This is a genomic window from Amycolatopsis cynarae (genome assembly GCF_026802195.1).
GTDB lineage: Bacteria > Actinomycetota > Actinomycetes > Mycobacteriales > Pseudonocardiaceae > Amycolatopsis_E > Amycolatopsis_E rhizosphaerae.
In genome coordinates, this window is record NZ_CP113836.1 from 567,111 (window position 1) to 623,439 (window position 56,329).

Consider the following 56,329-nt stretch of genomic DNA (forward strand, 5'->3'; position numbering starts at 1 on the left):
TCGGCGTCGGCGAGGCGGATCTCCTCGGCGATCTTCGCCGCTTCCTCCTCGCTCACCTCGAGCGGGCTGTCCTCCACCACCAGCCGACGGCCCGGCGGGCGCTGGCCCAGCACCGGGACCGCGGCCAGCAGCCGCCGCGTGTAGTCCTCCTTCGGCGAGGCGAACAGTTCGCGCACCGGCGCCTGCTCGACGATCTCGCCCTGGTACATCACCACGACCCGGTCCGCGAGGTCGGCGACCACGCCCATGTCGTGGGTGATCAGCACGATCGCGGTGTTGAGGGTGTCGCGCAGCTTGCGCAGCAGGCCGAGGATCTCCGCCTGCACGGTCACGTCGAGCGCGGTGGTCGGCTCGTCGGCGATGATCACCTTGGGGTCGCAGGCGATGGCCATGGCGATGACCACGCGCTGCCGCAGGCCACCGGAAAGCTGGTGAGGGTACTGCTTGAACCGTTCCTCCGGGTTGGGGATGCCCACCATGTCGAGCAGTTCGATCGCCCGCTTGTCGGCGGCTTCCTTCGAGATGTCCTGGTGTGCCCGCAGCGATTCACGGATCTGCCAGCCGATGGTGTAGACCGGGTTCAGCGCGGTCATCGGCTCCTGGAAGATCATCGCGATGTCGTTGCCGCGGACCTTCCGCATCTCCTTGTCCTTGAGCCCGGCCAGCTCGCGGTCCTCCAGGCGGAGGTCGCCGGAGATCTCGCTCGTCTTGGGCAGCAGGCCGAGCACCGACATGGAGGTCACGGACTTGCCCGAGCCGGACTCGCCGACGACGGCGACGATCTCGCCGGGATTCACCTCGAACCCGATGCCCTTGACCGCCTCGACGATGCCGTCGTCGGTGGGGAAGGAGATCTTGAGGTCGGAAATGGACAGTACGGATCCCGAGCCGGTCAGTCCAGCCGTCGTCGCTTCAGTGCTCACCAGTGGCCCTTCGTGGGGGAAACGGGCGTCGCCACGTGTTCAGTGGGACTTCCGGCGAGGATATCCGAGGTCAGGGTGACGATGGTGTGGGCAGGGCAATTAATCTCTCTTCGTGATCCGACGGTTGTTGCTGGTCCACGCCCATCCCGATGACGAGAGCATCACCACGGGTGGCACCATGGCGCGCTATTCCGCCGAAGGGGCCGAGGTGGTTCTGGTGACCTGCACTCTCGGCGAGGAAGGCGAGATCATCCCGCCCGGGCTGGCGGAGCTCGGCGCGTGGGCGGGTGACCAGCTCGGCGGCTACCGCGCCGGCGAGCTGACCGTGGCCTGCCGGGCACTCGGCGTGACCGCGCAGCGCTATCTCGGCGGGATCGGCCGTTGGCGGGATTCCGGGATGGCGGGCACCCCGTCGGCGGACCATCCGAGGGCGTTTTCCGGTGGCCCCCTGGGGGAACAGGCCAAGCAGTTGCGCGAGATCGTTGACGAGTTCGGGCCGCAGGTGGTGGTGACGTACAACTCCTTCGGTGGCTACGGCCACCCGGACCACATCCGCGCCCATGACGTGACGATGGCGGCCGTCGAGGGAGCCCCGTCGGTGCGCCGGGTCTTCCACATCGCCGCGGGCGGCGGTGCCGTGCTGCCGCCGGAGGCACCGGAGACCGAGATCACCACCGGGATCGACATCCGGGTCGCGCTCGACGCGAAGATCGCCGCGCTGCGCGCGCACGAGACCCAGGTCACGGTGGATCCGCCGCGGTTCGCCCTGTCCAATGGGGTGGCCCAGCCGATCGGCGAGGCCGAGTACTACACCCTGGTGCGCGGGCCGGCCGAGGGCGCCGAAACGGACCTGTTCGGAGGCCTGTGATGACCGAGGGGAGCCCCGCGGCGCGGCGTGGTCTGCTGGTGGTGCTGCTGCTCGACACGGTGTTGCTGGCCATCCTGGAACTGTTCTTCCTGCCGCTGCGCCTTGACGGGACACTGCTGCCGAAGCTGGGCGCCATACCGTTGCCGGTGACCGCGCTGGTGGCCGCGGTCACCACGCCGCTGCTGGTCCGGTGGACCGGGCGGCTGGTGCATCCCCGCGCGGCGTTCGCGCCGCTGGTGGCGTGGGTGCTGACGGTGCTGGTGCTGGGTCTGTTCGGCCCCGGTGGTGACCTGGTGCTGATCCAGGACTGGCGGGCGCTGCTGCTGCTCGCGGGAGGCGCACTGCCGTCGGCGATGGCACTCGGGGGCGCGCTGGCCGTGCCGGGAAGGAGATCCGGTGAGCGAACCGATCACTGACGAGCACGTCGTCAAGGCGCTGCGGCCGTTTGTGCGCGCGGCGCGCCCGGTGCTGGAAGCGATGCGGACACCGGGCAGGCTGGAGGAACTGGCCGGGATGCGGGTGCCGGGCAGCGCCGCCTGGGCGGCGATGGGTCCTTCCGAACGAGCCGACTGGTGGATCAACCGCGTGGGGAGGCTGACCGCACTGGTCACCGCGATCCCGGGGCTCGGCGGCGCACTCGCCGACCGCCTGCCGGTGCAGGATGCGGTGGGCGCGGCGGCGCAGGGGCTGCTGCTGTGCGCCATCGCGGGCGAGCACGGGGTGGACGACGTCGGCGACCGGGTCCGGCTGATCGCGTGGGTCCTGTTCGAGCGGCGGATCGACCCGGCACTGGCCCGTGGCGAGGGCATCGCCGACCCGCCGGGAGACAGCGAAGAGGCGCAGACGGCGAAGCTCACCGGCGAGGACTTCAGCGAAGCCGGGAAGAGCGATCGCAAGATCACGCTGAAGGCGTGCGCCGGTGCGCTGTGGCGGATGGGCCGCGCGCTGCGCGGGATCGGCGACGAACTGGAGAAACGCCCGCGAGGACGCTTCTACCACCGCGCGTTCGGGATGCTCCCGGTGGTCGGCATGGCGGGCGACTACCTGGCCGAGCGCTCCGCGCTCAAGCGCGTCGCCCAGCGGGCCGACAGTTTCCTGCAGGACATCCGCACCCAGTCGGACGCGTGAGCGCGCAGGGCCGGACTTCCCGGGAATTTGCCGCTAGCTTTGCCGTGTGCAGCGATCAAACCTGGCTGGACCGCAAGCCCTGACCGGGCACGGAGAACCTCGGGGTTGGATGCGCGCCGGAGGGGATCTCCGTACCGGCTTCGCCGCCTGGCGGTTGTGGGGACACCTCGGGTGGCACGACCTCAAGAGCCGGTACCGGCGTTCCCTGCTGGGACCACTGTGGATGACGACGACGATGGGGCTGACCACGGCCAGCCTCGGTCTCCTTTTCAGCTTGCTGTGGCACGACCCGGTATCCACCTTCGTTCCCTACGTCGGCACCGGGTTGATCGTCTGGTCCTTCATCAGCGGTTGCCTGATCGAGGGGATGGACAGCTTCGTCGCCAGTGACGAACTCATCAAACAGACCTCCGCCCCGCTGACGGTGTACGTCCTCCGAACCGTGTGGCGGAACACGCTGAGCCTGGCGCACAACCTGATCGTCTATGTGATCCTGCTGGTTCTGTTCTTCGGTGCACTCCATCGACCCGGCTACACCATGACCGGCCAGCCCTGCCCCGCCGACGGAACGGTCGTCTGCCATCCGGGCCTCGGCTGGAACACGCTCATGGCGATTCCCGGTTTCCTCGTGCTGGCGGCCGCCGGAATCGCGGCATCGCTCGCCTTGGGCATCGTCGCCACCCGGTTTCGCGACGCGCCTCAGGTGGTCGCGGCCCTGGTCCAGTTGCTGTTCGTCACGATCCCGATCACCTGGCCGCTGGACGTACTGGCCCAGAATGCCCCCGGAAAAGTGTGGCTGGTCAAACTCAACCCGCTTTTCCATTTCGTGCAGATCGTGCGCCAGCCGTTGATCGGGCAACGGCTCGACTGGTGGAGTTGGCCGGTCGTCGGCGTACTGACCGCGGCGATCTGGGCGACCGCGCTGCTGTTGCTCCGCCGCTACCGCGCCCGAGTCTCCTACTGGATCTAGCGCCCGTGCCGGAACAACCGCTCAGTGCTGCCAGAACCTGAAGGCGTAGCTCCCGATGTAAGCGGCCCTCTCCGAACCGCCCAGCGAGTCGAACACCCACCGTGAAGCCTCGGCGAAGGCGGACTGGAGCGGGTCCAGGGCGAACAGCAGGGCGAACAGCGCCAGCGGGGCCCAGGGCCGGATCTTCGCGGCCGTCTCGCGGGCCTGCGGCGACAGGTAGGGCTCGATCGCGCCGAACCCGTCGAGGCCGGGGATGGGGAGGATGTTGAGCACGAACGCCAGGATCTGCAGGAACGCGAGGTAGGACAGACCGGCGGCGAGGCCCTCGGGCATCGTGATGTTCGCGACGGAGAGGGTGAGCACGAGGCCGAAGGCCAGGTTGCTGAGCGGCCCGGCGAGGGAGACCCACGTGGCACTCGACCGGGACCGCAGCGCCCACCGGTTGATCCACACCGCCCCGCCCGGCAGCGGGATGCCCCCGATCGCCAGGAAGATCAGCGGCAGCACGATGGACAGCACGGGATCCGTGTAGTGGCGGACGTCCATGTTCAGGTAGCCCTTCTGGACCACCGAGTGATCGCCGCCCTTGTACGCGAGGAAGGCGTGGCCGAACTCGTGGAGGGTGAGCGAGAGCGCCCAGCCCGCGGCGACCAGGATGAAGATCCCGGCCACCAGCCTCGGGTCGCGGTGCGTGGTCGCGAGCGAGTACACATCGCCGAACGCGGCGAGTACACCGCCGAGTACGGTGAGTGCGAGGATGCCGTAGAAGACGGGGCTGGGGCGGACCGCTGATCTTTGCACGCCTCCAGTTTGTCCTATCCGCCTCCGGGCCAGGTCGGCGTGTCCCCTTGCGCGAACCGCGCAAGGGTCCCCCGAACTCGGTACTCCGCTTGACCTGGCCGCATGACACAGGTGTAATCACATTGCTGTCATTCGACGCAGCAAGGGGGCGTCGGATGGGGCTTCAACACCGCCAGCCTGGGGAGTGCGTGGAAGCAGAGGAGGCGGAAGTGCGGTTGGAAGCAGATGGAAGGGAATGGGGGCAGGTCGTGGATTGGGGAACGAGCCCGGGTAGTGAACTGGGCGAGTTCGCCGAGCTTTTCGATCCCGCCGAGCCACCGGAATGGCAGGACCGCGCGCTCTGCGCGCAGACCGATCCGGAGGCGTTCTTCCCGGAGAAGGGCGGTTCGACCCGTGAGGCGAAGCGGATCTGCCAGGGTTGTGAAGTGAAGGGCGAGTGCCTCGAGTACGCCCTCGCGCACGACGAACGCTTCGGCATCTGGGGAGGACTGTCCGAACGGGAGCGTCGCAAGCTCAAAAAGCGCGCCGTATAGCGGAGTTCTGTCCGCACAGCCGCGTTGGCAGGGGTACCGTCGGTGCCGTCCGTTCCGTTAGGCTCCAGCGACCTCGCGAGTGCGAGGCCGCGACAGCGCTGACGGGAGATGTCTTGCCAGACAACGAAGAGGCACCGGCCGGTCCGTCGGCCTTCACCGCTTTCGGGCCTCCGGTAAGCCTTTTCGTCGTGCTCGCCGGAATTGGGCTGGCCGTCAACGGGAGCAGGCTCGGACTGGATCTCTCGGGCGGGCAACTGTTGCCGGTCGGCGCGCTCGGCGAGTTGTGGCGAGGCTATCTCGACGGCTGGCATCCGGTCGGAGGAGGCACCGCGAGTGCCGCCCCGACCTCACTGGCCGTGCTCGGAATTCTCGGCGCGATTTTCGTGCCATTGGGCGGGCCGTCGGCACTGGTCGCCTTCCTGTTGCTCGGTGACACACCTTTGGCCGGGCTGTCGGCCTACGCCGCCACCCGCCGCCTGCCGCTGTCGCGTTGGACACGGGCGGCGGTCGCGGCGGCCTACGCCCTGCTGCCCGCGGCGACCGCCTCGGTGGCCCAGGGCAGGCTCGACGTGGTCGCGGTGCACATCCTGCTGCCCCTGGTGATCTCCGGTATCGCGGGCCTGCTCGCGGACCCGGGCAGGCGGTGGCTCCACACCTCCTCCTGGGTCGCGGTCGGCATCGCGCTGCTGGGCGCCTTCTCCCCGCTGGCACAGGGGCTGGCGATCCTCGGCCTGATCGCCGGGTTCGTGGCGCTGCCGCCGGTGGGCGGGCTGCGCAAGCGGGTCGCCTCGGTCGGCATCGCGGTCCTGCTGCCGCTCGTGCTGCTCGTCCCGTGGCCCGCCGTGGTGGTCAACGCCCCGGCCCTGGTGTTGCACGGGCTGGGCGGCCCGGCCACCGCCCCGGCCTCGGCCGGGCTGATCGGCCTCGATCCTGGCGGAGCCGGTGGCTGGCCCTCCGGCCTCGCCGTGCTGCTCGCAACGGTGCTCGCGGTCGCGCTCCGGCCGCGGGCGCTGTGGAGCGGTGGGCTGAGTGTGGTTGTGCTCGGCGCGGCCGGGCTCGGTGTGGTGCTGCTGGTTCCGGTGACCCCGTTGCAGGGCGGAACGGCCGCCGTCGGGTTCACCGGCGTCCCCCTGCTCGTGATCGGTGCCGGGCTGCTGTGGATCGTGCTGCGGGCACTGCAGCAGCAGGCGGACCCCGCGCCCGTGTCACGGCTGTCACTGCCGGTGCTCGCCCGGGCCGCGGCGATCGCGGTGCTGCTCGCGCTCGGAGTCGCCGCGGTCCTCTCGGGCCGTGGCGGGCCCCTGCACAAGGGGCGGGACAGCCTCGTGGACGCCCAGGCCGACGAACTGGCCAGGACCGGGCGCTCGGTGCTCGTCGTGGGGGCGGCCACCGAGCCCGCCCGGCAGACCGCCGGTCGGCTGCCGCGGTTCGGCGACGACCAGTTCGCGCTGACCGCGGGCACTCCCGCCAGGCTGGAGAGCTGGAAGGCGGTGCTGCGGAAGCCTTCGCCCGGTGCCACCCCGGCGGCGCTGTCGGCGGCCGCCGCGTCCGGGGTGCTGTTCGTGGTCCTACCGGAGGGACAGGGCGCATCCCCCGTGGTGGCCCTCGCCCCAGAGCTCGCGGTCGCCGCGGAACCCACCGCCGACGGGCGGGCCGTGCTGCGGCTGCTGCCCCCGGCGGGTCAGGTCGTGCTCGTGCCGCCCGGCGTGGCCAAGCAGTCCGTCTCGTCCTCGGCGCCGTCGGCGACCCTGGGGGTCACCCCGGTCGACGCCGGGCTGCCGGACGTGCACGTGCGGGTCTCCGACGGAGGGGACGGCAGGCTGCTGGTCCTGGCCGCGGAACTGGAGCCGGGCTGGCGCGCCACCGTGGACGGCAAGGCCGCACCGCTCGTGCCCGCCTGGGGGCACCAGGTGGCGGTGGCGGTGCCCGCCTCGCCCTCGGAGGTGAGCATCACGCGCCCGGCCACCCTGCGCGAGGTGCTGCTGCTGATCGAGGTCGCGGCGTTGCTGTTCGCGGCGCTGACCGCGGTACCCGCCTCTACTCGCCCTCGATGATGTCGGGCTCCACGCCGAGATAGCCGGCGACCTGCTCGACCAGCACGTCGTGGACGAGGTCGGCGAGTTCGGCCGGGTCCTTGGCACGGGCCTCCAGCGGGCGCCGGTACAGCACGATCCTGGCCCGGGTGGGCAGGCCGGTACGGTCGACCCCGGCCGGGACCAGCCGGGACAGCGGTACCGAACCGTCGTTCAGCACCCCTTCGGCCTGCACCGCGTGGCCCCGTACGTCGGGCACGTCGTCCACCGCGACGTCGAGCTTGGTCAGCTGGTCGCGCCAGCGCGCCTCGATCGGTTCGAGCGCGTCCAGCACCAGCTGGTCGAACTTCTCCGCCCGGCTCGACGCGGCAGGCAGCGATGCCGGGTAGAGCGGTCCGCGCAGCCCACGCCCGTGGCGGTCGCGGCGGATGCGCCGCTGTTGTCGGGAACTGCGAGCGGTAGACACAAAGGGAAGATTACGCTGCCGGGGCCGCCGGTCCACCCACCCCGCGGCCGGGCAGCCGGTTACGCCGGCGCCGCCCACGAGCCGCGAACCCGAGCCACGTTCACCCGACTCGGTGCGCCTTCACCACGTTGCCGGACGGAGGCGCTATCGTCCCTGTTCGTGTCGAGCGTACGAAAGTGTTCGCGGACGGGCTGTCTGCAGCCTGCAGTCGCCACGCTGACCTACGCCTACAGCGATTCGACCGCGGTGGTCGGTCCCCTCGCGACGGCGTCCGAGCCGCATTCCTATGACCTGTGCGAGGAGCACGCGCTCCGGCTGACCGCCCCGAAGGGCTGGGAGGTCGTCCGGCACGAAGGCTCCTTCGCCGCCCCGGATCGCTCCGACGACGAGCTCACCGCGCTCGCCGAAGCGGTGCGCGAAGCCGGGCGCCCGGACCGTTCACCGCCCCCGCCCGAACCGGACGGCCCCTCCGGCCGCCGTGGTCATCTCCGCGTGCTGCCGGATCCGATCCCCTGACTTCCCCCGGTAGGCTTTCCGGCATCCGCAGCCGTCGAGGAAAGTCGGGGAGAAAGCACGTGTCAGACCTGTCGGGCATCGTGAAGGCCTATGACATCCGCGGGGTGGTCGGTGAGCAGCTGGACGCGGGCCTCGTTCGCGACTTCGGCGCCGCCTTCGCGCTCTTGATCAAGGCCGAGTCGTCCACGGTGGTGATCGGGCACGACATGCGCGAGTCCTCCCCGGAGCTGGCGGAAGCCTTCGCCGAGGGGGTCACCTCCCAGGGGCTCGACGTGATCTCCATCGGCCTGGCCAGCACCGACCAGCTGTACTTCGCCTCCGGTTCGCTCAACCTCCCCGGCGCGATGTTCACCGCGAGCCACAACCCGGCCAAGTACAACGGCATCAAGCTGTGCCGGGCCGGGGCGGCCCCGGTCGGGCAGGAGTCCGGGCTGGGCGAGATCCGCTCGACCGTCGAGGGGGGCGTGCCCGCGTTCGACGGGCAGCCGGGCTCCGTGATGCGGCGTGACGTGCTCGCCGACTATGCGGCCTACCTGCGGAAACTCGTGGACCTGTCGGACATCCGGCCGTTGAAGATCGTGGTCGACGCGGGCAACGGCATGGGCGGGCACACCGTGCCCACCGTGTTCGCCGGGCTGCCGATCGACCTGGTGCCGATGTACTTCGAGCTGGACGGCAGCTTCCCCAATCACGAGGCCAATCCGCTCGACCCGAAGAACCTGGTGGACCTGCAGGCGAAGGTGGTCGAGGTGGGTGCCGACGCGGGCCTGGCCTTCGACGGTGACGCCGACCGCTGCTTCGTGGTGGACGAGAACGGCGAGCCGGTTTCCCCGAGCGCGATCACCGCGCTGGTCGCCACGCGCGAGCTGGCCAAGGAGCCGGGCGCGACGATCATCCACAACCTGATCACCTCGAAGGCCGTGCCCGAAATCGTCACCGAGCGCGGCGGCAAGCCGGTGCGCACCCGCGTCGGGCACTCGTTCATCAAGCAGGAGATGGCCCGTACCGGTGCGATCTTCGGTGGCGAGCACTCGGCCCACTACTACTTCCGCGACTTCTGGCGTGCCGACACCGGCATGCTGGCCGCCCTGCACGTGCTGGCCGCGCTCGGCGAGCAGGACGGCCCGCTGTCGGCGCTCACCGCCGAGTTCCGGCGGTATGCCGCCTCCGGTGAGGTCAACTCGACGGTGTCCGACCAGCTCGACCGCCAGCGGGCGGTCAGGGAAGCGTTCGGCGGCCGCCCTGGCGTGACCATCGACGAACTCGACGGGCTCACCGTGCAGTTGCCGGACGGGTCGTGGTTCAACCTGCGCCCGTCCAACACCGAGCCGCTGCTCCGGCTCAACGTCGAGGCCCCGACCCCGGACGAGGTCCGTGCGCTCACCGACGAAGTGCTCGCGATCGTTCGTGGTTGAGCCAGGACCAGCGTGGTAAGGAGAATTCATGGCTTTGACGCTCGACGCCCAGTTGCTGGAGATCCTGGCCTGCCCGTCACCGGATCACGCCCCGTTGCGGCCCGGTACCCCGGCCGACCCCGAGGCCGACGCGCTGACCTGCACCTCGTGCGGCCGGAGCTACCCGGTGCGGGACGGGATCCCCGTGCTGCTGCTGGACGAAGCGACCGGACCCCACGAGCATGACGCCGATGCCGATGGTGCTTGACGACACCCTGCTCGACGACCCCGCGAGGCTGGCGGAGGCCGATCGTGCTGGCCTGCTCCGGGCCGCCGCGATGGCGGGCGCCCAGATGCGTTCGACCCGGGAACTCGCCGCCGAAATCGAGCTGGCGGACCGGCTGGACCTGGGGCGGCCGCGCGCGCTGGTCCTCATCGCACGGCCCGGGGTCGGCCGCGCGCTGACCAGGTTGCTGGCCGCGCTGCTGGCCCCGTCCTGCCCGGTGCCGGTGGTGATCACCGACGCGGTGCCCAGCTGGATCGGGGCGCTGGACGTGGTGTTCGCGCACACCGACGATCCGGGGGACCGGGAGCTCGCGGCCGGGATCGAGCGGGCCTCGCGCTACGGCGCGACCGTCGTGCTGTCCGGTCCGCAGGAGGGGCCCGTGGCCGCCTCGATCGCCGGGAAGGGCCTGCTGCTCTCACCCCGCATACCGGTGCCGCCGGAACTGACCTTCTCCCGCGGCCTGGCGGCGGGCCTGCTCGCCGCGAACGCCCTCGGCCTGCTGGTGGCCGACGTGCAGGCGTTGGCCGACCAGCTCGACGCCGAGGCCGAACGCGGCCACCTCGGCCGTGACTCCTTCGCCAACCCCGCCAAGGCGCTGGCCCTGCGACTGGCCGACCGCGTGCCGATGCTGTGGGGGCTGGACCAGGCCGCGGTGGCGGTGGCGGAGCACGCCGCGTACGCGCTCGGTGCGCATGCGGGCGTTGTCTGCGACGCCGCCGGCTACCGCCAGGCGCTGGCGCGGCCGGCACTGCGCCGCGCGGCCATGGCGGGCACCGCCGAGCAGGACATCTTCGCCGATCCGGACTTCGAAGCCACCGGGCCGAAACCGAGGGTGCTGCTGCTGGCGGTGCACTCCGGCCCCACCGCGGACGCCGTCCGGTATGAGGCCTCACATACGCTTCCCGGGGCGGGAGTGATCGCCCCCGCCGACGAGATTCCCGGCGATGAGCCTGTTCGCGCCGGGGTGCTCGCGCTACGGTTCGAGCTGGCCGCGGTCTACCTCGGGCTCGCGGCGGGAAGTATGGGAGGAACCGGTTACTACGCGCCAGCCAGCGCGTAATGACCGGCTGACCAGGAAACCGGCCCGGGCGCATCCGGGGTGCCAAGGAGTTGAGAACACAGTGGAGCTGCTCCGCAATGCCGTTCGGCCCTATGCGTGGGGGTCCAGAACGACGATCCCGGAGTTGCTGGGACGCGCCGTGCCCGCACCGCACCCCGAGGCGGAGCTGTGGATGGGTGCCCATCCCGGTGATCCGTCCCGCATTATCACCGCCGCAGGCGAGGAGCGCAGCCTGCTGGAACTGATCGAGTCCGACCCGGTGGGCCAGCTCGGACCGGAGTGCTCCCGGCGCTGGGACAACCGCCTGCCGTTCCTGCTGAAGATCCTCGCGGTGGAAGAGCCGCTTTCGATGCAGGCGCATCCTTCGGCCGAGCAGTCGGCGGAGGGCTACGCCCGCGAGGAGGCGGCCGGTATCCCGCGGGACGCGCCGAACCGCAACTACCCGGATCCGACGGCCAAACCCGAGCTGGTGTGCGCCCTCACCGAGTTCCACGCGCTCGCCGGGTTCCGCACCCCGGACCGCACGATCAAGCTGCTGCGCGCGGTCGAGACCCCGGGGCTGGCCAAGTACACCGAGTTGCTCGCCGCGCAGCCGGATGCCGACGGCATGCGGGCGCTGTTCACCACCTGGATCACGCTGCCGCAGGCCACCCTGGACGAACTGCTGCCTGAGGTGCTGGACGCGTGCGTGCTGCACGTGAAGGACCACGGCGAGTTCGACGCCGAATGCCGCACGATCCTGGAGCTGGGCGAGACGCATCCGCGGGACGCGGGGGTGCTGGCCGCGCTGCTGCTCAACCGGCTCACCCTGAGCGCGGGCGAGGCGATCTACCTCCCCGCCGGGAACCTGCACCTGTACCTGCACGGCACCGCGGTGGAGATCCTGGCCAACTCGGACAACATCCTGCGCTGCGGCCTGACCCCGAAGCACGTCGACGTGCCGGAACTGCTCCGCGTGGTCGACTTCACCTGCTGTGACATGCCGGTTCTCGCGGGCGAGCCGAGCGAGTGCGGCGCGGTGTACCACACCGGCGCCCCGGAATTCGAGCTGTCGCGCTGTGACTGGGCCCCGGGGGAGCAGGGCGAGCTGAAGGTGCCTTCGGCCCGGCCGCAGATCCTGCTGTGCACCGCGGGCCGGGTGGCCGTGCGGTCCGAGGACGGTCGTGAACTGGAACTGCGGCGCGGTGAGTCGATGTGGCTCGCCGCCGCCGACCCGGCCGTGCAGGTCCGTCCGGCCGGCGACGGCCGGACCCAGCTCTTCCGGGCCACCTCCGGTCATTGAGTCGCGCCCGCGACCACACGGAGGGGCCCGGCGGGGCCGCGAAGTGTGTTCTCTCCGTGTAGTGATCTTGGGCAGTCTTCCTACCACCGGGTGATACCTCACCCGGGTGAAGGAGTCCGAGGACACTACAAGGAGAAGACGGACGTGACGTCATATCCCGCGGCCCCGGTGCCACCGACGCCGGCCAAGCCGGTTCGGCCCGGAACGTTGGCGGCCGCGTTGGGGGCTGCCGTCGTCGCAGGCCTGCTCGCCGTCGTCGACGGCATCGTGATGCTGGTCGGGGCCAGCGACATCGCACTGGACATCGCCGCCAAGGCGCTCGCCCAGGTGACGGGGCAGCCGGTCGAGGAGGCCAAGGCCGGACTCAACGCGGAGCCGGGCCTGCTGGACGACGTGGTCGGCACCCTCCACACCCGGGCCTACGTGCTTGTCGTGTTCGGCGCGGCCCTGGTGCTGTTCGGCCTGCTGATGCGCGGGGCGGCGGTCTGGGCCCGCGTGCTGGTCACGCTCTCGGCCCTGCCTGCCGTGGGGATGGCCCTGCGCGTGGTCACCGACGACGGGACCGGCCTGCTGCGGGGCCTGGCCGGGGCGGCGCTCGCGGTCGGCGTGGTGGCGATCGTGCTCGCCTGGCTTCCCGCCAACGGCCGTTACGCCAAGGAAGTCAAGGCGTCCAAGGCGATCCAGGCGAGCTGACACCGGGACCCGGCTTCTCCCAGGGGGGTGGAGAAGGCGGGAGCCTTCGGTGAATTCGGAGCCGGCTTCCCCGCTGGGGGTGGGGAAGCCGGCTACTTCGCGTTATGAGCCAGTGCGGCGTAACCGGCGCGCAGGTCGGCGTGGTGGCCGTGGCGCCGGAGGTGGATGGCGAGGCGGTCCATCAGGGCTCGGGCCTTGTCGGGCCATCCCGCCGCGGCGATGGCACCGACCGCGATGAGCAGGTTGGTGCGTTCGGTGGCGAACCACGCCTCCGGATCGGCCACGAGCCTGGCCACCACCTCCCGGGGCAGGGGTTGCGGTGGCACCTCCCCGGCCGGTGGCGGCCAGCCGTCGTCTTCCAGGCGCCGGGCGGCCGTGTCGGCGAGGCCGATCGCGGCGTCGGTGAGTCTTCCGATGGAGGCGATGCGGTCCTCTCGGGAATCGAGGACGGCCCCGAGTTCGTCGGCGAACACGCGCACCATGTCGTGCAGCCGGTAGCGGGACTCGCCCGTGGCGTCGGCGCCGTGGGGGACCAGCAGCCCGGCCTCCACCAGCTCCTCGATCAGGGTTTCCGCTTCGGGCACGTTGATCAGGGCGGTGACCGCCCAGGCCGGCTGGTCGGTGAGGCGGCAGCGGGTGATCGCACGCAGGGCGCGCCGTGCCCCGGGCGAGAGCGCCTGGTAGCTCAGGTCGATGCTGCCGCGCAACTGGAGGTCGCTGATCGCCAGTTCGTCGAGCCGCCGCAGCCGGTCCTCCAGCCGGTCGGCGAGCACCGAGAGCGCCAGGTGGGGACGCAGCGCCAGCCGGATCCCCGCGATGCGCAGCGCCAGCGGGAGGTTTCCGCAGGCCGCGGCGATGCGGGCGGCCGCGTTCCGCTCACCCGCCACCCGCTCGGCACCCGCGATCCGGCCGAGAAGCTCGCCCGCTTCGGCGTCGCTCAGCGGGCCCAGCTGGGTGCGGCGCGCGCCCTCCAGCGCGCTGAGGCGCCGCCTGCTGGTGACCAGCACCGCGCAGCCCGGGGTCCCGGGAAGCAGGGAGCGCACCTGCGCGGCGTCGGTCGCGTCGTCCAGGACGACGAGCACGCGGCGATCGGTGAGCAGGCCGCGGTACGCGGCCGCCCTGGCGTGTACGTCGTCGGGAAGAGCCGATCCGCCGACCCCCAGCGCGCGCAACACGTCCCCGAGCACGGCGGCGGTGTCGCGGGGTGCGGCCGAACCGTTGAGCGTGATGAACAGCTGCCCGTCCGGAAACGCCTTCCGCAGGCGGTGCGCCACCCGCACCGCCAGTGTCGACTTGCCGACCCCCGGCTGGCCGGACAGCACGGTCAGCGGCATGCCGGGTCCGGTCAGCAGCCGGGCCAGCTCGTCGGACTCCTCCTCACGGCCGGCGAAGTCGGGGAGATCGGGCGGGAGCTGGCAGATCGGCCACGGCACCGGGGCGCGGTGTTGCTCGCCTTCCTCACCGCGGAGCACGGCGGCATGGCTGCGGCGCAGCACCGCGCCCGGTTCCACCCCCAGTTCCTCGATCAGGGTGGTGCGCGTGCGGGTGTACACCGCGAGCGCGTCGGCCTGCCTGCCGGACCGCTGGAGGGCGATCATCAGCTGGGCGGCGGTTCGCTCGCGGAGCGGGTTCTCGGCCAGCAGTGCCTCCAGTTCGCCCGCCACCTCCGCGTGCCGCCCGAGGGCCAGCTCCGCCTCGAGGCAGTCGTCCAGCACGGCGAGGCGTTCGGCCTCCAGCCTGCTCGCCTCGCCGCCCAGCTGGGGCAGGTCCAGATCGGTGAGCGGATGACCGCGCCACTGGGCCAGCGCCCGCCGCAGGTGCTTGACCGCCCGTTCCGGGTCCCTGGCCTTCGCCGCCCTCCTGCCCTCCTCGGCCTCGGCGCGGAACACCAGCAGGTCGAGGTCGCGCGGATCGATCCGCAGCCGGTAGCCGTGCTGGGTGTGGTCGATCCGGGCGCCGTCGAGCCGCTCCCGCAAACGGGAGACGTAGGTGTGCAGGTTCGAGGTGTACGACTTCGGCGGCACCCCGGTCCACAGCGCGTCGACGAGTTGCGCGACCGGCACGTCCTGGTTGGCGCGGAACAGCAGCATCGCCAGCAGGGAGCGCTGGCGCTCACCGCGGAGGCGGATGCTGTCGCCTTCGATCCTGAGCGGCCCCAGCACGCCGAATCGCACCATTTGCAGCCTTCTTCTGTCCGGGAGGAGAAAAGGAAGACTAGGACGCCTATCGGGTCCATTTGGTTGCTGTGGGCTCGATCACTCTGCTACGGATGTGCTCGTACACCACGCTCGTGCGCACGTCGGCGACCTCCGGCCGCTGGGTGAGCCGGTCGATGACGAAGGCGTAGAGGCTGTCGTTGTCCGGAACGGCGACGTGCACCAGGAAGTCCTCGCCGCCGGAGACGACGAACACGCCGACGGTCTCCGGCAGCAGCGCCACCCACTCCCGGAAGGCCTCGATCACCGGCCGGGACGGCGGCCGGATGCGCACCGCGATCAGGGCCTGCACGGGGCGGCCGATCTCGGCGAGATCGAGGTCGAGCAGGAAGCCGCGGATGACGCCGCGGTCGCGCATCGAGCGCACGCGTTCCAGCGAGGTCGACGGGGAGACGCCCGTCGCGGCGGCCAGTTCGCGATTGGTCCGTCGTGCGTCGCGCTGCAGTTCCCGCAGGAGCGCCTGATCTAGTTCGTCCAACTCGGCCATAGCCGCCCTTTCGCCGAACAAAATTCGGAGCAGATGGAAACTTCTCCGATCTATGCCTAGCTTCTCGTGCTATGAGCACAGCACATCAGGACATCCTGGCGCTTCTGGCGGAGGACGTTCAGGGGGGAGTGACCACCCGGACCGCGCGGGTGAAGTGGGTGATCGTCGCCGACCAGTCGCTCGGCCCCGGCCTGGTCGCCAATGCCACGGCCTGCCTCGGGGCCGCGGTCGGTGCCGCGCTTCCCGGTCTCCTCGGCGGCGAGGTGGCCGACGGTTCCGGGCAGTCGCACGCCGGCCTGCCGTGGTGCGGCTGCCCCATCCTGGGCGCGGACGCCGAAAAGGTGCGGGCCCTGCACGCCAAGGCCAGGACCCGGGAGGGGATCTTCGTCGCCGGGATGTCGAAGCACGCGCAGGCCAGCCGGTCCTACGAGGAGTACGCCGAAACACTCGGTTCGACTCCCGCCGAAGAACTCAGCTACTACGCGATCAGCCTGGTCGGCCCGCGGAACAAGATCGACAAACTGGTCGGAGGCCTCCCGCTGCTACGCTGACCGGCTCCCTCCCCGTAGGCTGCAAACCGACAAATCGGGATAGCTCAAGGGAGTTCAGCGTGTCGGCAAGCGGTGGAACCAAAGCGATCCTCGCGGCGCTGGGCGCCAACGCCGGTATCGCCGTCGCGAAGTTGGTCGGCTTCCTGTTCACCGGATCGTCCTCGATGCTCGCCGAGTCCGTGCACTCGCTGGCCGACACCTCCAACCAGGGACTGCTGCTCCTCGGCGGCCGGACATCCCGGCGCGCGGCGACCAAGGTCCACCAGTTCGGCTTCGGCCGCGATCGGTACTTCTACTCGTTCGTCGTGGCGCTCATGCTGTTCACCCTTGGTTCGGCGTTCGCGCTGTACGAGGGCATCCACAAGGTCGAGCACCCGGAGCCGCTGAGCACCCCGCTGGTCGCGGTGCTCATCCTGGTGGTGGCGATCGCATTGGAGGGCTACAGCTTCTTCACCGCCATGGGCGAGTCCCGCGAGCTCAAGGGTGAGGCGTCGTGGTGGGGCTTCATCCGCCAGTCGCGCACCCCGGAGCTGCCGGTCGTGCTGCTGGAGGACACCGGCGCCCTGGTCGGCCTGGTGTTCGCGCTCCTCGGCGTGGGCCTGTCGGTGCTCACCGGCGACCCGGTCTGGGACGGCATCGGCACCATCATGATCGGCGTCCTGCTCGGGATCATCGCGATCATCCTGATCGTGGAGATGAAGAGCCTGCTGATCGGCGAGGGCGCCACCGAGCAGGAGCTCGCCACGATCGTCGCCGAACTGACCGGTGGTGGCAGCGTCGAGCGGGTGATCCACATCCGGACCCAGTACCTGGGGCCGGAGGAGATGCTCGTCGCGGCGAAGCTCGCACTGCGCCCGAACCTCGAACTCGCGGAGATCGCCCGTGCCATCGACGAGGCCGAGGCACGGGTGCGGGCCAAGGTGCCCGCGGCGCGGCTGATCTACCTGGAACCGGACCTGGATCGCCAGCTGGTCTGATGGGGCGGGTGCGGGCCCGCTTCGGGGCCGGGCCCCTGCTGGTGGTCCCCGAAGAGCGGCACCTGCTCGCCGAAGGGCCGCGATGCGCGGCCGGGGAATTCCAGCCCCGCCGCCATCGCCACCGCCCGGTCCCACTCCGGATCGGCCTCGTAGTCGTTGTGCCCCAGTACCCCCGGCACCCAGCGCCGGGTCTCCGGCGGGATCCGCAGGGGATCGGGCAGCCAGTGGTCGCCGCCGAGCACGAGCGCGCCACTCGGGCTCTCCTCGGCGGCGTCGAGCGGCCCGACCCCGCCGTCGGGCAGGTAGCCGAAGCCGAGCAGCCTGCCCGCCGCGATCTTGTGCCGCCAGCTGGTCACGCCGCCCCCGAAGATGTCCGTGCCGCGGGCCAGGGCGCGCCACCGGCCGTCCAGCCTGCCGAACAGGGCCGCCAGCGACTGGTGGGGCAGCACGGCGGGGAAGGCGCGCTGGTAACCCCACTGCAGTGGTGAACCGACCGTGAGCAGGCCGACCCGTTCGCGGTCGGCCGGGGGCAGGCCGTGCACCAACCGGGCCGTGGCGATGAGTGCGAGCAGGCTGCCCACGTTGTGCCCGCACAGCACCACGCGCGTGTTGCGCTCGGCGAGGTGCTCCTTCGCGCGCGCCGCGAGTTCGGGCACCACCTTGAGCGCGTAGCACGGCGGAACCGCCGGGTGCGCCGCCCGGGGCCAGAAGCAGACCAGATCGGCGAGGGCACCGAGGTGGCGGTTGCGCCCGGGTTTCGTGGCCGCCGTGTACACCACGCGCAGCAGGCCCGCCGCCATCGTGCCGAGCGCGAACACCCCGGCCGCGGACAGCGGGTCGAGCCAGTGCGGGACGGCGTGCAGCACGAACCGGGCGACAAGCAGCGCGGCCGCCCCCAGCGACATGCCCGCCACCACGCCGACCGCGAGGTGGTGCAGATGCCGCCGTTCCCAGGCGGACCGGGCCCAGGCCGCGGCGGCGCGCTTGTGCTCGGCCGGGTTGTCCTGGAGCAGGCGCACGATGTCCGGCACCCCTTGCCGCCGTCGCCGCCACGGCACCGCGATCGCGAACCCGAGCAGGCCGAGCGCCAGTGCGAGGACCAGGCCCGCCCCCCACAGCATGGTCACCGGGCGGTAGCTGTCGGGCAGGCGCAGCGAGGACGCGCCGGACAGGCGGCGCAGCGCGATCGCCAGCCCCGCGCCGAACCCGCCGCCGAGCAGCACCGCCAGCGCCAGCGCGGGGGCGGCGGCCCAGCCGCCCAGCCACGGCCGCAACCGCCGGGGCAGGGTGCGCCAGGTGCGGCGCGCGAACAGGGCGGCGGGCACGAGCAGGAGCGAGAACAGCACGGAGACCGCCAGCAGGGCGGCGCCGATCGCCTGCACCGTCGCGTCCGAACCGGCGGGCAGGCGGGGTTTGAGCGCGAGCACCGCCAGGCCCACCAGCCAGGCGAACCCGAGCAGGCCGCGGCGGGCTCCCTTCGGCACTTCTCGAACGCCGGTAGCCGCGGTGAGCAGCGCCGCCAGCACCAGCGCGAGCGCGCAGATCCACAGGCCAAGCCGAGGCGGGTCCTCCGGCGGGCGCAGCGGGCCGCCCAGCGCCAGCAGCGCGACCGTGGCCAGCGCCGCCACCGTGTGCAGGCACCGCAGCACCGGCGAATCGGCCCCGCCGCGCACCGCGTCCCCGGGCAGCGTGTCGCTGTGGGGCGCGACGTCGGCCGAGGTCACCGTCCAGTTGCTGCCCGAGATCCGGTACAGCACGAAGATCACCAGCAGCAGTGGCAGCAGGCCTGCGGCCACCCGCAGCACCGGCGGCTCGCGCAACTTTTCCGGCACCACAGGCAGGCAGTGCGACCCGGGGGCCAGGCACTGCGAGGCGAACAGGTCGAGCGCGATCACCGCGAGCTGCCCGACCAGCAGCATGGTGAGCAGCAGTGCCGCCATCCGCAGCAGGCCCCGGCACGCCCCGCCCAGCGCGGCCGCGAACCGGCTGCCCTCGGGGACCGGGGGCAGCATCCAGTGCGCCACGTTCGCCAGTGAGAAGGGGAACAGCAGCGCCCAGGCCGCCTTCGCCGCTCCGCCCGAGGTCATCCCGCTCCACAGGTACCCTTCGAGGGTGCGCGGCACGGAGCGGCCCAGCGCGCGCAGAACCGGGCCCGGCGCCGGTCGGCGCAGCCGGTCGGACGGGCGGATCACCCGGCCGAGCCCGTCCCCCGCGACCTCCACCGTGTTGACCGTGTCCAGCAGGGACTCCCCGGTCGTCCCGGTGAAGCCCGGCACGCGCAACTCGACGACTCGGGTCTCGGGGCCGGGGATCGGCACGGGGACGCCTCCTCATTTCGCGGTTGTTCGCTGCGGAACGGACAACGGTACTGTTCAGGTGTCGCCGATTCATGGAGGAAATGCCTGATGACCCCCGAAAGCGTTGCCAAGCGGCACGACACTCGTAACGGTGTGGAGTTCGCCGTGGCCGATCTCGAGCTGGCCGACTTCGGCCGCAAGGAGATCCGGCTGGCCGAGCACGAAATGCCGGGGCTGATGGCGTTGCGGCGGGAGTACGCGGAGGTGTACCCCCTGCGGGGGGCGCGCGTGTCGGGCTCGCTGCACATGACGGTGCAGACGGCGGTGCTGATCGAGACCCTCGTCGCCCTCGGTGCCGAGGTCCGGTGGGCGTCCTGCAACATCTTCTCCACCCAGGACCACGCCGCGGCCGCGGTCGTGGTGGGGCCGCACGGGACGGCCGAGGCGCCTGGCGGCGTGCCGGTGTTCGCGTGGAAGGGCGAGTCGCTCGAGGAGTACTGGTGGTGCACGGAGCGGGCGCTGACCTGGGAGGGTGAGGGCCCGAACATGATCCTCGACGACGGTGGCGACGCGACCATGCTGGTGCACCGGGGCACGCAGTACGAGAAGGCCGGCGTGGTGCCCACCCCCGAGGACGACGACTCGGAGGAGTGGAAGGTCTTCCTCGAGCTGCTGCGCGAGTCGCTCGCGGCCTCGCCGGGCAAGTGGACCGCGATCGGCGAGGGCATCCGCGGTGTCACCGAGGAGACCACGACCGGTGTGCTGCGGCTGTACCAGCTCGCGGCCGCGGGCGAGCTGCTCTTCCCGGCCATCAACGTCAACGACGCGGTGACGAAGTCGAAGTTCGACAACCGGTACGGCATCCGGCACTCGCTGATCGACGGCATCAACCGGGGCACCGATGTGCTCATCGGCGGCAAGGTCGCGGTCGTCTGCGGCTACGGCGATGTCGGTAAGGGTGCTGCGGAATCGCTGTCCGGGCAAGGGGCCCGGGTGGTCGTGACGGAGATCGACCCCATCTGCGCCCTCCAGGCGACGATGGACGGCTACCAGGTCAAGACGCTCGAATCGGCGCTGCCGGAGGCCGACATCATCATCACCACGACCGGTAACAAGGACGTGGTGCTGGTCGAGCACATGGCGCGGATGAAGCACCAGACGATCGTGGGCAACATCGGTCACTTCGACAACGAGATCGACATGGCCGGGCTGACCCGCTACCCGGGCATCCGGCGGGTGAACATCAAGCCCCAGGTGGACGAGTGGGTCTTCCCGGACGGGCACTCGATCCTGGTGCTGTCCGAGGGCAGGCTGCTGAACCTGGGCAACGCGACCGGGCACCCGAGCTTCGTGATGTCGAACAGCTTCTCCAACCAGGTGATCGCGCAGATCGAGCTGTTCACCAAGCACGAGGAGTACGACAAGGAGGTCTACCGGCTGCCCAAGAAGCTGGACGAGAAGGTCGCCCGCATCCACCTGCAGGCGCTGGGCGGCGAGCTGACCAAGCTGACCAAGGAGCAGGCCGAGTACATCGACGTCGACGTCGAAGGCCCCTTCAAGCCCGACCACTACCGCTACTGACCCCGGGCTCGTAGCGAAGCGGCACTCTGACGCAGGCGCTGGGTCTGCCCGCGACCGTCGCGGGCAGACCCGTAATCTCTGGGGCCGTGGGTCGACTCGTGGTCATCGAAGGGCTGGACGGGGCGGGCAAGCGCACCCTGTCCGAGGGGCTGACGAAGGCGTTGCACGCGCAGGGTGCGAGCGTCGCGACGCTCGCCTTCCCCCGCTACGGCCGCAGTGTGTACGCGGATCTGGTGCGCGAGGCGCTGCATCGCGGTCATGGTGACCTCGCCGACTCGGTCTACGGCATGGCGATGCTCTACGCCCTCGACCGGCGGGGCGCCCTGGGCGAGATCACGGGCGCCCTCGAACGCCACGACGTGCTGCTGCTCGACCGCTACGTGTCGTCCAATGCCGCCTACGGGGCCGCCCGCCTGCATCAGGACGCACACGGCGAGTTCGTCGCCTGGTTGAAGGAACTGGAGATCGACCGGTTCGGCCTGCCGGTGCCGGACCTCCAGCTCCTGCTGCGGGTCACCCCCGAGGTGGCCGCCGCGCGGGCCGAGCACCGTGCCCGGTCCGAATCGGACCGGGCGAAGGACTCCTTCGAATCCGACGACGCGCTCCAGGCCCGGTGCGCCCACGTGTACGACGAGCTGGCGGGGGAATCCTGGCTGTCGGAGTGGCGGGTCGTGGACGGCACGGCCGCTTTCGACCCCGCCGAACTGAGCCGGTGGCTCGTCCATCCGGGCTAAGGGCCGTCGATCTCGCCTGCCGAAACCGGGCCGGGCGTCACGAACGGTGTCCCAAGTGCGAATATGTGGTCATGAAGGCACGTGTCTTGGTGGTCGACGACGACCCCGCGCTCGCGGAGATGCTCACCATCGTGCTGCGCGGGGAGGGTTTCGATACCGCTGTCGTGGCCGACGGCTCCCGGGCGCTGCCCGCACTGCGGGAGCTCAAACCCGACCTGGTCCTGCTGGACCTGATGCTGCCCGGCATGAACGGGATCGACGTCTGCAAGGCGATCCGGGCCGAATCGGGCGTACCCATCGTGATGCTGACCGCCAAGAGCGACACCGTCGACATCGTGCTCGGCCTCGAGTCCGGGGCGGACGACTACGTCGTCAAGCCCTTCAAGCCGAAGGAACTGGTCGCCAGGGTGCGTGCCCGGTTGCGCCGGACCGAGGCGGAGCCCGCCGAATCACTGACCATCGGTGATCTCACCATCGACGTGCCGGGCCACGAGGTCACGCGCGAGGGCAAGGCGATCCCGCTCACGCCGTTGGAGTTCGACCTGCTCGTCGCGCTGGCGCGCAAGCCGCGGCAGGTGTTCACCCGCGAGGTCCTGCTCGAGCAGGTGTGGGGATACCGGCACGCCGCCGACACCCGCCTGGTCAACGTGCACGTGCAGCGGCTGCGGTCGAAGGTGGAGAAGGATCCCGAGCATCCCGAGGTCGTCCTGACCGTACGCGGCGTTGGATACAAGGCGGGTCCCCCGTAAGAAAGCATGACGTGGACAACGTGACCTTGGTACGCAGGCCGGGTGCGGGACGCGCGGGGGTACCGTTCGTCCCGCCTGTCCGCCTGCGCTCGTTCGCCTGCGCGGTGGCGGTGGGATGAAGCCGCGGCTGAGGGACCTGGTGGTCCGGTTGGTGCGCCTGGCCCGTCGCGTCGGCGGCTACGCCCGCGGCCGGATGGTCGCGGGCGGTGTGCTGTGGCGGCGTTCGCTCCAGTTCCGGGTCACGGTGTCCACGCTCGCGCTGTCCTCGTCGGTGGTGTTCATCCTGGGCATGGTGCTGCAGCACCAGATCACCAGCAGGCTGACCGAGACCAAGCAGCAGGCCGCGATCGCGCAGACCCTGCAGGTGGTGGCGACGGCGCAGAAGGAACTGGTCGGCATCAGCGATCAGGACGCGCTGCCCGACCGCCTGCAGAACGTGGTCAGGAAGATCACGAGCAGCTCCACCGACGACGGGTCGGGCTCCTCGGCCGCGGGCGCCTTCGAACCGGTGCTCACCGCGGGCGGCAGCAATTCCACCGACTCGGCCGGGCCGATCTGGAAGGTGCCCGAAGGGCTGCAGCGCTTCGCCGAGGCGAACCAGGTGGCCCACCAGATCCACACGGTGGACGACAACGGCACGCGCACCACGTACCTGATGGTCGGCGCGCCCGTCACCAGCACCGGCCGTCCGATCCAGCTCTACCTGCTGTTCCCCATGACGGCCGAGCAGAACACGCTGACCACGGTGCAGAACACGATGCTGGTCGGGGGGCTCGTGCTGCTGGTGCTGCTGGCAGGCATCAGCAACCTGGTCACCCGCCAGGTGGTGCGGCCGGTGCGGCAGGCGGCCGCCGCGGCGGCCCGGTTCGCGGGCGGGGAGCTGGATGAACGGCTCCCGGTGACCGGCGAGGACGATCTGTCCCGCCTTGCCGTGTCGTACAACGAGATGGCGGCGAGCATCCAGCGGCAGATCCGGCAGCTCGAGGAGTTCGGCACGCTGCAACGGCGGTTCACCTCGGACGTCTCCCACGAGCTGCGGACCCCGCTGACCACGGTGCGGATGGCGGCGGACGTCCTGCACGCCTCGCGCGAGCAGTTCCCGGCCGGGCTGGCCCGCTCCACCGAGTTGCTGGTGGACGAGCTGGACCGGTTCGAAGCGCTGCTCGGGGACCTGCTCGAGATCAGCAGGCTGGACGCCGGGGTCGAGGAGCTGGCGGCGGAAGTGATCGACGTGGCGCCGGTCGCGCGCCGGGCGGTCGAACAGGTCCGGGTGCTGGCGGGCAACGCGGGCAGCGAGATCGAGCTCGACCTGCCCGAGGAGGAGACGCCTGCCGAGATCGACGCGCGCCGCGTCGAACGGATCCTGCGGAACCTGCTGGCCAACGCGGTCGACCACAGCGAGGGCCGCCCGGTGCGGGTCACCCTGCGCGCCACCGAGCACGCGGTCGCGATCACCGTGCGCGACTACGGCGTGGGCCTGCGCCCCGGCGAGGCCGATCTCGTGTTCAACCGGTTCTGGCGGGCGGACCCCTCACGCAACCGGCGCACCGGCGGAACCGGGCTGGGCCTGGCGATCAGCCACGAGGACGCGCGGCTGCACGGCGGGCAGCTGGCGGCCTGGGGTGCGCCCGGCCAGGGAGCCTGCTTCCGGCTGGTCCTGCCCCGGCGTCAGGGGGAGCCGTTCGAGGAGAGCCCGCTGCCGCTGGTCCCGGCCGACGCGGTTTCCTCCGGGGCCGCGAACATCGGTTCCGGTGCCGACTACACGATCACCTTTGCCGAGCTCCGCAAGGAGGACGTCGGGTGAACCGGACACGCCGAACCACCGTGGTTCGCCTGCTGGCGGCACTGGTGGGGGTCCTGCTCGTGGCGGGCTGCGCCACGCTGCCCGATGAGTCGCAGCCCGCCGCGGTGCCGCAGCAGGAACTCGGGCAGATCACCAACCCGGATCTCCAGCAGCCCCCGCATGACCTCGACCCGCTGACCATCGTGCGCGACTTCGTCCGCGCCAGCGCCCAGCCGATCGGCAACAACGCGGCGGCCCGCATGTACCTCGACGACGCCGCGGTCAAGTCGTGGCAGCCGTCGAAGGTCATGAACGTGATCGAGGACCAGTTCAACACCGTGTACGCGACGGGGGGCGACCAGCCCGCCGGCCCGAACGACGTGGTGGTCGTCGTGCGGGGGACGGCGCTGGGCACCCTCGACGCGGACAGCTCCTTCATCCCGTCCCGGAGCACCTACGAGCTGAAGCTGCTGGTGCGCAAGCAGACCGACGGCCAGTGGCGCATCGTGAACCCACCCGCGGGCATGGTGGTGCCCTACAGCGATTTCACCGCCAACTACGTGCGCGTGCCGATCTACTTCTTCGCCCCGGACTCCACCACGATCGTGCCGGACCTGCGGTATGTGGCGGGTAAACCGCAGTCGGGACTGCCCGCGCGCGTGATGTCGCTGCTGCTGGCCGGGCCGTCGGACCAGCTGGTCGGCGCCGTGCGCAATCCGCTGCCGGAGGACGCCGCGATCGAGGGGAACGTGGTCAACACCCCCGACGGCGCGCTGGTGGTGCCGCTGGCCGGGGTCGGTGACCAGACCCCGGAGGCGAAGAAGCTGATCGCGGCCCAGATCGTGCTGTCGTTGCAGGCGGTGACGACCAACCGCATCCGGCTGTTGTCCGACGGCGTGCCGCTGGTGGAAGGCCATGAGGACTGGCTGTTCACCGACGTGCCGTCCTACACCTCACTGGCCTCGCCGAGCGCGGACCAGGCGGGGTTGATGACCTCCGGCGGCCGGATCCGGTCCCTGGCCGACGGGGCCCCGATCCCCGGCCCCGCCGGACAGGGCAACTACCAGGTGGCCAGTGCCGCCCAGTCGATCGACGGCAAGCAGCTGGCGATCGTGGAGAACCTGGGCGGCAGGCAGCAACTGCGGATCGGCCCGTTCGGCGGGCAGGCGCAGCCGGTGGACCTGTTCGGCGGCACCCTGACCCGGCCGACGTGGCGGCCCACCACGACCGCCGACGGCACCGCGGGCGAGGTGTGGACGGTGGTGGACGGGCAGTCGGTCGTGCGGGTCGCGAGAACCCCGGACGGCGGGTGGACCGGGCAGGCGGTCAACGCCGAGGAGGTGCTCGCGGTCGGCTCGATCAGCGCGCTGCGCCTGTCCCGGGACGGCGCCCGTGCCGCACTGGTGGTCAACGGGCAGTTACTGGTCGCATCTGTGGTGCGCACGCAGGATTCGGTGACGCTGCGCAGTCCCCGGATCCTGGGGGTGGGCGCGCTCAGCGGTGTGGTGGATGTGGACTGGCTCAGCCAGGACAGCCTCGTGGCCGCCACGACCATGCCTTCCCAGCCGGTGGTGAAGGTGCCGATCGACGGGCTGCGGCTGGACGCGTTCAACAGTTCGAACCTGACCCCGCCGGTGTACGCGATCACCGCCGCGCCGGGACGGCCGATCGTGGTCGCGGACTCCGGGGGACTGTGGACGGCCTCGGACGTCGGGGAGGTCTGGCGCCCGCATCCGCACAGCGTCGGCTCCCACGTGGCCCCCTTCTACCCCGGCTGACCGGCACTTTCGCGGCAGCGCGGAACTGTCGGTGGGGACCGGCATCATGGCCTCGTGAGCCTGGGGAAACAAGTTCTGGATCTGCTGTTGCCGTCGGTGTGCGCGGGCTGCGGCACTCCGGGAGCCGCCTGCTGCGCGGAGTGCCTGGCCGGGTTTTCCCGTCCGGAGCCGGTCCCGCGCGGACCGACGGCGGGACTGGCACCGGTCTACGCGCTCGCCCGCTATCGCGATCACGCCCGCCGCTTGGTGCTCGCCTACAAGGAGCGTGGACGGCGTGATCTGGCTCCGCCGCTCGGCGGTGCCCTCGCCGCCGTACTGCCCGAGCTCCCGCCCGCCCGGCCTGATCGTCACGGAACGTGGTGGCTGGTCCCGGTGCCCTCCCGGCGCAGCGCCTCCCGGGTCCGCGGCGGTCCCCACCTGACTCGCCTTGCCCGGGCCTGCGCGACGGCGCTCGCGGCGCGGGGGCACGGCGCGGCCGTGGCGCCGGCGCTCCGCCTGGCGGCCGGGGCCCGTGACGCGGTCGGGCTGGACCGCGCGCGCCGCGCGGCGAACCTCGCCGGGCGGTTGCGGCTCGACCCGCGGGGCCTGCCGCCGCGCTCCACTCCCGTGGTCCTCCTTGATGATGTGGTGACGACGGGGGTGACCGCGGCGGCGTGCGGCCGAGCACTGGTCACGTCCGGTTTCCCGGTCGTTCTGGTGCTCACCCTCACGGCCGTCTGACCCACCCGGCTCACCCGAAAAGGTGATTATTTCGGGAACGGCAGCGGCCCCGGGGCCGTTGTCCGGGCATGAGGCCGTCCCCGGAAGAACCACCGCCACCGCACCGCTGGGCGGGAGCGCGGAAGGCGCCGGGCAGGCCCGTTCCGCGGCGCCCGATGTCCTGGAAACCGGCCCGATGCGAAGACGCTTTCGTGACCTTGGCCCGCCCGCGGTTCCCGCTGCCGCCGGTGGCGGGGCGGTCGTCGCGGACACCGATCGTGAAGATCGTCCGGCCCGGTACTCCCCCGGGCGCGGGGACTGGTTTGGCGGGCGTGGCCCCGCTAACGTGCAGCGCTATAGCGATTCCGCGGCAGGGAGGTGAACAGCCGATGACCCTGGGGCCGACGGAACCGTAATTCTCCGTCACGGAGCGGCGTCGGCGCCCCTTTCGATTCTCCGAAGAGCTCGAACTCATCCTTGCAGTGAGGGAGGTCGTGTATGGACATCGTCGTCAAAGGTCGCAACGTGGAGGTGCCCGACCACTACCGGACGCACGTGGGCAGCAAGCTCGAGCGTCTGGAGCGTTACGACAAGAAGGTCTTCCACTACGACGTGGAGCTCTTCCACGAACCGAACCGGCGGCAGGCCAAGAACTGCCAGCGCGTGGAGATCACCGCGCGGGGCCGCGGACCCGCGGTTCGGGCGGAGGCCACCGCGGGCGACTTCTACGCCGCCCTGGACGTCGCGGTGAGCAAGCTGGAAGGCCGGCTGCGCAAGATGCACGACCGGCGCCGTGTGCACTACGGCCGCCGTTGCCCCGAGTCGGTCGCCGAAGCCACCGGGCAGGTGGCCGCCGGCGCCGCCGCGGGCGGCAGGCCCGCCGCGCGCACCGCCGTGCTGGAGGCTCCGGCCCCCGCCGAGGCGGAACTGGCCACCGGGATGACCAGCGCGTCGGAACTCGACCTACCCATGCCCCGAGGGGACGAGGCGATCGACTACCAGCCCGGTCGCGTCGTGCGCGAGAAGCACCATCCCGCGAAACCCATGAGCATCGACCAGGCCCTCTACGAGATGGAACTGGTCGGGCACGACTTCTATCTCTTCCATGACGCCGACGCCGACCTGCCGAGCGTCGTCTACCGGCGGAAGGGCTTCGACTACGGGGTGATCAGACTCGGCTGAGCCCTGGTGGAAAAGGCCCGTGCGTGGGACACGTACGGGCCTTTTCGTCGTTTAAACACCGACGTGCGTGCACGTCGGGACCCTCCTTCCCTACGATGGGGGCAGCGCGCGATCCGCACGAGGGGTCGTGTTCGGCATGGCCCGGGGCACGCCTGGGCGCTCATCGGAGAAGCTAGTGAGGTCGACCGGATGGTTCTCAACCGCCTGCTCCGCGCGGGCGAGGGCAAGATGCTCAAGCGGCTGCGCAACATCGCCGACCACATCAACTCCCTCGAAGACGAGGTGAAGGACCTCTCCGACGCAGACCTGCGGGCGAAGACCGACGAGTTCCGGCAGCGGCACAACGACGGCGAGTCGCTCGACGCCCTGTTGCCCGAGGCCTTCGCGGTGGCCAGGGAGGCGGCCAGGAGGGTGCTCGGCCAGCGGCACTACGACGTCCAGCTGATGGGTGGCGCCGCGCTGCACCTCGGCCAGGTTGCGGAGATGAAGACCGGTGAAGGCAAGACGCTGACCTCGGTGCTGCCCGCGTACCTGAACGCGATCTCGGGCAAGGGCGTGCACCTGGTCACCACGAACGACTACCTGGCCCGCCGCGACGCGGAGTGGATGGGCCGCGTGCACCGCTTCCTCGGGCTCACCGTCGGCGCGATCCTGTCCGAGCTGCCGCCCGACCAGCGGCGCGAGGCCTACCACGCCGACATCACCTACGGCACCAACAACGAGTTCGGCTTCGACTACCTGCGCGACAACATGGCCTGGACGCTGGACGACTGCGTGCAGCGCGGCCACAACTTCGCCATCGTCGACGAGGTCGACTCGATCCTCATCGACGAGGCGCGCACCCCGCTGATCATCTCCGGCCCGGCCGAGCAGTCGGCGCGCTGGTACCTGGAGTTCGCGCGCATGTCGCCGCTGATGAAGCGGGACGCGCACTACGAGGTCGACGAGCGCAAGCGCACCGTCGGTGTCACCGAGAAGGGTGTCGCCTTCGTCGAGGACCAGCTCGGCATCGACAACCTGTACGAGGCCGCGAACACCCCGCTGGTCGGCTACCTGAACAACGCGCTGAAGGCCAAGGAGCTGTACAAGCGCGACAAGGACTACATCGTCCGCAACGGTGAAGTGATCATCGTGGACGAGTTCACCGGGCGCATCCTGCACGGCCGCCGCTACAACGAGGGCATGCACCAGGCGATCGAGGCCAAGGAAGGCGTCGAGATCAAGGCGGAGAACCAGACCCTCGCCACGATCACGCTGCAGAACTACTTCCGGCTCTACGACAAGCTTTCCGGCATGACCGGTACCGCCGAGACCGAGGCGGCCGAGTTCCACCAGACCTACAAGCTGGGCGTGGTGCCGATCCCGCCGAACCGGGCGATGGTCCGCAAGGACCAGACCGACCTGATCTACAAGAGCGAAGAGGCCAAGTTCGAGGCCGTCGCCGACGACATCGCCGAGCGCAACGAGGCCGGGCAGCCGGTGCTGGTGGGTACCACCAGCGTCGAGAAGTCCGAGTACCTGTCGAAGCTGCTGGTGAAGCGGGGCGTGCCGCACGAGGTGCTGAACGCGAAGTACCACGATCGTGAGGCGCTGATCGTGGCGCGGGCCGGGCGCAAGGGCGCGGTCACGGTGGCCACCAACATGGCGGGCCGCGGTACCGACATCGTGCTTGGCGGGAACCCGGACATCATCGCCGACGAGCGGCTGCGTGAGCGCGGCCTCGACCCGGTGGAGCACTCGGAGGCCTACGAGACGGCGTGGCCGAGCGTGCTCGAAGAGGTCAAGGCCGAGGTGAAGGCCGAGGCCGAGGAGGTGCGCGACGCCGGCGGCCTGTACGTGCTGGGCACCGAGCGGCACGAGTCCCGCCGTATCGACAACCAGTTGCGCGGCCGCGCCGGCCGCCAGGGCGACCCGGGTGAGTCGCGGTTCTACCTGTCGCTGGGCGACGAACTCATGCGCCGGTTCAACGCCACCATGGTCGAGCGCGTGATGACCACCATGCGCCTGCCCGACGACCAGCCGATCGACCACAAGATGGTCTCGCGCGCGATCAAGAGCGCGCAGACCCAGGTCGAGCAGCAGAACATGGAGATCCGCAAGAACGTCCTCAAGTACGACGAGGTCATGAACGAGCAGCGCAAGGTGATCTACGCCGAGCGCCGCCGTGTGCTGGAGGGCGAGGACCTCAGCGAGCAGATGCACAACATGCTGACCGACGTGGTGACGGCCTACGTCGAGGGTGCGACCGCCGACGGCTACGCCGAGGACTGGGACCACGAGAAGCTGTGGACCGCGCTGAAGCAGCTGTACCCGGTGTCGATCACCTGGGAGCAACTGGTCGAGGAGGACGAGGACCTCAGCTCCGAGTTCCTGCTCGACCAACTGCTCGCGGACGCGCAGGAGGCCTACGCACGCCGTGAGGCGGAAATCGACGCGAAGGTCGGCGAGGGCGCGATGCGCCAGCTCGAACGGCAGGTTCTGCTGTCGGTTCTCGACCGGAAGTGGCGCGAGCACCTCTACGAGATGGACTACCTCAAGGAGGGCATCGGTCTGCGGGCGATGGCCCAGCGCGATCCGCTGATCGAGTACCAGCGCGAGGGCTTCGAGATGTTCACCGCGATGCTCGACTCGCTGAAGGAGGAGGCCGTCGGCTTCCTGTTCAACCTGCAGGTCGAGGCGGCCGTGGCGGAGCCGACAACGGCCCCGGCCGCGTCGGCGGTGCCCGCCGCTGCTGCCGCGCCCGCCGAAGGGCGGCACGCGCACCCGACGCCGCCGCAGCCGGCGGTGGAAGAGCCGCGCGAGTCGGTGCCGACAGCGCTGCGCGGCAAGGGCCTCGGCAACGGCCATGAGCAGCAGGGCCTGACCTTCTCCGGTCCCGCCGAACAGGGCGGGGTCGCTTCGCGGGGCGAGGCCGCCAAGTCCGCGGCCCGGACCGGCGCCGGTGACGGCTCGCGCCGCGAGCGGCGGGCCGCCGCCCGCGCCCAGGCGAAGAAGGGCAAGAAGGGCAACCGCTGACCGGTGCCCCGCCGGGGCGCCCTTGGTGGTCCCGTGATGTTGAGCAAGGTGGATTTGCTACGGGCCATCCGTAGCAAATCCACCTTGCTGCGTTCTGCCCGGCTGCGGGGTCGGTGCTCAGGTCCGGGAACGGCGTGGGCGCACGAGGTCGAAGAAGGTGCACCGCCATCCGGTTTCGGTGCGCTCGAACCGGGCGGTGACGGCGAAGGCGCGCGAAGGGGTGTGGGCGGTGCCACACGCCTCGTAGATCCTCGGCGAGAGGCGGCAGCCGCGCAGGCTCCTGAGCGTGAACCGGGCCTCCTTGAGGGGCGGCAGCAGCGCGAGCCTGCGGTACAGCCGCGGATGCGTAAGGCCCTGCAACTGGCTCACCGGCCGCCGTCCACTGCGCGCGTCGAGGATCGCCTCCAGCGCCGCTCGGATCTGGGTGGGTGCCGAGTGGTCCTCGCCGTCATGGCCGCGCGGCTGCTCCCGGCGCCCAGGCCCCAGTGCCAAGGCCAGTTGTCCGCCGTGGTCGGCGGGGGCGGCCCTTTGTTCGAGTGGTTCGTACGGTTTGAGCGGCTTCAACGCCCGCATGCGATTCCCCCCGTTGTCCGGATCGTTCCGCCGTTAAGAGCGGACGAGAGGGACCATTCGGGCAAACTGCCCCCGAACCGGTGAAACCCGCTGGCCAGTAGGGTCGTCTGGTGGATGTGGGTATGGGGCTGGTGGTCGACTACGCGGGCGTGCTGACCGACCCGGGTGCGGGGGAGTTGTTCGAGGCCATCAAGGCGTTGCGGAATCGGGGCGTGCGTACGGCGCTGCTGTCGAACGCTCCCGGCGGCGGCACCGTGACGACCGTGCTCGCCCGGTACTTCGACGAACTCGTCTTCTCCGGTGAGGTCGGCGTGGCCAAGCCGGACGCGCGGGTCTACCTGCTGACCGCGGCCCGGCTCGGGGTGCCCGTCGAGGCCTGTGTGTTCGTCGACGATTCGCGGCCGAACGTGGCGGGGGCGGTGGCCGCCGGCATGGTGGGGGTGCACCACACCACCGTGCCCGGCACGCTCGCCGAGCTCAGCGTGCTGTTTTCCGCCTGACCACCTCGAAGCACAGCACGGCCGCGGCCGCGGCCACGTTGAGCGACTCGACCTCGCCGGGCATCGGGATGGTGAGCCGCCCGGTCAGCAGGCCGGCGACCTCGGGGGAGATCCCGGCGGTTTCACCGCCGAGCACGAACGCGGCCCGTTCCGGCAGTTCGGCCTGGAACAGCGCTTCGCCGCCCGCGGCTCCGAGCCCGTAGAGCCGGTAACCGGCGTCGGTGAGCAGGCCCGCGGCCTCGGCCGCGGTCGCGCACCGCAGTACCGGGGCCCGGAACGCCACTCCCGCCGAAGCCTTCACGACCAGCGGATCGAGTGCCGCGACCCCGCGCCGGGGGACCACCACCCCGCCGATCCCGGCGGCGGTCGCGGTACGCAGGATCATCCCGACGTTGGCCGGAGTGGTGATCCCGTCGAGCAGCAGCACCGTGGCGGGCAGCGGCGCCGAGGACAGTGCGGCCGTCAGCGGGCGCATCCGGGGCGCCACCACGTCGGCCAGCACGCCCTGGTCCTGCTTGCCGTTGCCTGCCAGCACCTTCACCCGGTGCGCGCTGGCCCGCTGCACCTGGACCCCGGCGGTCCGCGCGGCGCGCTGGATCGCGGCGGCGCCCTCGCCCCGGGCGGTGTCGGCGAGGATCACCTTGTCCACGTGCAGCGCCGGGTCGCCGAGCGCCTCCAGTACCGGCTTGCGGCCGTAGACGGTGAGAAATCGGTCCTTCGGGGACACGGTGTCATTGGAGTCGTCTCGCACCACACCAGTACAGCAGGGCATCCGTTTCCCGGTTCGGGCGTGGTCTGTCAGGATCGCCTCATGCCCGACCGCCTCTCCGCACTGGACGCGTCGTTCCTGTCCCAGGAGGACGCCACCACCCCCCGGCATGTCGGCGGGGTCGCGGTGTTCGAACGCGCCGGGCGGTTCGACTACGAGCAGCTGCTCTGCCTGATCGGGCAGCGGCTCGGCTACCTGCCCCGGTACCGGCAGCGCGTGCTGGCCGTGCCGGGCCACCTGGCCCGCCCGGTGTGGGTGGACGACGTCGACTTCGATCTCACCTACCACGTACGCCGGTCGGCGTTGCCGTCACCGGGCAGCGACGAGCAGCTGTTCGACCTGGTGGCGCGGCTGATGGCGCGGCCGATGGACCACGACCGGCCGCTGTGGGAGGCCTATTTCGTCGAGGGGCTCGCCGGGAACCGGGTCGCCCTGATCACCAAGACGCATCAGGCGGTGGTCGACGGTTCCGGCACCGTCGAGCTGGGCCAGCTCATCCTCGACACCGAGCCGCAGCTCTGCGAGCCGTACGAGGACATCTGGACCCCCCGCCGCCTGCCCTCGGCGACCCAGCTGGTGCTCGACGCGCTGGGTGAGACCACCCAACGGCCCGCGGAGCTGGTGGAGAACGCCCGGGCCGCGCTCGGGGACGTCGTGGCGGCCGCCGACCGGCTCACCGGATCGGTGGGCGGGGTGGCGTCGAAGGTCCGGTCACTGCTGCGCCCCACCCCGGCAGGGCCGCTGAACGCGCCCCTGTCCGGTGGCCGCGTGTTCGCGGTGGTCCGCAGCGAGCTGGACGACTTCCGGCGCATCCGTGCCGTGCACGGGGGTACGGTGAACGACATCGTGCTCGCCGCCGTCACCGGCGCGCTGCGGGAATGGCTGGTGTCGCGCGGGGTGGCGGTGACCGGGGCCAGCACGGTGCGGGCCATGGTGCCGATGGCCGTGCTCGAACCGGGGACGGCGCGGTTCTCCACGGCGGGCCTGGTGAACAACGAGATCGAGGCGCATGTGGTCGACCTGCCGGTGGGGGAGCCGAACCCGGTGCTGCGCCTGCAGCACCTGAGCCACGCGATGCGCGCTCACACCGATCCGGGCCGTTCGGTGGCCGCCCGTGCCATGCTGAAGGTCGGCGGGTTCGCCCCGGCGACGATGCATTCGCTCGCGGTCCGCGCGGCCGGGACCGATCCCGGCCGCCTGGTCAACCTGGTGATCACGAACTCGCCGGGGCCGCAGGAGTGGCTGTACGCGGGGCAGGCGAGGATGACCGAGATGTACCCGGTCCTCCCGCTGGCCCGCAACCAGGCGCTGGCCATCGGGGTGACGTCCTATCACGGGAACGTCTACTTCGGACTCAACGGGGATCGCAAGGCGGTCTGGGACGTGGGCAACCTCGCCACCATGGTCGAGGACTCGCTGGAAGAACTGAAGGGTGCGCACAGGTGAGGGTCTATCTGCCGGCGACGATCGGGATGCTGCGCAAGCTCGTGACGGAGGGCAAGCTGCATCCGGTGGGCGGTACGGGGTTCGCGCTCACCCCGGCGCTGCGGGAGTCCTACGTCAGCGGCTCCACGGAGGAACTCGAGTACGCGGCGCTGGCCGACGCCGCGCGAGCCAGCCTGAGGCTGCTCGCCGACGACGAGAAGGAGTTGTCGCGCCGCGTGGTCATCGCGGCGGACGCGGACGAGGTCACCATCCGCCCGGATCTGGACGCGGCGGTGGTGAAGGTGGCCGGGCCGGTGGTGCTCGCCGACGTCGCGGCGGTGCACGTGGACGCATCGGAGGCGGAGGAGGCGGTGCGCTCGGCTGCCGCCGTCATCGACGCGGCCGACCTCGGCGACCCGGACGCCGAATTCGCCCTCGGCGACGCGGAGGACCACGAGCTCGCCTGGTACGCCCCGCAGGAGCTGCCGTTCCTCCTCGAGCTGCTCTAGCGTTGAGGGCAGGCCACAAGCCAGTCCTCAGGGAGGAGCCCTCGATGGATGCCGTCACCCTCGTTCCCACCCCGACGAACGAGCCCGTCCGCAGCTACGCCCCGGGCAGCGCCGAGCGGGAGTCGCTGAGCCGGCGGCTCGCCGAGCTCGAAGGCGAGAAGCACGAGCTGCCGATGACCATCGGCGGGCGGTCGCGGCTCGCCGGCGGCGAGACCTTCGAAGTGGTGCAGCCTCACGACCACGGGCATGTGCTGGGCGTGTCGGCGCAGGCCACCCCGGAAGACGTGGCCGAGGCGGTCGCCGCGGCGCAGCAGGCGGCTCCGGCCTGGCGCGAGCTGCCCTTCGACGAGCGAGCCGCGGTCTTCCTGCGCGCCGCCGACCTGATCGCCGGGCCACGCCGGGACACGCTCAACGCCGCGACCATGCTCGGACAGTCGAAGTCGGTGCAGCAGGCCGAGATCGACGCGGCCTGCGAGCTGATCGACTTCCTGCGGTTCAACGTGCACTACGCGCGCCGGATACTGGCCGAGCAACCGAACTCGGCGCCGGGCGGCTGGAACCGGATGGACTACCGGCCGTTGGACGGGTTCGTCGTCGCGATCACGCCGTTCAACTTCACCGCGATCGCTGGGAACCTGCCCACCGCGCCCGCGCTGATGGGCAACACCGTGCTGTGGAAGCCGACGCCGACGCAGCAGCTGGCCGCGCACTACACGATGCGGGTGCTGGAGGAGGCGGGCCTGCCGCCCGGCGTGATCAACCTGGTGACCGGGGACGGGCAGGCGGTCAGCGAGGTCGCGCTCGCCGACCCCGGTTTCGCCGGCCTGCACTTCACCGGCTCGACCAGGACGTTCAAACTGCTCTGGCGGCGGATCGCGGAGAACCTGGACCGCTACCGCGGCTACCCGCGGATCGTCGGCGAGACCGGCGGGAAGGACTTCGTGGTGGCGCACCCGTCGGCGCGGCGGGACAAGCTGGTCACCGCGCTGGTGCGGGGCGCCTTCGAGTACCAGGGGCAGAAGTGCTCGGCCGCGTCGCGGGCCTATCTGCCGCGTTCACTCTGGGAGAGCGGGCTTCGGGAGGAGCTCGCCGACGTCACGCGCACGGTCGCCTACGGCGACATCACCGACTTCTCGCTGTTCGGCGGCGCGGTGATCGATGCCCGCGCGTTCGCAAGGCACCGGGCCCTGCTGGCCGGTGTGGACGGTGATAATGAGCTGAGTGTCCTGGTGGGCGGGCACTGCGACGACTCGGTCGGGTATTTCGTCGAACCGACCGTGCTGCTGTCGGACAACCCGCGGCACGAAATCCTCGCCACCGAGTACTTCGGCCCGATCCTCGCCGTGCACGTCTACGAGGACGGCGAGTACGAGCGGATCCTCGAACTCGTCGACGGCACGTCGCCGTATGCCCTCACCGGCGCGGTGTTCGCGGACGACCGCGCGGCGGTGCAGCAGGCGCACCGGGCGCTGCGGTTCGCCGCCGGGAACTTCTACGTCAACGACAAACCCACCGGGTCGATCGTGAGCCAGCAGCCCTTCGGCGGTTCGCGGGCCTCCGGGACGAACGACAAGGCGGGCTCGATGTTCAACCTGCTGCGATGGGCCAGCCCGCGGTCGGTCAAGGAGACCTTCGACGCCCCTACCGACTTCCGCTACCCGCACATGGGCTGAGCGAGGGTGCCGTGAGGGCCCCTCACGGTCCTAGCCCGTGTTTCCCAAGCGGCGGAGCCGCTTGCGGTGGGCCGTCAACCGGCACCGCCGCGGGTTCTGACGTGGTTCCTCAAACCACAAAGCAGGCTCTAGCGGGGTGGGTGCAGGTCGCCGACCTGGTCCGCGGGTGGGGCCTGGATGTCGACCGGGGTTCCCCAGTCGGTGTACTTCACGGTGAAGCCGACGTGGTCGCCGCCGGTCTGACCGAGCGCCTGCATCATCACGGTCTGGTCCTCGGTGAGCTGGACCGGCAGCAGATCGCTGTTGAGCCAGATCTCCGTCGGGACCCTTACGTTCCCGCCCCTGAGCTTGTCCAGCGACGCCGGAGCGACCTCGCCCTGCATGAGCTGGATCATCTTGGACAGGTCCAGCGTGATCCAGTAGTGCGTGACCGGCTGACCGTCGAGCACCGTCTGCTCGCTCCGGTCGATGGTGCCGGCCTGGCGCATCCTGTCGAGCGTCTCACCCGGGTCGGTGGCCCGGGACTGGCGCGCCGCGACAGCCCTGCCGACGTCGCTGTCGGCCGGGGCCTTGCCCCAGGGTTTGCCGCTGGTCGTCGAGGCTCGGACGCTCTCGGGTACCTGGACGTAGAGCGACCCGTCGGTGATGATCATGGTTTCCACCGCGGGCGGCGTTCCGACGACCAACCGCAGGGCCTTCTCCCCGTCCCAGCGGGCGACGCCCTGCGCCGATATCCGTTCGCTGCCCACGGTCAGGTCGTAGCCGACCTTCGCGGTCTTGGCCTGGCCGGTCTTCGCGGAAGCGGCGCGCGCGAGGTCCTGGGCGTTGCCGAACAGCGCCGGGGCGCCGTCGCCGGAGCCGCCCGTGGTCCTGGCGCCGCAAGCGGCCAGCGCGACGGCGAGCGCGAGGCCGCAGGCGGCAAGGACGGGCTTCTTCATCGTTCCCCCAGGCGGAACTCGGAGTTCGGAAAAGGGCGCACAGACGGGAACGAGCGGGGTCCGGCCGTGCCGGACCCCGCTCGTGGGAGTCAGTTCCCCATGGTGCCGACCTGGTCGGCGGGCGGGGCCTGGACGTCGACCGGGGCTCCCCAGTCGGTGTACTTCATGGTCACCTTGACCTGGTCGGTCCCGGCCGGGGCGCCCGCGGCCTTCATCATGTCGCCGAGGTCCTCGGTGATCTGGACCGGCAGCATGTCGCTGTTGAGCCAGATCTCCATCGGGAAGGTGACGTTCTTGCCCGCGATCTTGTCCAGCACGGTCTTGTCGACTTCGGAACCCATGACCTGCACGGCCTTGTTCAGGTCCACGGTGATCACGTAGTGCGTGGCCGGCTGGCCGTCCAGCACGGTCTGCTCGCTCTTGGTGATGGTGCCCGCCTGCTGCACCTTCTCCAGCATCTTGCTCGGGTCGTTCTGGTCGGCCTTGCCCGCGCCGAGCTGCTTGCCCATCATGCTGTCCGCCGAGGTCTTCACCCACGGCTTGCTGCTGCCCGTCTTGGCGCTGAGCTCCTTGGGCAGCTTGATGTAGACCGTGTTGTCGACGATGCGCATCTCTTCGGTCATCTCGCCGATGTTCATGGTCATCTGCACCGCCGGCTTGGCGGGGTCGAAGTCGCCGGAGCCCTGCGCCTTCATCGACTGCGCGCCCATCGACATGTCCATGCTGAACTTCGCGGTCTTGGCCTGGCCGGTCTTCGACGAGGCGGCGTGGGCGAGGTCCTGCGCGTTGCTGAACAGCGCGGACATCCCGCCGGTCGCATTCGTGCCCGCCGCCGTGTTACCGGTACCGTTGCCCGCCTTGGCGCCGCACGCGGTCAGGGCGACGGTGAGCGCGAGACCACCGACGGTGAGCGCAAGCTTCTTCACTTGTGTTTCCCCTGTCAAAAGTCACGTTTCTGTGAGGCGATCATGTTTGCATGCCGGTCCTGGATGCCAGCAGGCGCCGTAGCGAAGCGAGACGGCGCGCCTGCGGCACCTGGTCGAGCATGCAGTCCGGGTCTTCCGGGGCGCCGAGATGACCGCAACCCGGCGGGCATTCTTCGGCCACTTCGGCGAATTCCGGGAAGGCGGAGACGATGTCGTCGGCCGTGATGTGCGCCAGCCCGAACGAGCGCACGCCGGGGGTGTCGATCACCCAGCCGCCGCCGGGCAGCGGCAGGGCCACTGCGGCGACCGAGGTGTGCCGTCCCTTGCCCACCGCGCTGACCTCCCCGGTGGCCAGCTCCGCGTCCGGCACGAGCCGGTTGACCAGGGTCGACTTGCCCACGCCGGAATGGCCGACGAGCGCCGAGACCCGGCCGTTGACGGTGTCCGAAAGCGGCAGCGAGTCCTCGTCGTGGCGGGTGACCACGGCGGGCACGTCGAGGTCGGCGTAGCGCTCCAGCAGCTCGCCGGGATCGGCGAGGTCGGCCTTGGTCAGGCACAGCACGGGACGCAGTCCGCCCGCGTAGCAGGCGACCAGGCAGCGGTCGATGAAACCGGTGCGCGGCGGGGGATCGGCCAGCGCGCTGACGATGAGCAACTGCTCGGCGTTGGCGACCACGATGCGTTCGAAGGGATCGGTGTCGTCGGCGGTCCGGCGCAGCACACTGCGGCGCTCCTCCACCCGCACGATGCGGGCGAGCGTGTCCGGCCTGCCGCTGACGTCGCCGACCACACCGACCTGGTCGCCCACCACCACCGGAGTGCGGCCGAGTTCGCGGGCGCGCATCGCGGTCACCAGCCTGCCGGGGTCACCGCCGACCGCGCAGGTCCAGCGTCCGCGATCGACGGCGATGACCATCGCGCCCACCGCGTCGGCATGTTCGGGGCGGCGCTTGCTGCGGGGCCGGGAGCCACGTCCCGGGCGGACCCGCACGTCACTTTCGTCGAGCTTGCGCCAATCCCTGCCGGACAAACCGTTCTCCCTCCCGGTGCGGGTGTCGGTCACGATGATCCCTGATCTGTGTCACGATGGTTGTTCGAGCACCTGCGAAAAGGAGTTGGGCGACATGTGCGGCCGTTATGCCGCGACGAAGAACCCGGCCGAGCTGGTCCGGGAGTTCGACGCGGCGGACGAAACCGGCGGGCAGACTCGCGGTGCCGACTACAACGTGGCGCCGACCAAGAACGCGATCACCGTGGTGCAGCGGCATCCCCGCGACGCGGAGGGACACGTGCTGACCGAGGAGCCGTCGGTGCGCACCCTGCGGGTCATGCGCTGGGGCCTGGTCCCGTTCTGGGCGAAGGATCCCTCGGTGGGCAACCGGATGATCAACACCAGGGCCGAGACGGCGAGCGAGAAACCCGCCTTCAAACGGGCGCTCGCACAGCGGCGCTGCCTGGTTCCGGCCGACGGCTGGTACGAGTGGCGCAGGACCGATGGCAAGAGGGAACCCTTCTACCTGACCGGTGAGGATCTCGCCTTCGCCGGGATCTGGGAGAGCTGGCGGGATCCGAAGGACCGCGACGCTCCGCCGCTGGTCACGTTCTCCATCATCACCACCGACGCGGTCGGCAGGCTGACCGAGATCCACGAGCGGATGCCGCTGGCGATGCCGCGACGGCGCTGGGCGGACTGGCTGGATCCGGACCGCACCGAGGCGGGCGAGCTCCTCGCCCCCGCGGAGGACCTCGTCGACTCGCTCGAACTGCGGCCCGTCTCCGACCGCGTGAACAACGTGCGCAACAACGGCCCCGAGCTCGTCGCCCGGGTCGAGCCCGCGGCGGCCGACCTCGACGAGCCCCTGTTCGAACTGCCGAAGTGACATGACCACCATCGAGATCCCCACGCCGTACGGCCCCGCCCGGGCCGAGTTGCACTGCGCGCAGGACGGACTCGCGGTGCTGCTCCTCGGCCACGGTGCCGGCGGCGGGATCGAGGCGAAGGACCTGGTCACCGTGGCCAGGGCCGCCAAGGCCGCCGGGGTGCACGTGGCACTGGTCGAGCAGCCCTACCGGGTGGCCGGGCGCCGGGCCCCCGCGCCGGCAAAGCAGCTGGACACTGCCTGGCTGGCCGTGGCGGAAGAGTTGGCAGACCGTTTCGACGACCTGCCGCAGGTCTTCGGCGGCCGGTCGTCCGGGGCGCGCGTGGCCTGCCGCACCGCCGCCGAGGGACAGGCCGTGGCCGTGCTGTGCCTGGCCTTCCCCGAGCATCCGCCCGGCAAGCCGGAGAAGTCGCGACAGGCGGAGCTGGACGCCGTGCCGGTACCGGCGCTGGTGGTGCAGGGGGAGAGCGACCCGTTCGGCCGTCCGGAGGCCGGGCCGCATCACGAGCTCGTCGTCATCCCCGGCACGCACGCCCTCGACAAGGATCCGGACGCCCTGTTCCGCGCCGTGTCCGAATGGCTTTCCCGCGTGCTGCGCCCGCTGGTGTGAAACCGGCGTTTCAGCCCGCGATGGGGGCGACGACGGCCGAGGTGAGCCGGATCAGCTCGGCCGGGGCGAGCTCCACCTCCAGCCCGCGGCGGCCCGCCGAGCAGTACACGGTGTCGAAACCGGTGGCGGAGGAGTCGATGACCAGGGGAAGGCGGCTGCGCTGGCCGAGCGGGGAGATCCCGCCGAGGACGTAGCCGGTGGCCCGCTGCGCGGCGGCGGCGTCGGCCATCTTCGCCCGCTTCCCGCCCGCCGCGGCGGCGAGCGCCTTGAGGTCCAGCTGCCCGGTCACCGGAACCACCCCCACGGTGAGCTTGCCGTCCACCTCCGCCACCAGGGTCTTGAACACGCGCGCCGGGTCCACCCCGAGCGCTTCCGCCGCCTCCAGGCCGTACGACTCGTGCTTCGGGTCGTGCTCGTAGGCGTGCAGCTTGTGAACGATCTTGTGCTTGGCGAGCGCGGCGGTCGCCGGTGTTCCCTTTCCAGCCACGACCGAACTCTATGCCGCTGATCTCCGCGTGCCGGGGAATGCCCCCGCGGGCATTGTCGTTGTGCACGGCGTGATGACCGAACTCGCCCGCCCTCGCGGCCGGATGCCGGTGCTCACCCCTCCGGGGCAAGCCGCCGTGCCCAGCCAGGTGAAAGCCGTCCGCGTATCCTCGAAGCAGTCAACTGCGTACCGCGATGTGGATGGGAAAGGGAACGGTTTGCCGAGCACGCCGAAGGACGCGATACCCGGGGTCGAGGAGCAGGAGAACGAACGCGCGGAGCGCTTCGAACGGGACGCGATGCCTCTGCTTGACCAGCTGTACTCGGCGGCCATGCGGATGACCAGGAACCCGGCCGACGCCGAGGACCTGGTGCAGGAAACCTACCTCAAGGCCTACGGCGCGTTCGCCTCCTTCAAGGAGGGCACCAACCTCAAGGCCTGGATGTACCGCATCCTCACCAACACCTACATCAACGGGTACCGCAAGCGCCAGCGCCAGCCGGTGCAGCAGCCGACCGAGGAGATCACCGACTGGCAGATCGCACAGGCGGAGAGCCACACCTCGTCCGGCCTGCGTTCGGCCGAGGTCGAGGCCATGGACCGGCTTCCGGACAGCGACGTGAAGGCCGCGCTGCAGCAACTGCCCGAGGAATTCCGGCTCGCGGTGTACCTTGCCGACGTCGAAGGTTTCGCGTACAAGGAAATCGCCGAAATCATGGACACGCCGATCGGCACCGTGATGTCCCGGCTGCACCGTGGCCGTGCTCAGCTGCGCAATCTGCTGGCCGATGTCGCACGCGAGCGCGGCTTCATCCGTGGCGCTCGACAGGAGGTGGCGCGATGAACGCGAGCTCCGAGCACGGCAAGGACAAGCTCCACTGCGACGAGGCGCTGGCCGAGATCTTCCTGCTGCTGGACCGCGAATGCAGTCCCGAGCGGGACGCCGAGTTGCGGCGGCACATCGAGGACTGTCCGCCCTGCCTGGAGGAATACGGCATCGACGAGGCGATCAAGCAGCTGCTGGCCCGCAAGTGCGGCGGTGATCTCGCCCCGGCCGAGCTGAAGCGGAGGCTGCGGGCCTCGATCCGCCGGACCGTGCAGATGCACGGCGGGCTGACCGTCGAGCGCACCGAGGTGAGCATCGAGAAGAGTGAGTGACCGGGGCCCCCGGTCGAGACGTGAGAAGGCCCCGGTGCGGAGTGCACCGGGGCCTTCTCGTTGCCCAGAACTCAGGCGTTGGGCTTCTTGCCGTGGTTCGCACCGTTCTTCTTGCGGTCGCGACGCTTACGGGCACGCTTGGACATGTCCACTCCTCGGTCTAGCTTGCTCGACCAGTGTGGCAGGCGGTGCCCGGGCGCTGCCTACCCGGTCCGGCTCTGCTTGGATGACGAGGATGCCCAGCGCGAACACAGTGGAGTGAACCTTGTCCACGCTTTCCGACCTGCTGGCGGAGAACACCGCCCTCTCCGGTGAGGCCGCCGACCACCTGCAGGCTGTGGTCGCCGAGTGGCAGCTGCTCGCCGATCTTTCCTTCGCCGACTTCCTGCTGTGGGTTCCGGTCTCGCCGGAGCACAGCGAGCAGGGGGGCGACTTCGTCTGTGTCGCCCAGGCCCGGCCCACCACCGCGCCCACCGCGCACCCGGAGGACGTGGTCGGCACGCGGTTCACCGTCGACGAGCACCCGCAGCTGGCCAGGGCCATCCGGGAGGTGCGGATCTGCCGCGAGGAGGATCCGCACTGGTACCGGGACCTGCCGATGCGGCGGGAGGCCGTGCCGGTCACCTTCGAAGGCAAGGTCATCGCCGTGCTCAGCCGCGAGACGAACCTCGCCGCGCCCCGGGTGCCGAGCCCGCTGGAGGTGGCCTACCTCGGCAGCGCGGGCGATCTGTGCCAGATGATTGCGGACGGGACGTTCCCGAGCCCGGATTCGCAGAGCGACGTGCACACCAGCCCCCGGGTGGGCGACGGGCTGATCCGGCTGGACGCCTCCGGCAACGTGGTCTTCGCCAGTCCCAACGGGCTGTCCGCCTACCACCGGATGGGGCACGAGTCGGATCTCGTGGGCACCCGGCTCGCCCCGCTGACCCGGTCGCTGATCCGGGACCCGTTCGACGCCACCGAGGTCGCCCACCGCATCCTCGACGCGCTCGACGGCAAGCCGGGCAGCCGCACCGAGGCCGACTCGCGTCGTGGCGCCGTCGTGCTGTTCCGGGCGCTGCCGCTGCGGCCCCACGGCCAGCCGGCCGGGGCGCTGGTGCTGGTGCGGGACGTGACCGAGGTCAAGCGGCGTGACCGGGCACTGCTGTCCAAGGACGCCACGATCCGCGAAATCCACCACCGGGTGAAGAACAACCTGCAGACGGTGGCGGCGCTGCTGCGCCTGCAGTCGCGGAGGACGGCGAGCCCGGAGGCGCGCCAGGCGCTGACGGAATCGGTGCGCCGGGTCTCCTCGATCGCGATGGTGCACGAGGCGCTGTCGGTGTCGGTGGACGAACGGGTCGACCTGGACCAGTTGCTGGACAACGTGCTGCCGATGGTGGGCGAGGTGGCCACGGCCGAGTCGCGGGTGAGCATCACGCGCACCGGTTCGTTCGGGATCGTGGTGGCGGAGATCGCGACACCGCTGGTGATGGTGCTCGCGGAACTGGTGCAGAACGCGGTGGAGCACGCCTTCCCCGATGGCCGCCCCGGCAGGATCGAGATCTCGGTGTCCCGCTCGGCGCGCTGGCTGGACGTGCTGATCCGCGACAACGGCCGTGGTCTGCCCTCTGGGTTCTCCCTGGAGCGGGCGGACGGACTGGGCCTGCAGATCGTCCGCACGCTCATCGAGTCGGAACTGCGCGGCTCACTGTCCCTGCGCCGCCTGCGCGACGGCGAGCGGGGAACCGAGGCCGCCCTGCGCATCCCCTTGAGCCGCCGGTTGTGATGTGCGTGGCGGTGCCGGGCGTGCGCCGGTAGCGGGGGACGTTTGCTGCGAATCAATCGCAGCAAACGTCCCCCGCTGCGCTCTCTCCTGAGCAGACGCGTGAGGGCCGGTACCCAGCGAAAGGGGGAACCGGCCCTCAGGGCGTCTTGCGGCGGACTGAACAGTCCCGCGCGGCCGGTGGGAGGCCCCGGTGCAGGGCCGCGCCAAGCCGCGCCGTATCGTTGCGTTCAGGCGTTGCTGCGGGTGCCGATGTGAGCGCGGCGGCGCTTGAGGGCGCGACGCTCGTCCTCGCTCATACCGCCCCACACGCCGGCGTCCTGACCGCTGGCCAGAGCCCAGGCCAGGCAGTCGGAGGCCACCGTGCAGCGGTGGCATACGGCTTTCGCCGCGGCGATCTGCGACAGAGCGGGACCGCTGTTCCCTACCGGGAAGAACAGCTCGGGGTCCTCGTCTCGGCAGGCCGCGTCGTGGCGCCAGTCCATTTCGTGAGCTCCTTCTGGGGGCGCAAGTTTTTGCGCCACAGGTCGTCATGGCGGTCGTTTTTTGGGGTGCTTGTGAATGCTTTCACGAAGCACCGGGTTCGACAAGGGTTTTTTACACATCGGTGAGTGAGCTCACCTACTCGGGCGACCCGCCTGACCTGCGGTTTCTCGCCGAAACGACCTTCCGTCGCGGAGGACGATGCGGTGAGCGGGGCCTTGGCGTCGATGAGCGGCAACTCGCACTTTGCCCGGTACGATCACCCAGGGAGACCGTGAGGACGCGGCCCGCTCATACCAAAACGGTCAAGGCTCCCGGCACGCTCACGAACTCGACACGGGTTCGCAGGCCTACCAGATCTCCGTCTACCTGGAAGTTTACCGGCTGTTCGGCCGAGACGCTGAGCGTCGGAAGGTCGTCGTGGCGGACCAGTGGGCGGCTGCGATGAACGGCATCGGCGCGCAACGCCTGGCGCCCGTGCCGGAACACCGTGGGCAGGCCCAGCTTCCGCAGGGCGAACAGACCCAGTCCGGTATCGAACGAGGTCCCCGTGTTGAGGCGCACCGGACGGTGGCCGAGGTAGCTCCAGGGGTCGGTGTTGGACACGAACGCGGTCCGCACGGACACCGGCTCCTCGCCGGGCAGGTGGACGGTGAGCGGGATCTTGCCCAGCGGCGGCCGGAAGTAACAGGTGACGGCCGCCCGCAGGTACAGCAGTGCGTTCGTCTGCTTCCCGCGGCGGTCGGCCACCGCGGCCACGACGTCGGCGTCCCAGCCGAGCCCGGCGTTGAAGGTGAACCAGCGGTCGTCGGCGCGGCCGAGCCCCACCCGGCGGCTGCGGTCGCCCTCGATGGCGCCGAGCAGCTGATGGGTGGCTTCGACCGGGTCACGGGCGATCCCGAGCGCGCGCGCGAACACGTTCGCCGACCCGCCCGGCACCACACCGAGTGCCGGTGCGTTGCCCGGCCCGCCGGTGAGCAGGCCGTTCACCACCTCGTTGACCGTGCCGTCGCCACCGTGGGCGACGACCAGGTCGATCCCCTCCCGGGCCGCGCTCCGCGCCAGTGCGTGCGCATGGCCGCGGTAGTCGGTCTCGACGACCTCGAGCTTCACCTGGCTCGCCAGGGCGTGCGCCAGCACATCGCGGCCGCCCGGAGTGGTCGAGGTGGCCTGCGGGTTGACGACGAGAAGCGCGCGCACTACCGCAGGGTAGGTCACCGGAGGGCCGAGGGAGGGGCCGCGGAGTTGCAAGTCACGAGTAACCGTTGCGAGTGCCGGTGGGACCTCCCATCACTCGATCGGGCCGCTCGTCGTGACAAGTGCACCCGGGCCGACCGCCCGCTCGCCGACGACCCCCCGATCTTGACCCTCTTGGCCAGGGTTCGAAAACGGCCGACCGGGTGGCATACCATCGAAACTGTTCACGCAAGGTCACAGACCCAGGTGAGAGGCTCGTTTCCCGTGTGGCTCGCAGACAAGATCGTTCCGGCGCCGCGTGAGGTCCGGCTCGCCGGGCTCTTCACGGCGCTGCCCGGTGTCGCCCTCCTGGTCCTCGGTGTGCTGCTGCTCGTCGCACCGGGCACCTCGGACGCGCCCAGCAACAACCTGCTGGCGGAGGCGGCGTTCTACGCCCTGCTCGCGGTCGCCGTGCTGGGCTGCGCGGCCGGGCTCGGCTTCGGCCACACCTGGGCGCGCTCGCCCGGGGTGGTGTTCGCGCTGATCACCGCGGGTGTCGGCTGGTACCTCACCGGGCCGTCGGGCCGGCCGGTCTTCGGGGTGCCGGTGATCCTGCTCGGTCTGCTGATCCTGGTGCTGCTGTTCCGCCAGCCCGCACGGGCCTGGTCGCTGGGCCAGCGGGAGGGCGAGAGCGAAGAGGAAGCCGCCCGCCGCGGCGGGATGGCAGGCCGCGCCGCCCAGCACGAGAAGGATCTATAGGCAACCCGTCACCCGTCGCTGTTCGCGAGTTTTTCCAGTGCGGTGTCGGTGAGCCGGTAGACGGTCCACTCGTCCATCGGAACGGCGCCGAGCGCCTGGTAGAAGCCGGTGGCGGGGTTCCAGTCCAGCACCGACCATTCGAGCCGGGCGTAGCCGCGGTCCACGCATTCGCGGGCCAGCGTCGCCAGCAGGGCCTTGCCCAGCCCGGAACCCCGTAGCTCCGGCCGGACGTAGAGGTCCTCCAGGTAGATGCCGTGCACCCCGCGCCAGGTCGAGAAGTTCAAGAACCACAGCGCGAAGCCCACGATCTCGCCGTCCTGCTCGGCGACGTGGGCGAACACCGCGGGCGAGGCGCCGAACAGCGCGGCGCGCAGTTTGTCGGCGGTCAGCCGGCACTCCGCGGGCGCCTTCTCGTAATGGGCGAGGTCGTGCACGAGCCGCACGAGGGTCTCGACGTCGGATTCGCGGGCTCGGCGGATGCGGCTGTCGGGCACGGGGGCACCTGCGTTTCTACGAGGGGGGAGAACTCAGGCCGGGGGGAGGTTGAGGTGCTGGATCTTGGGCACGCCGCGCTCGTCGCCGAGCACCGCCAGTCCGGCGGGGTCGAGTCCGAAGTGCACGCCGCCGGCCGCGGGAAGCCCGAGCCAGCGGGCGATCAGCACCCGGCCGAAATGCCCGTGGCCGACGAGGATCACGTCGCTGTCCGCCAGCGCTTCGCGGGCCCGCAGCAGCACCTTGTCGGCGCGCGCCGTGACCTGCTCGGCGCTTTCGCCGCCCGGGATGGGATGGGACCACACGGTCCAGTCGGGGGCGTTCTCGCGGATCTGGGGGGTGGTGAGCCCCTCGTAGTCGCCGTAGTCCCACTCGGCCAGGTCTTCGGTGGTTTCGTCGACGACCAGTCCGGCCAGTTCGGCGGTGCGGACGGCACGGTGGCGGGGGCTGGACAGCACCAGCGCGGGCCCCTTGCGCAGCCCGCCCAGGGTCAGGCCTGCCGCTCTCGCCTGGTTCTCCCCGGCGGCGGTGAGCGGGATGTCGGTGCGGCCGGTGTGCCGCCCGTTCGCGGACCACTCGGTCTGGCCGTGACGAAGCAGGAAGAGTTCGTGGTCCACCGGGTGAATATAGCCCGCCCCCGGCGGCGACCACCGGGACGAAGCCGGACTGTGGGGACACCCACCGTCACCCCATCGGGCTAATTAACGGCGTTTACAAGGATCGGATAACGCGAATATCGTTCGCATCATGTCTCGACACCTGTCTCGTAGGCGCTTCCTCGGCGCGGCCGCCTTCAGCTCGGCCGCGGCTGTCGGTCTCACCACCGTCTCCCTGCCCGGTACCGCCGCCGCGGCCCAGCAGGAAAGCGAGTTCTCGCCCGCGGTGGTGATCGGTACCGGATACGGCGCCGCGGTCACCGCGCTGCGCCTCGGCGCGGCCGGCATCCCGACGGTCATGCTGGAAATGGGTCAGCTGTGGAACACGCCGGCCGCCGACGGCAAGATCTTCCCGAGCATGCTCAGCCCCGACAAGCGCGCGATGTGGTTCAAGAAGCGCACCGAGGCGCCACTGGCGTCGTTCCTGTGGCTGGACCTGGCGAACCGGAACATCGACCCGTACGCCGGTGTGCTCGACCGCGTGCACTTCGGCGACATGTCGGTCTACGTCGGCCGCGGGGTCGGGGGCGGCTCGCTGGTCAACGGCGCGATGGCGGTGGTTCCGAAGCGGTCCTACTTCGAGCAGATCCTGCCCGCGGTCGACGCCGACGAGATGTACGGCACCTACTTCCCGCGCGCCAACGCGGGACTGGGCGTCAACCACATCGACCCCGACTGGTTCGAAAGCTGCGACAGCTACCAGTTCGCGCGCGTCTCCCGCAAGCACGCGCACAACGCCGGCCTGGCCACGACCTTCGTGCCGAGCGTCTACGACTTCGACTACATGCGCCGGGAAGAGGCCAACGAGGTGCCGCGCTCGGCGCTGGCGTCGGAGGTCATCTACGGCAACAACCACGGGAAACGCTCCCTGGACAAGAGCTACCTCGCGGCGGCGCTCGGCACCGGCAACGTGACCATCCGCACCCTGCACGAGGTCCGCGACATCATCCGCCAGCAGGACGGCACCTGGGTGCTCACCGTCCGGCAGAGCGACCCCGACGGCAACGTGCTCGCGGTCAAGCAGCTCGGCGCGAAGTACCTGTTCCTCGGCGCGGGCAGCCTCGGCTCCACCGAACTGCTGGTCCGGGCGCGCGACACCGGCAAGCTGCCGGAGCTGTCCGACGAGGTCGGCCAGGGCTGGGGCACCAACGGCAACGTGATGCTCGGCCGCGCCAACCACCTGTGGGACACCACGGGGGCACTGGAGTCGGGCATGCCCGCACTGGGCATCGACGCCTGGAACGACCCGCAGAACCCGGTGTTCGCGGAGATCGCGCCGGTGCCCGCGGGGATCGAGACCTGGGCGAGCCTCTACCTGGCGATCACCCGCAACCCCGAACGGGGGTACTTCACCTATGACGCGGCCAGCGACTCGGCTCGGCTGCAGTGGGAGATCTCGCAGGGACAACCCTCGATCGACGCGGCGAAGAACCTGTTCGACAAGATCAACGCGGCGAACGGGACGATCTACCGCTACGACCTGTTCGGCGACACCAGGGCGTTCGAGAACCGGTTCACCTACCACCCGCTGGGCGGCCTCGTGCTGGGCAGGGCCACCGACCTCTACGGCCGGGTCAAGGGCTACCGGAACCTCTACGTGACCGACGGTTCCCTCATCCCGGGCAGTACCGGGGTGAACCCGTTCGTCACGATCACCGCGCTCGCGGAACGCAACATCGAGCGGATCCTCGCCGAAGACCTGCGCTGACAGGCCGCGGCAGAGCCCCCGTTCGAGTGCGCGAGCAGGTACGCATTTCTCCGTATGGACAGGGCGTACCGGCTCGCCTTTGCTGGGGCCTGTTCATCCAGGCACGACACGCCCCAGGCGAAGGGAGGGCGAGATGACCGCGACGCGGGAAACCAGGACCGTGGCACCGGACCGGCTGGAGGAGCTGGTCGGCCGGGTCGTCACCGACGTGGGGGCGGCGATGATCGTGCCGCTGGCGCTGGTCGGCGACCGGTTGGGGCTGTTCACCGCGCTGGCCGACGGCGAGCCGGTCACCGCGGGGCAACTGGCCCGGCGGACCGGGCTGGTCGAGCGGTACCTGCGTGAATGGCTGCTGGCGATGGCCACGGCGGGCTACGTCACCTACGAGGGCGGCGGTACCGGACCGGACGGAAAGCGTTCGGCCCGGTACCGCCTCTCGCCCGAACAGGCGGAGGCGTTCACCAACCCGGACAGCCCCGGCTATGTGGCGGGCGCCTTCCAGAACCTCACGGCCGCCACCCGCGTGATCGACCGGCTGACCGAGGCGTTCCGCAGTGGCGAGGGCATCGCGTGGCACGAGCAGCACGAAGACGTGTTCGCGGGCACTGAACGCTTCTTCCGCCCCGGCTACCTGGCCAACCTGACCAGCTCGTGGATCCCCGCGCTGGGCGGGACCGGGGAGCGGCTCGTCCGCGGCGCCCGGGTCGCCGACGTCGGCTGCGGATTCGGTGCCTCGACGATCATCATGGCGAAGGCCTACCCGAACTCCTCCTTCGTCGGGGTCGACTACCACGCTCCCTCGATCGAAGTGGCGCGGCAACGGGCGGCGGCCGCCGGGGTGACCGGCACCGTCGAGTTCCGTGTCGCCGGGGCGGCCGATCTCGACGGCAGCTACGACTTCATCACCTTCTTCGACTGCCTGCACGACATGCCGGACCCGCTGGGCGCGCTGCGGGCCGCCCGTGCCGCGCTCGCCCCCGGCGGCCGGGTCATGCTGGTCGAGCCGATGAGCTGGGATTCCGTCGAGGAGAGCATCAACCCGCTCGGCCGCGTCCTGGTGGGCGCTTCGATGTTCATCTGCCTGCCCAGTGGGCTGTCCGGGACGCCTGCCGCCGCCCTGGGCAACCAGGCGGGACCGACCCGCACTCTCGAACTGGCCCGGGAGGCCGGTTTCGCGGACGCGAGGATCGCCGCGTCCACCGACTTCAATCTGGTGTACGAACTGGCTCCGTGAGCCGCTCGGGGGACGGCGGCCGCGCCAGCATCCGGCCGGCCGCCGCGACCCGGTTGGTGACTCGCAGCTTGTGGTAGATGTGCTCGAGGTGCTTGGCGACCGTGCGCGGGCTGACCTGAAGCGCCCGTGCGATGCCCGCGTTGGTCCGGCCCAGCGCGACCAGTTCGATCACCTGCCGTTCCCGCCCGGTGAGCTCGTGGAGCGGTCCCGCGAGGACGAGGCTCGCGTGTTCGCGCCGCCGCGCCCGGCGCAGCGCGGCGGCCATCGGCTCGCGCAGCAGGGTGAGCAGATCCCGCTCGACGTCCGTGAAGTCGCCGCCTGCCCGGTTGAACGCGACGACCGAGAGCACCCCCTCCGGTGGGGCGATCGTCACGGCCAGTTGCCGTTCGACCCCGATGGCGCGGAAGAACTCCCGGTACAGGGCGAGCCGGTGGAACTCGGCGGTGCTCACGAAATCGCTGATCCGCAGGGCGCGTGGATCACCGGTCCGGCGGAAGTGGGTGATCAGCGGATGCTCGTGGAGCAGGCTCGCGAACACCTCGCACCGCGCCTCGTCCAGGGCGCGCGGCGGGAAGTCCCGATAGCGCACGTCGGTCCGGTCGAGACCGATCGTGCTCCAGACGACGGTGTCGCCGGGGATCAGCCGGTGCAGTGCGGGCAGCACCACGGGGAACTCGCCGGGCGTGGTGAGCTCACCGAGCACGTCCACGACGGACACGGCCCGTGCCACCGTGCTCAACGGCAGGTACATCGGCGCCTCCGGGGCGGCCGGAGCGTGCGGGGTACTGCGTTCGACGCTCCTCCTCGGCCCGGGCAGCGTCAAGTTGGAGGCCGGTTTCAGGCCGGTACGGAGCCGGAGGCGCGCAGCGCCTCGTAGTGGGCCACGCAGTCTTCGTAGCGGGGGAGGAGCCCGGCCGCTTCGGCCTCGGCCAGCGTGGGCGCCCCGGTGTCCTTTTCGGACAGCGTGAAGGGCAGGTCCGCGGGCCAGGGCAGGTTCAGAGCGGGATCGAGCGGGGTGATGCCGTGTTCCCCGGAAGGGTTGTACCCGGTCGAGCACAGGTAGGCCATCGCGGTGTCGTCCTCCAGCGCGACGAAGCCGTGCCCGAGTCCTTCGGCGAGGTAGACGGCGCGGAAGTCGACGGCGTCGAGGTGCACCGCGTCCCAGCGGCCGAAGGTCGGCGAACCCCGGCGGAGATCGACGATCACGTCCAGCAGCGCCCCTCGCGGGCAGTACACGTATTTCGCCTGCCCGGGTGGGGTGTCGGCGAAGTGGATGCCCCGGATCGTGCCGCGCCGCGACACGCTGTGGTTGGTCTGCCCCAGGCGCAGGGGGTGACCAATCGTCCGGGTGAGCACGGCCTCCTGGAACGGGGCTACGAACAGGCCGCGGTGATCGGGGAACTTCTGCGGGGTGAATTCGTAGGCATCCCGGACCGCCAGCTCGCGCACCTGCATGCCGGTAAGGGTAACCGCGGCGGGCCGCGTCACTTCCCAAGCCGGACGGACGTCTTGGGAAGGCGGCCTTGACCAGCAGTTTCTGTGATGTCAACCGCACCTGGGCGTCAGACCCCCGACCCGGCCTGCCACACTGGGGGGACCGCCGCGTCCGCGCCGTCGCCTCACCAAGGGCTGGGACGGCCGATCAGGACGCCTGGCCGGTAGGCGGCGCCACCGCGCCGGGCTGCCGAGCAGCAGGAGCCAGTGTTTGTGTTACTGGGGATTCGGGGACGCCGCGGTGTCCCCGCTCGCAGTCCCGGGAGAGGGATTCGACAATGACCTACGCTCAGACCTCCGATTCGACGACAGGGAACGGGATGCAGGACAACGACGCGTCGCCGGTGACCGACGACGAGATCTTCCATGGCCACGAGGGCGGCAAGTTGTCCGTCGCGGCCGTCCGGCCGATCTCACAGCCGCGCGATCTGTCGGTGGCCTACACGCCCGGCGTGGCCAAGGTCAGCCGGGCGATCGCGGAGGACGCCGCGCTGGCGAAGCGCTACACCTGGGCGGACCGGCTGGTGGTCGTGGTGAGCGACGGGACCGCCGTGCTGGGGCTCGGTGACATCGGCGCGAGCGCCTCGCTGCCGGTGATGGAGGGCAAGTCTGTCCTGTTCAAGACCTTCGGCGGGCTCGACTCGATCCCGCTGGTGCTCGACACCACCGACGTGGACGAGATCGTGGAGACGCTGGTGCGGCTCCGTCCGTCCTACGGCGCGGTGAACCTCGAGGACATTTCCGCGCCGCGCTGCTTCGAGCTGGAGGACAAGCTCAAGGCGGCGCTGGACTGCCCGGTCATGCACGACGACCAGCACGGCACGGCGATCGTCACACTGGCCGCGCTGCGCGGGGCGAACCTGGTCCTCGGCCGCGACATCACCAAGCAGCGCGTGGTGGTCTCCGGTGCCGGTGCCGCCGGTGTGGCCTGCGCCCGGATCCTGCAGGAGGCGGGCGTGGCCGACGTCACCATGCTGGACTCGCGGGGCATCATCCACTCCGGCCGGGAGAACCTGAACCCGGTCAAGGAGAAGCTGGCCGAGACGACGAACTCGGCGGGCCTGCGGGGCGGGCTGGCCGAGGCGCTGGAGGGCGCCGACGTGTTCCTCGGGCTGTCCGGCTCGACCTTCGACGAGTCGCTGCTGGCCGCCATGGCCGAGGACCCGATCGTGTTCGCGCTGTCCAACCCCGATCCGGAGGTGCGGCCGGAGATCGCCGCCAAGTACGCCGCGATCGTGGCCACCGGGCGCAGCGACTACCCGAACCAGATCAACAACGTGCTGGCCTTCCCTGGCGTGTTCCGCGGTGCGCTGGACGCCGGGGCCCGTGCGATCACCGAGAACATGAAGCTCGCGGCGGCGGACGCGATCGTCGCCGTCGCCCAGGACGATCTGGGCCCCGACCGCATCGTGCCTAGCCCGCTCGACCCGCGGGTGGCCCCCGAGGTGGCCGCCGCGGTGGCGAAGGCCGCCATCGCCGACGGTGTGACGGCCTGATCCCGCGAGCCCCCCAGACTGCCGCTGGGGGGCCGCAAGGGGCTCCGGTGAGCCCACCGGAGTGCCTGCCGGCGCTATGGTGATCACGGGAGAACGGGCGCGGGAGGCGGCGTGGGGATCGAGTTCCGGGGCGTGACCAAGCGGTACCCGGACGGGACGGTCGCGGTCGACGACCTGAACCTGACCGTCGAAGACGGCAGCATCACGGTGCTGGTGGGTCCGTCCGGCTGCGGGAAGACGACCTCGCTGCGCATGATCAACCGGATGGTCGAGCCGACCTCCGGGCAGGTGCTGCTGGACGGCAGGGACGTCCGGGAATCCGATCCGCCGGCGCTGCGGCGCGGCATCGGGTACGTGATCCAGCAGGCCGGGCTGTTCCCGCACCGCACGGTCCTGGACAACGTGGCGACCGTGCCGCTGCTGTCCGGCTGGGGCCGGCGCAAGGCCCGGGCCCGAGCCGCCGAACTGCTGGAGCTCGTCGGCTTGCCCGCCGAACTGGGCAAGCGCTATCCGGCGCGGTTGTCGGGCGGGCAACAGCAGCGGGTGGGGGTGGCCAGGGCGCTGGCCGCGGATTCCCCCGTCCTGCTCATGGACGAGCCGTTCTCCGCGGTGGACCCGGTGGTGCGGGAGGGGTTGCAGGACGAGCTCCTGCGCCTGCAGTCGCAGCTCGGCAAGACCATCGTGTTCGTCACCCACGACATCGACGAGGCGGTGCGCCTCGGGGACCGGGTGGCCGTGCTGCGGGTGGGCGGACGGCTGGCCCAGTACGGCAGCCCCGCCGAGGTCCTGCGGCAGCCGGTGGACGATTTCGTCGCCTCCTTCGTCGGCAGGGACCGCGGTTATCGCGGCTTGTCCTTTGTGGATTCTTCTGGTGTCGCGGTGGAAGCCGTTGCCACAGCGAGGACCGGGGAGCCGCTTTCCGGCCCGGTGGTGGACTGGCTGCTCGCGGTGAACGCGGAGGGGCGGCCGCGCGGCTGGGTTCGGCCGGGATCCACTGTGGATGGTCTGCTCACCGAAGCCGATCTCGCCGCCGGTGGTTCGCTCTACCGGCAGGGCGGACCGCTCCGGGGGGCGCTCGACGCCGCCCTGTCCTCGCCCGCCGGACTCGGCGTCACCGTGGATGACCACGGCCGGGTGGTGGGTGTGGTGACTGCCCGTCAGATTCTCGACGTCCTGGAGAAGCGGGCGGAACTGGAGCAAGGTGGATTTGCTCCAGAGGTTCCGTAGTAAAGATCCCTTGCTCCCGAAGTCTCCTACTTTCGGTGGGAGCTGATCGAGTGATTTCGCCTGTTTAGAGGTGGTTCATACCGGTTTTCCCCTTGGAAAACAAGGTCTTCCTTCGGGGGAATGCCCGGTTTTACCGTCAGTGATGCATTCGCTACATGAATGCTTTTCACCCCTTGCGGTCCGGCGGTCCACGCCGGGCCGACCCTGCCAAGGAGGACGGAAACCGTGCGCAAACCCTCTCCCCACCGGCTCAAGACACTCGCCACGTTCGGCCTCGCCGCCGCCGTGGCCACCATCGCGGCCGTCGCCACGAGTGCTCCCGCCATGGCGAAGGAAGGATCGATCGTCGGAGCCGGTGGCGCCGACGCGATCAAGGACAGCTACATCGTGGTGCTGAAGGACACCGCCACCCCGGTCCAGACCCTCGCCGGACGCCTCGGTGGTCAGGTCCACCGGCAGTTCACCTCGGCCCTGCACGGCTACTCGGCCACGATGAGCGAAAGCCAGGCGAAGCGGATCGCCGCCGACCCGGCGGTCGCCTACGTCGAGCAGAACCGCACGTTCCACACCACCGCCACGCAGACGAACCCGCCCTCCTGGGGGCTGGACCGCATCGACCAGCGCTCGCTGCCGCTGGACAGCAGCTACACGTACTCGACCACCGCGTCGAACGTGCACGCCTACATCATCGACACCGGTATCAACCTCACCCACAGCGACTTCGGCGGGCGCGCCAAATCGGGCTACGACTTCGTCGACAACGACAGCGACGCCACCGACTGCAACGGCCACGGCACCCACGTCGCGGGCACCGTCGGCGGCAGCGCCTACGGCGTGGCCAAGGGCGTGCAGCTGACCGCGGTCCGCGTGCTCGACTGCTCGGGATCGGGCACCTACGCCGGGGTCATCGCCGGGATCGACTGGGTCACCCAGAACGCGATCAAACCGGCCGTGGCGAACATGAGCCTCGGTGGCGGCGCGTCCAGTTCGGTGGACAACGCGGTGAAGAACTCGATCGCCTCGGGCGTGACCTACGCCGTCGCCGCGGGCAACGACAGCACCAGCGCCTGCAACTCCTCGCCCGCTCGCACCGCGGAGGCGATCACGGTCGGGGCGACGACGAGCAGCGACGCGCGCGCCAGCTACTCCAACTACGGCAGCTGCCTGGACATCTTCGCCCCCGGCAGCAGCATCAAGTCCGACTGGATCGGCAGCACGACCGCGACGAACACGATCAGCGGCACGTCGATGGCCACCCCGCACGTCACCGGCGCGGCGGCGCTCTACCTGGCGACGCACACCTCCGCGTCCCCCGCGACCGTCCGCAACGCCCTGGTCGCCGCCGGCACCACCGGCAAGGTGACCAGTGCGGGCAGCGGCTCGCCGAAC

General features: G+C 70.7%; 55 protein-coding genes and 1 pseudogene (2 of these 56 only partly in view). 37 read left to right on the forward strand and 19 right to left on the reverse strand.

Annotation, left to right across the window (positions count from 1 at the left end; translation table 11 throughout):
• On the reverse strand, positions 1 to 923 hold the 5' portion of the coding sequence (locus ORV05_RS02735) for an ABC transporter ATP-binding protein (protein WP_268756878.1). Its footprint begins 859 nt before the window's first position; only the first 923 of its 1,782 coding nucleotides appear in the window; it begins with the start codon at positions 921 to 923; the stop codon falls past the left edge of the window.
• Between the two features lie 178 nt (positions 924 to 1,101).
• On the opposite strand from ORV05_RS02735, the gene ORV05_RS02740 reads away from it, so the two are divergent.
• The 4 genes from ORV05_RS02740 to ORV05_RS02755 all read left to right on the forward strand — a co-directional run bounded on the left by ORV05_RS02740 (position 1,102) and on the right by ORV05_RS02755 (position 3,889).
• Entirely contained in the window at positions 1,102 to 1,791 is a 690-nt protein-coding gene (locus ORV05_RS02740) for a PIG-L family deacetylase (RefSeq protein ID WP_268759665.1), read from the forward strand.
• Positions 1,791 to 2,207: a hypothetical protein gene (locus ORV05_RS02745; RefSeq protein WP_268756879.1), complete on the forward strand. Its 417-nt coding sequence runs from the start codon at positions 1,791 to 1,793 to the stop codon at positions 2,205 to 2,207. Before ORV05_RS02740 ends, ORV05_RS02745 begins: the two co-directional genes overlap by 1 nt.
• Positions 2,188 to 2,919 (forward strand): hypothetical protein, encoded by a 732-nt coding sequence (locus ORV05_RS02750; protein WP_268756880.1) that lies wholly within the window; start codon positions 2,188 to 2,190, stop codon positions 2,917 to 2,919. Before ORV05_RS02745 ends, ORV05_RS02750 begins: the two co-directional genes overlap by 20 nt.
• 109 nt (positions 2,920 to 3,028) lie before the next feature.
• Complete coding sequence (locus ORV05_RS02755; RefSeq protein WP_268756881.1) at positions 3,029 to 3,889, forward strand: ABC transporter permease; 861 nt, start codon at positions 3,029 to 3,031, stop codon at positions 3,887 to 3,889.
• 21 nt (positions 3,890 to 3,910) lie between these two features.
• On the opposite strand, the gene ORV05_RS02760 is transcribed toward ORV05_RS02755, so the two are convergent.
• A complete protein-coding gene (locus ORV05_RS02760; RefSeq protein ID WP_268756882.1) occupies positions 3,911 to 4,690 on the reverse strand; it encodes a site-2 protease family protein in 780 nt (259 codons plus the stop codon).
• A 209-nt stretch (positions 4,691 to 4,899) separates the two neighbouring features.
• Here ORV05_RS02760 and ORV05_RS02765 point away from each other — a divergent pair, with 209 nt between their 5' ends.
• A complete protein-coding gene (locus tag ORV05_RS02765; protein ID WP_144584984.1) occupies positions 4,900 to 5,223 on the forward strand; it encodes a WhiB family transcriptional regulator in 324 nt (107 codons plus the stop codon).
• A gap of 188 nt (positions 5,224 to 5,411) precedes the next feature.
• Positions 5,412 to 7,277 (forward strand): hypothetical protein, encoded by a 1,866-nt coding sequence (locus tag ORV05_RS02770; protein WP_268756883.1) that lies wholly within the window; start codon positions 5,412 to 5,414, stop codon positions 7,275 to 7,277.
• On the opposite strand, the gene ORV05_RS02775 is transcribed toward ORV05_RS02770, so the two are convergent.
• Entirely contained in the window at positions 7,261 to 7,722 is a 462-nt protein-coding gene (locus ORV05_RS02775; protein WP_144584980.1) for a metallopeptidase family protein, read from the reverse strand. The two genes, ORV05_RS02770 and ORV05_RS02775, sit on opposite strands and share 17 nt — an antisense overlap.
• Positions 7,723 to 7,881: 159 nt before the next feature.
• Between ORV05_RS02775 and ORV05_RS02780 the strand changes: the two genes are divergently transcribed.
• The 6 genes from ORV05_RS02780 to ORV05_RS02805 all read left to right on the forward strand — a co-directional run bounded on the left by ORV05_RS02780 (position 7,882) and on the right by ORV05_RS02805 (position 12,953).
• The gene (locus ORV05_RS02780; protein ID WP_144584978.1) at positions 7,882 to 8,238 is read left to right on the forward strand and encodes a DUF3499 domain-containing protein; all 357 of its coding nucleotides are present in this window, start codon (positions 7,882 to 7,884) and stop codon (positions 8,236 to 8,238) included.
• A 59-nt stretch (positions 8,239 to 8,297) separates the two neighbouring features.
• Entirely contained in the window at positions 8,298 to 9,653 is a 1,356-nt protein-coding gene (locus ORV05_RS02785; RefSeq protein ID WP_268756884.1) for a phosphomannomutase/phosphoglucomutase, read from the forward strand.
• A 28-nt stretch (positions 9,654 to 9,681) separates the two neighbouring features.
• Entirely contained in the window at positions 9,682 to 9,900 is a 219-nt protein-coding gene (locus ORV05_RS02790; protein WP_268756885.1) for a Trm112 family protein, read from the forward strand.
• Entirely contained in the window at positions 9,884 to 10,978 is a 1,095-nt protein-coding gene (locus ORV05_RS02795) for a hypothetical protein (protein ID WP_268756886.1), read from the forward strand. Before ORV05_RS02790 ends, ORV05_RS02795 begins: the two co-directional genes overlap by 17 nt.
• Before the next feature lie 61 nt (positions 10,979 to 11,039).
• A complete protein-coding gene (gene manA / locus ORV05_RS02800; protein WP_268756887.1) occupies positions 11,040 to 12,260 on the forward strand; it encodes a mannose-6-phosphate isomerase, class I in 1,221 nt (406 codons plus the stop codon).
• Between the two features lie 144 nt (positions 12,261 to 12,404).
• Positions 12,405 to 12,953, forward strand: a complete 549-nt coding sequence (locus ORV05_RS02805) for a hypothetical protein (protein ID WP_268756888.1) — start codon at positions 12,405 to 12,407, stop codon at positions 12,951 to 12,953.
• A gap of 92 nt (positions 12,954 to 13,045) precedes the next feature.
• Here the strand turns inward: ORV05_RS02805 and ORV05_RS02810 are convergent, their stop codons facing one another.
• Complete coding sequence (locus tag ORV05_RS02810) at positions 13,046 to 15,130, reverse strand: AfsR/SARP family transcriptional regulator (RefSeq protein ID WP_268756889.1); 2,085 nt, start codon at positions 15,128 to 15,130, stop codon at positions 13,046 to 13,048.
• Positions 15,131 to 15,176: 46 nt separating this feature from the next.
• Positions 15,177 to 15,656: an Lrp/AsnC family transcriptional regulator gene (locus ORV05_RS02815; RefSeq protein WP_268756890.1), complete on the reverse strand. Its 480-nt coding sequence runs from the start codon at positions 15,654 to 15,656 to the stop codon at positions 15,177 to 15,179.
• Between the two features lie 71 nt (positions 15,657 to 15,727).
• Here ORV05_RS02815 and ORV05_RS02820 point away from each other — a divergent pair, with 71 nt between their 5' ends.
• Positions 15,728 to 16,207: a DUF2000 domain-containing protein gene (locus ORV05_RS02820; protein ID WP_268756891.1), complete on the forward strand. Its 480-nt coding sequence runs from the start codon at positions 15,728 to 15,730 to the stop codon at positions 16,205 to 16,207.
• Positions 16,208 to 16,266: 59 nt separating this feature from the next.
• A complete protein-coding gene (locus ORV05_RS02825; protein ID WP_268756892.1) occupies positions 16,267 to 17,184 on the forward strand; it encodes a cation diffusion facilitator family transporter in 918 nt (305 codons plus the stop codon).
• Here ORV05_RS02825 and ORV05_RS02830 read toward each other — a convergent pair.
• On the reverse strand, positions 17,148 to 19,496 hold the full coding sequence (locus tag ORV05_RS02830; RefSeq protein WP_268759666.1) for a hypothetical protein: 2,349 nt from the start codon (positions 19,494 to 19,496) through the stop codon (positions 17,148 to 17,150). The two genes, ORV05_RS02825 and ORV05_RS02830, sit on opposite strands and share 37 nt — an antisense overlap.
• A gap of 93 nt (positions 19,497 to 19,589) precedes the next feature.
• Between ORV05_RS02830 and ahcY the strand changes: the two genes are divergently transcribed.
• The 8 genes from ahcY to secA all read left to right on the forward strand — a co-directional run bounded on the left by ahcY (position 19,590) and on the right by secA (position 31,002).
• Entirely contained in the window at positions 19,590 to 21,062 is a 1,473-nt protein-coding gene (ahcY, locus tag ORV05_RS02835; protein WP_268756893.1) for an adenosylhomocysteinase, read from the forward strand.
• Between the two features lie 86 nt (positions 21,063 to 21,148).
• Entirely contained in the window at positions 21,149 to 21,796 is a 648-nt protein-coding gene (locus tag ORV05_RS02840; protein ID WP_268756894.1) for a dTMP kinase, read from the forward strand.
• 71 nt (positions 21,797 to 21,867) lie between these two features.
• Positions 21,868 to 22,545, forward strand: a complete 678-nt coding sequence (gene mtrA, locus ORV05_RS02845) for an MtrAB system response regulator MtrA (RefSeq protein WP_144584960.1) — start codon at positions 21,868 to 21,870, stop codon at positions 22,543 to 22,545.
• Between the two features lie 115 nt (positions 22,546 to 22,660).
• Entirely contained in the window at positions 22,661 to 24,349 is a 1,689-nt protein-coding gene (mtrB, locus tag ORV05_RS02850) for an MtrAB system histidine kinase MtrB (protein ID WP_268756895.1), read from the forward strand.
• Positions 24,346 to 26,106 (forward strand): LpqB family beta-propeller domain-containing protein, encoded by a 1,761-nt coding sequence (locus ORV05_RS02855; protein ID WP_268756896.1) that lies wholly within the window; start codon positions 24,346 to 24,348, stop codon positions 26,104 to 26,106. Before mtrB ends, ORV05_RS02855 begins: the two co-directional genes overlap by 4 nt.
• A 60-nt stretch (positions 26,107 to 26,166) precedes the next feature.
• Positions 26,167 to 26,826 carry a ComF family protein gene (locus ORV05_RS02860; RefSeq protein WP_268759667.1) on the forward strand — a complete coding sequence of 220 codons (660 nt, stop codon included), beginning with the start codon at positions 26,167 to 26,169 and terminating at the stop codon, positions 26,824 to 26,826.
• A 477-nt stretch (positions 26,827 to 27,303) separates the two neighbouring features.
• Entirely contained in the window at positions 27,304 to 27,987 is a 684-nt protein-coding gene (gene hpf / locus ORV05_RS02865) for a ribosome hibernation-promoting factor, HPF/YfiA family (protein ID WP_268756897.1), read from the forward strand.
• A gap of 189 nt (positions 27,988 to 28,176) precedes the next feature.
• Entirely contained in the window at positions 28,177 to 31,002 is a 2,826-nt protein-coding gene (gene secA, locus ORV05_RS02870; RefSeq protein WP_268756898.1) for a preprotein translocase subunit SecA, read from the forward strand.
• 117 nt (positions 31,003 to 31,119) lie between these two features.
• Here secA and ORV05_RS02875 read toward each other — a convergent pair whose 3' ends face one another.
• Positions 31,120 to 31,575 (reverse strand): Rv3235 family protein, encoded by a 456-nt coding sequence (locus ORV05_RS02875; RefSeq protein WP_268756899.1) that lies wholly within the window; start codon positions 31,573 to 31,575, stop codon positions 31,120 to 31,122.
• 122 nt (positions 31,576 to 31,697) lie between these two features.
• Between ORV05_RS02875 and ORV05_RS02880 the strand changes: the two genes are divergently transcribed.
• Positions 31,698 to 32,075, forward strand: a complete 378-nt coding sequence (locus ORV05_RS02880; protein ID WP_407652767.1) for an HAD family hydrolase — start codon at positions 31,698 to 31,700, stop codon at positions 32,073 to 32,075.
• On the opposite strand, the gene ORV05_RS02885 is transcribed toward ORV05_RS02880, so the two are convergent.
• Complete coding sequence (locus tag ORV05_RS02885; protein WP_268756900.1) at positions 32,053 to 32,847, reverse strand: TrmH family RNA methyltransferase; 795 nt, start codon at positions 32,845 to 32,847, stop codon at positions 32,053 to 32,055. The two genes, ORV05_RS02880 and ORV05_RS02885, sit on opposite strands and share 23 nt — an antisense overlap.
• A gap of 39 nt (positions 32,848 to 32,886) precedes the next feature.
• On the opposite strand from ORV05_RS02885, the gene ORV05_RS02890 reads away from it, so the two are divergent.
• From ORV05_RS02890 to pruA, 3 genes are read left to right on the forward strand one after another with little or no spacing between them, the layout of a single operon-like run.
• Entirely contained in the window at positions 32,887 to 34,290 is a 1,404-nt protein-coding gene (locus tag ORV05_RS02890; protein WP_268756901.1) for a WS/DGAT/MGAT family O-acyltransferase, read from the forward strand.
• Positions 34,287 to 34,778, forward strand: a complete 492-nt coding sequence (locus tag ORV05_RS02895) for a DUF6912 family protein (protein WP_268756902.1) — start codon at positions 34,287 to 34,289, stop codon at positions 34,776 to 34,778. Before ORV05_RS02890 ends, ORV05_RS02895 begins: the two co-directional genes overlap by 4 nt.
• Before the next feature lie 44 nt (positions 34,779 to 34,822).
• Positions 34,823 to 36,451: an L-glutamate gamma-semialdehyde dehydrogenase gene (pruA, locus tag ORV05_RS02900; RefSeq protein ID WP_268756903.1), complete on the forward strand. Its 1,629-nt coding sequence runs from the start codon at positions 34,823 to 34,825 to the stop codon at positions 36,449 to 36,451.
• Between the two features lie 128 nt (positions 36,452 to 36,579).
• Here pruA and ORV05_RS02905 read toward each other — a convergent pair whose 3' ends face one another.
• The 3 genes from ORV05_RS02905 to rsgA form a co-directional block, all read right to left on the reverse strand.
• Positions 36,580 to 37,389 (reverse strand): hypothetical protein, encoded by an 810-nt coding sequence (locus ORV05_RS02905; RefSeq protein WP_268756904.1) that lies wholly within the window; start codon positions 37,387 to 37,389, stop codon positions 36,580 to 36,582.
• A gap of 89 nt (positions 37,390 to 37,478) precedes the next feature.
• Positions 37,479 to 38,315: a LolA-like protein gene (locus ORV05_RS02910; protein ID WP_268756905.1), complete on the reverse strand. Its 837-nt coding sequence runs from the start codon at positions 38,313 to 38,315 to the stop codon at positions 37,479 to 37,481.
• Positions 38,316 to 38,355: 40 nt separating this feature from the next.
• Positions 38,356 to 39,345: a ribosome small subunit-dependent GTPase A gene (gene rsgA, locus ORV05_RS02915; protein ID WP_268756906.1), complete on the reverse strand. Its 990-nt coding sequence runs from the start codon at positions 39,343 to 39,345 to the stop codon at positions 38,356 to 38,358.
• A gap of 94 nt (positions 39,346 to 39,439) precedes the next feature.
• On the opposite strand from rsgA, the gene ORV05_RS02920 reads away from it, so the two are divergent.
• Positions 39,440 to 40,195 (forward strand): SOS response-associated peptidase, encoded by a 756-nt coding sequence (locus tag ORV05_RS02920; RefSeq protein ID WP_268756907.1) that lies wholly within the window; start codon positions 39,440 to 39,442, stop codon positions 40,193 to 40,195.
• 1 nt (position 40,196) lies between these two features.
• Positions 40,197 to 40,805: an alpha/beta hydrolase family protein gene (locus tag ORV05_RS02925; RefSeq protein WP_268756908.1), complete on the forward strand. Its 609-nt coding sequence runs from the start codon at positions 40,197 to 40,199 to the stop codon at positions 40,803 to 40,805.
• Between the two features lie 10 nt (positions 40,806 to 40,815).
• Here the strand turns inward: ORV05_RS02925 and ybaK are convergent, their stop codons facing one another.
• Positions 40,816 to 41,292: a Cys-tRNA(Pro) deacylase gene (ybaK, locus tag ORV05_RS02930; RefSeq protein WP_268756909.1), complete on the reverse strand. Its 477-nt coding sequence runs from the start codon at positions 41,290 to 41,292 to the stop codon at positions 40,816 to 40,818.
• Positions 41,293 to 41,365: 73 nt separating this feature from the next.
• Here ybaK and ORV05_RS02935 point away from each other — a divergent pair, with 73 nt between their 5' ends.
• Positions 41,366 to 42,136 carry a sigma-70 family RNA polymerase sigma factor gene (locus ORV05_RS02935; RefSeq protein ID WP_407652768.1) on the forward strand — a complete coding sequence of 257 codons (771 nt, stop codon included), beginning with the start codon at positions 41,366 to 41,368 and terminating at the stop codon, positions 42,134 to 42,136.
• Positions 42,133 to 42,450: a mycothiol system anti-sigma-R factor gene (gene rsrA, locus ORV05_RS02940; protein ID WP_268756910.1), complete on the forward strand. Its 318-nt coding sequence runs from the start codon at positions 42,133 to 42,135 to the stop codon at positions 42,448 to 42,450. Before ORV05_RS02935 ends, rsrA begins: the two co-directional genes overlap by 4 nt.
• Positions 42,451 to 42,521: 71 nt before the next feature.
• On the opposite strand, the gene ORV05_RS36415 is transcribed toward rsrA, so the two are convergent.
• Positions 42,522 to 42,596 (reverse strand): 50S ribosomal protein bL37, encoded by a 75-nt coding sequence (locus ORV05_RS36415; protein WP_098515123.1) that lies wholly within the window; start codon positions 42,594 to 42,596, stop codon positions 42,522 to 42,524.
• A gap of 119 nt (positions 42,597 to 42,715) precedes the next feature.
• On the opposite strand from ORV05_RS36415, the gene ORV05_RS02945 reads away from it, so the two are divergent.
• The gene (locus ORV05_RS02945; protein ID WP_268756911.1) at positions 42,716 to 44,218 is read left to right on the forward strand and encodes a sensor histidine kinase; all 1,503 of its coding nucleotides are present in this window, start codon (positions 42,716 to 42,718) and stop codon (positions 44,216 to 44,218) included.
• A 227-nt stretch (positions 44,219 to 44,445) separates the two neighbouring features.
• Here ORV05_RS02945 and ORV05_RS02950 read toward each other — a convergent pair whose 3' ends face one another.
• Positions 44,446 to 44,700, reverse strand: a complete 255-nt coding sequence (locus ORV05_RS02950) for a WhiB family transcriptional regulator (protein WP_144593246.1) — start codon at positions 44,698 to 44,700, stop codon at positions 44,446 to 44,448.
• A gap of 289 nt (positions 44,701 to 44,989) precedes the next feature.
• Entirely contained in the window at positions 44,990 to 45,898 is a 909-nt protein-coding gene (locus ORV05_RS02955) for a diacylglycerol/lipid kinase family protein (RefSeq protein ID WP_268756912.1), read from the reverse strand.
• A gap of 261 nt (positions 45,899 to 46,159) precedes the next feature.
• Between ORV05_RS02955 and ORV05_RS02960 the strand changes: the two genes are divergently transcribed.
• Positions 46,160 to 46,633 carry a hypothetical protein gene (locus ORV05_RS02960; protein WP_268756913.1) on the forward strand — a complete coding sequence of 158 codons (474 nt, stop codon included), beginning with the start codon at positions 46,160 to 46,162 and terminating at the stop codon, positions 46,631 to 46,633.
• Between the two features lie 8 nt (positions 46,634 to 46,641).
• Here the strand turns inward: ORV05_RS02960 and ORV05_RS02965 are convergent, their stop codons facing one another.
• On the reverse strand, positions 46,642 to 47,127 hold the full coding sequence (locus ORV05_RS02965) for a GNAT family N-acetyltransferase (RefSeq protein ID WP_268756914.1): 486 nt from the start codon (positions 47,125 to 47,127) through the stop codon (positions 46,642 to 46,644).
• A gap of 33 nt (positions 47,128 to 47,160) precedes the next feature.
• Entirely contained in the window at positions 47,161 to 47,742 is a 582-nt protein-coding gene (locus ORV05_RS02970) for an acid phosphatase (RefSeq protein WP_268756915.1), read from the reverse strand.
• 130 nt (positions 47,743 to 47,872) lie between these two features.
• Between ORV05_RS02970 and ORV05_RS02975 the strand changes: the two genes are divergently transcribed.
• Together ORV05_RS02975 and ORV05_RS02980 are read left to right on the forward strand one after the other, a co-directional pair.
• Positions 47,873 to 49,489: a GMC oxidoreductase gene (locus tag ORV05_RS02975; RefSeq protein WP_268756916.1), complete on the forward strand. Its 1,617-nt coding sequence runs from the start codon at positions 47,873 to 47,875 to the stop codon at positions 49,487 to 49,489.
• A gap of 133 nt (positions 49,490 to 49,622) precedes the next feature.
• Positions 49,623 to 50,723: a class I SAM-dependent methyltransferase gene (locus ORV05_RS02980; protein ID WP_268756917.1), complete on the forward strand. Its 1,101-nt coding sequence runs from the start codon at positions 49,623 to 49,625 to the stop codon at positions 50,721 to 50,723.
• Here ORV05_RS02980 and ORV05_RS02985 read toward each other — a convergent pair.
• Positions 50,695 to 51,474 carry a helix-turn-helix transcriptional regulator gene (locus tag ORV05_RS02985; protein WP_268756918.1) on the reverse strand — a complete coding sequence of 260 codons (780 nt, stop codon included), beginning with the start codon at positions 51,472 to 51,474 and terminating at the stop codon, positions 50,695 to 50,697. The two genes, ORV05_RS02980 and ORV05_RS02985, sit on opposite strands and share 29 nt — an antisense overlap.
• 86 nt (positions 51,475 to 51,560) lie before the next feature.
• Complete coding sequence (locus tag ORV05_RS02990; RefSeq protein ID WP_268756919.1) at positions 51,561 to 52,178, reverse strand: dTDP-4-dehydrorhamnose 3,5-epimerase family protein; 618 nt, start codon at positions 52,176 to 52,178, stop codon at positions 51,561 to 51,563.
• Positions 52,179 to 52,537: 359 nt separating this feature from the next.
• Between ORV05_RS02990 and ORV05_RS02995 the strand changes: the two genes are divergently transcribed.
• The 3 genes and pseudogenes from ORV05_RS02995 to ORV05_RS03005 all read left to right on the forward strand — a co-directional run.
• Positions 52,538 to 53,713 carry an NAD(P)-dependent malic enzyme gene (locus ORV05_RS02995; RefSeq protein ID WP_268759670.1) on the forward strand — a complete coding sequence of 392 codons (1,176 nt, stop codon included), beginning with the start codon at positions 52,538 to 52,540 and terminating at the stop codon, positions 53,711 to 53,713.
• 111 nt (positions 53,714 to 53,824) lie between these two features.
• Positions 53,825 to 54,940, forward strand: coding sequence for an ABC transporter ATP-binding protein (locus tag ORV05_RS03000; RefSeq protein WP_268756920.1), 1,116 nt, complete (start codon positions 53,825 to 53,827; stop codon positions 54,938 to 54,940).
• A 225-nt stretch (positions 54,941 to 55,165) separates the two neighbouring features.
• Positions 55,166 to 56,329, forward strand: a pseudogene (locus tag ORV05_RS03005) (S8 family peptidase) (its annotated part continues 15 nt past the right edge of the window); the annotation flags it as partial.

Bases quoted from the DNA above. Each gene is read 5' to 3' on its own strand.
- ORV05_RS02740 (WP_268759665.1), top strand. From the start codon at position 1,102: ATGGCGCGCTATTCCGCCGAAGGGGCCGAGGTGGTTCTGGTGACCTGC.
- ORV05_RS02745 (WP_268756879.1), top strand. From the start codon at position 1,791: ATGACCGAGGGGAGCCCCGCGGCGCGGCGTGGTCTGCTGGTGGTGCTG.
- ORV05_RS02755 (WP_268756881.1), top strand. From the start codon at position 3,029: ATGCGCGCCGGAGGGGATCTCCGTACCGGCTTCGCCGCCTGGCGGTTG.
- ORV05_RS02790 (WP_268756885.1), top strand. From the start codon at position 9,682: ATGGCTTTGACGCTCGACGCCCAGTTGCTGGAGATCCTGGCCTGCCCG.
- ORV05_RS02795 (WP_268756886.1), top strand. From the start codon at position 9,884: ATGCCGATGGTGCTTGACGACACCCTGCTCGACGACCCCGCGAGGCTG.
- ORV05_RS02810 (WP_268756889.1), bottom strand. From the start codon at position 15,130: ATGGTGCGATTCGGCGTGCTGGGGCCGCTCAGGATCGAAGGCGACAGC.
- ORV05_RS02815 (WP_268756890.1), bottom strand. From the start codon at position 15,656: ATGGCCGAGTTGGACGAACTAGATCAGGCGCTCCTGCGGGAACTGCAG.
- ORV05_RS02820 (WP_268756891.1), top strand. From the start codon at position 15,728: ATGAGCACAGCACATCAGGACATCCTGGCGCTTCTGGCGGAGGACGTT.
- ahcY (WP_268756893.1), top strand. From the start codon at position 19,590: ATGACCCCCGAAAGCGTTGCCAAGCGGCACGACACTCGTAACGGTGTG.
- mtrA (WP_144584960.1), top strand. From the start codon at position 21,868: ATGAAGGCACGTGTCTTGGTGGTCGACGACGACCCCGCGCTCGCGGAG.
- mtrB (WP_268756895.1), top strand. From the start codon at position 22,661: ATGAAGCCGCGGCTGAGGGACCTGGTGGTCCGGTTGGTGCGCCTGGCC.
- hpf (WP_268756897.1), top strand. From the start codon at position 27,304: ATGGACATCGTCGTCAAAGGTCGCAACGTGGAGGTGCCCGACCACTAC.
- secA (WP_268756898.1), top strand. From the start codon at position 28,177: ATGGTTCTCAACCGCCTGCTCCGCGCGGGCGAGGGCAAGATGCTCAAG.
- ORV05_RS02875 (WP_268756899.1), bottom strand. From the start codon at position 31,575: ATGCGGGCGTTGAAGCCGCTCAAACCGTACGAACCACTCGAACAAAGG.
- ORV05_RS02880 (WP_407652767.1), top strand. From the start codon at position 31,698: ATGGGGCTGGTGGTCGACTACGCGGGCGTGCTGACCGACCCGGGTGCG.
- ORV05_RS02885 (WP_268756900.1), bottom strand. From the start codon at position 32,847: ATGCCCTGCTGTACTGGTGTGGTGCGAGACGACTCCAATGACACCGTG.
- ORV05_RS02890 (WP_268756901.1), top strand. From the start codon at position 32,887: ATGCCCGACCGCCTCTCCGCACTGGACGCGTCGTTCCTGTCCCAGGAG.
- pruA (WP_268756903.1), top strand. From the start codon at position 34,823: ATGGATGCCGTCACCCTCGTTCCCACCCCGACGAACGAGCCCGTCCGC.
- ORV05_RS02905 (WP_268756904.1), bottom strand. From the start codon at position 37,389: ATGAAGAAGCCCGTCCTTGCCGCCTGCGGCCTCGCGCTCGCCGTCGCG.
- ORV05_RS02920 (WP_268756907.1), top strand. From the start codon at position 39,440: ATGTGCGGCCGTTATGCCGCGACGAAGAACCCGGCCGAGCTGGTCCGG.
- ORV05_RS02925 (WP_268756908.1), top strand. From the start codon at position 40,197: ATGACCACCATCGAGATCCCCACGCCGTACGGCCCCGCCCGGGCCGAG.
- ORV05_RS02935 (WP_407652768.1), top strand. From the start codon at position 41,366: ATGACCGAACTCGCCCGCCCTCGCGGCCGGATGCCGGTGCTCACCCCT.
- rsrA (WP_268756910.1), top strand. From the start codon at position 42,133: ATGAACGCGAGCTCCGAGCACGGCAAGGACAAGCTCCACTGCGACGAG.
- ORV05_RS02950 (WP_144593246.1), bottom strand. From the start codon at position 44,700: ATGGACTGGCGCCACGACGCGGCCTGCCGAGACGAGGACCCCGAGCTG.
- ORV05_RS02975 (WP_268756916.1), top strand. From the start codon at position 47,873: ATGTCTCGACACCTGTCTCGTAGGCGCTTCCTCGGCGCGGCCGCCTTC.
- ORV05_RS02980 (WP_268756917.1), top strand. From the start codon at position 49,623: ATGACCGCGACGCGGGAAACCAGGACCGTGGCACCGGACCGGCTGGAG.
- ORV05_RS02985 (WP_268756918.1), bottom strand. From the start codon at position 51,474: ATGTACCTGCCGTTGAGCACGGTGGCACGGGCCGTGTCCGTCGTGGAC.
- ORV05_RS02990 (WP_268756919.1), bottom strand. From the start codon at position 52,178: ATGCAGGTGCGCGAGCTGGCGGTCCGGGATGCCTACGAATTCACCCCG.
- ORV05_RS02995 (WP_268759670.1), top strand. From the start codon at position 52,538: ATGCAGGACAACGACGCGTCGCCGGTGACCGACGACGAGATCTTCCAT.